Raw genomic sequence first — 56,355 nt, forward strand, 5'->3', positions numbered from 1 at the left:
CTGGTAGATGACCGCGTCCCGCCACCAGTCGCGGCGGTCGGCGACGGAGACGGTGGCGAAGTGGCGGGCCGGTGCGGCGGTGTGCTGCTGGCTCATGGCGTCCTTGATACGTAACTGGGTCATGACGGGCGGTCGTTGAGGGGCCGGGGTGATGAGGCGGGCCGCGGTGGCAGCGGGGTCTGACGGTCCACCGCGGCCCGCCTGGCCTGGTACGGGCCTCAGCCCTTGGTGCCGCCGGCGGTGAGGCCGGTGACCAGGTTCTTCTGCACGAGGTAGAAGAACACCGTCACCGGTATCGCGATCAGCACCGCGGTGGCGGCCATGTAGTTCCACTGGGCGTCGTGCTCGCTGACGAAGGTCTGCAGACCGACGGCGAAGGTGTACTTGGAGTCGTCCAGCAGGAAGGTCGTCGCGAAGGCGACCTCGCCGACGGCGGTGATGAAGGTGTAGAACGCGGCGACGGCCAGGCCCGGGCGGGCCAGCGGCAGGATCAGCCGGAAGAAGGTGCCGAAGGGGGTGAGCCCGTCCACCCGCCCGGCCTCGTCGATCTCGAACGGGATGGTGTCGAAGTACCCCTTGAGCAGCCAGGCGCTGTACGGCACGGCGGTGGAGCAGTTGATCGCGATCAGCGCCCAGTAGGTGTCGATGAGGCCCAGCTCGCTGAAGATCTCGTACATCGGCACGATCAGGATGGCGATCGGGAAGGCCTGGGTGAGCAGCAGGACCCACATCAGCGGCTTGTAGCCGGGAAAGCGCATCCGGGAGACGGCGTAGCCGGTGGTGGCGGCGACGAGGACACCGACCACGGTGGTGCCGAGGGCCACGATCAGCGTCGACTTGAACCAGTCGAGGAAGCCGGTGTGCTGGAGCACGAAGCCGTAGTTGGAGAAGGTCAGCTTGCTCGCGATGCCGCCCGGGTGGAGGTAGTCGTCCTTGTCCGGGCCGAGGGACAGGTAGCACAGCCAGGCCACCGGGGCGAGGGCGATCAGGCTGGCCAGGACGAGGCCGCCGTGCAGCAGGGCGGTGCCGAGCGGTCCGCGCTCGCCGCGCCGGCGGGTGCGGCGGACGGGTACGGCGGCGGGGGCCGGCGCGGTCTCGGTGGTGTCCAGGGTCGTGGTGCTCATGGCGGCGGCTCCTGCGGCGTCAGACGGCGAGCTGGTCATTGCGCTTCAGCCAGCGGAAGTAGAAGGACGTGAAGACGGTGAGGATCGACAGCAGCAGCACGCCGTAGGCGGCGGACTGGGCGAAGTCGCGCGGCTGCTGGCCGAAGCCCAGCTGGTAGGCCCAGGTGACGAGGATCTGGGCGTCCGGGGCGGAGTTCTTGCCGAACAGCAGGAAGATGATGACGAACTGGTTGAAGGTCCAGATGACGCCGAGCAGGACCACGGTGGAGCTGACCGCGCGCAGCCCGGGCAGGGTGACGTGGCGGAAGCGCTGCCAGGCGCTGGCGCCGTCCATCTCGGCGGCCTCGTAGAGCGTGGAGTCGATGGACTGCAGCCCGCCGAGCAGCGAGAGCATCATGAACGGCACACCGCACCAGGTGTTCACCATGATCGCCGCGAACCGCTGCCAGAAGGTGTCCTCCAGCCAGGCCGGCTGGGGCAGGTGGAGGGCGCCGAGGAGCTGGTTGAGCGCGCCGGAGTCGGCCAGCATGATCCGCCAAGAGAAGACGGTGACGAAGGTCGGCACCGCCCAGGGCAGGACGAGCAGCAGCCGGTAGACGGTGCGGCCGCGCAGCTTCTGGTGCAGCATGAGCGCGAGGCCGAGCCCGAGGACGTAGTGCAGGGCGACGCAGGCGGCCGTCCAGAAGACGGTCCACAGGAAGTGCGACCAGAACCGGTCGTAGGCCGTCGGGCCGAACAGGATGTCCTGGTAGTTGTCCAGGCCGATGAACTCGTAGGTGGCGTCGATGTGGTTGACGCCGATCGTCCGCGCCGAGTTGAGGCTGTTGGCGTCGGTGAGGGTGAGGTAGAAGCCGCGCGCCAGCGGGTAGCCGACGAGGACGCCGAGCACGATGACCACCGGGGCGATCATCGCGTAGGCGTACCAGTACTTCTGGAAGCCGTTCTTGACGCGCTGCCCCAGCCCGGGACGAGGCGCGCGGTCACCGCGGCGCTTGCCGGTGGCGCGGTCGATGGCGACTGTCATGGTTCGACACCTTCAAAGGATCAGGGTGGTGGGCTGGGCGCGGGGTGGTGGCCGCCGGTCCCCTCCCCCGCGTGCGGCGGGAGCGGCCGGCGGCCACCCGGGCTCACTTGCTGAAGCCGTCCACCAGCTTGGAGATGGCCAGCTCGGCGTTGCCGAGGCCCTTGTCCAGCGACTCCTTGCCGCCGGCGACCTTGGCCAGCTCGGTGTCGAGCGGGACCCACAGGGAGCTGTACTCGGGCAGGGCCGGGCGGGGCTGGGCGGCGGCCAGGACGCCCTGGTAGCCGGCGATGCCCGGGTCGGCCTTGACCTTCGCGGTGTAGGCGTCGGCGCGGGTGGGCAGGGTGGAGTTCTTCACGGCGACGGTCTCCTGCGCCTGGGCGGAGGTCATGAAGTTCACGAACTTCAGGGCCGCCTCCTGGTGGGCCTTGTCCGAGCCGGCGTAGACCGACAGATTGTGGCCGCCGGTCGGGGCGCCCGCCTTGCCGGTGGAGCCGGCCGGGACGGTGGCGATGCCCAGGTTCTTCTTGTCCTTGAAGGCGCTGCCCTTGTAGAAGTTCGTGATCTCCCAGGGGCCCTGGATGATCGCGGCGACCTTGCCGTTGACGAACGCGTCCTGGATGTGGGCGTAGGCGTCGGCGGTGGCGTCGGCCTTGTGCAGGCCCTTGCCGGAGAACAGGCTCTGCCAGGTGCCGTAGGCCTTCTGGGCGGCGGGCGAGTTCACGGTGATCTTCTTGGCGGCGGCGTCGACGGTGTCGGTGCCCTCGCCGTAGAGGAAGGGCTGGGCGTAGTAGGCCTGGACGGAGCCCCAGTAGCCGTCGGCCCCGGTCTTGTCCTTGATCTTCGCGGCGGCGGCCTTCAGCTCGTCCCAGGTCTTGGGGGCCTCGGTGATGCCGGCCTTCTCGAACAGGGCCTTGTTGTAGACCAGCGCGAGGGTGTCGGTGACCAGCGGCACGCCGTAGGTCTTGCCCTCGTACTGGGCCTGCTTGATCAGACTCGGCTGGAACTTCGCCTGGTCGGCGAGGGCCTCGGTGCCGTCCAGCGGCAGGAAGAAGCCCTTCTTGGCGAAGGCCGGGGTCCAGCCGACCTCGGAGCGCAGCACGTCCGGGGCGCCGGTGGCGCCGGCCGCGGTGTCGAACTTGTTCTGCGCCTGGTCGAAGGGCACGTTGACGTACTTGACCTTGATGTCCTTGTGCGCGGCCTCGAACTGCTCGACCAGGGCCCGGTAGGTCGGGGCCTCGTTCGTGGCGTTGGAGGTGTCCCACCAGGTGATGGTGACCGGGCCGTCCGACTTCCCGCTGTCGCTGTCGCTCCCGCCGCACGCCGTCGCCGTCAGGGCGAGGGACGCCACCAGCGCGGAGGCCGCTATGCCACGCCGCATGAGTTCTCCTTGAGGGTTAAAGCCCGAGTGGTACAGGGGGCGGTGCCGTCCGCCCCTTGCGACTTGCCGACTGCGCCGTTGCCGCGGCCGGGCGACAGGGAACGTAACAGCGATGTAAGCGCTGCGAAAGACCTTGCAGAAAAAAAGTGCAAGGGAACACGATGGTTACCCCGTCGTGACCGTTCGGCGGCCGATGGACACGTGTGCAAGACTCTGCAAGCTCTTGCCACCATGAATTCGAGGGAGCCGCGATGAGGCAGCAACCCACTGCGGGGCGTCCGGCCGTCCGTGCCCGGCGTCCGGCCGGTGTGCAAGGGCGGGGCCGACCGGTACAGTCCAATGCCGTGACCACACGGCTTGCCGACATCGCTGCGCAGGCGGGGGTGAGCGAAGCGACCGTCAGCCGGGTCCTCAACGGAAAACCGGGCGTCGCCGCCACCACCCGCCAGTCCGTGCTCGCCGCCCTGGACGTCCTGGGCTACGAGCGCCCGGTACGGCTGCGGCAGCGCAGCGAGGGCCTGGTCGGGCTGATCACGCCCGAGCTGGAGAACCCGATATTCCCGGCCCTGGCGCAGGTCATCGGCCAGGCGCTGACCCGCCAGGGCTACACCCCGGTGCTCGCCACGCAGACCCCCGGCGGCTCCACCGAGGACGAGCTGACCGAGATGCTGGTGGACCGCGGGGTCGCCGGGATCATCTACGTCTCCGGGCTGCACGCCGACACCACCGCCGACATGCAGCGCTATGAGCGGCTGCGGGCGCAGGGCGTGCCGTTCGTGCTGGTGGACGGGTTCTCGCCGCAGGTGCAGGCGCCGTTCATCTCCCCCGACGACCGGGCGGCGATGTCGCTCGCGGTGACCCACCTGGTGTCCCTCGGGCACACCCGGATCGGGCTCGCCCTCGGGCCCAAGCGGTTCGTGCCGGTGCAGCGCAAGATCGAGGGCTTCGTACGGGCCGTGCAGGACCAGCTGGGGCTCGCCGCGCAGACCGTGGAGAGCGAGCTGATCCAGCACTCGCTGTACACGCTGGAGGGCGGCCAGGCCGCGGCGGCGGCGCTGATCGAGCGGGGCTGCACGGCGGTGGTCTGCGCCAGCGACATGATGGCGCTGGGCGCGATACGCACGGCCCGGCAGCGGGGGCTGGAGGTGCCCCGGGACGTGTCGGTGGTCGGCTTCGACGACTCCCCGCTGATCGCCTTCACCGACCCGCCGCTGACCACGGTCCGCAAGCCGGTCCCGGCGATGGGACAGGCGGCGGTGCGCACGCTGCTGGAGGAGATCGGCGGGACCCCCGCGCCGCACAGCGAGTTCGTGTTCATGCCGGAACTGGTGGTGCGGGGCTCGACCGCCTCGGCTCCGCACGGTTCGCGCACGACGTAGGCCGCGGCTCGCTGTCGCGGTCCGCGGGGCCCGCACCCGGCCCAGAAGGTGCGCGGCGGAGCCGAACTTGGGATGATCGGCCGGGTAAACAACCTTTTCTGGCAGACTCTGTGACCATGAGTGACTCGACCGTGACAGAGCCGGACGGTCGCGAGGAGACGGCCGCTCCGCGGGCCGTCACGGGCGAGAACAGGCCGGGCCGGCCGCGGCGGCCGCGCCCGCGCCGCCCCCGGCTGTGGTTCGAGATCCTTCTGGTTGCGGTGAGTTACTGGACGTACTCACTGGTGCGCAACGCCGTACCGGAGCAGCGGGACGCGGCGCTGCGCAACGCGGACTGGATCTGGCGGTTCGAGCACGCGATCGGCGTCGGCGTGGAGCAGACGGTCAACCACGCCGCCAATTCGGTGTCTTGGCTCATCATCGGGATGAACTACTACTACGCCACGCTGCACTTCATCATCACGCTCGGAGTGCTGGTGTGGCTGTACCGGTGGCATCCGGGGCGGTACGCGGCGACCCGGCTGGTGCTGTTCGCGACCACCGCTGTGGCCCTGCTCGGTTACTACCTGTTCCCGCTCGCACCCCCTCGGTTGATGCGCGGCGGGCACTTCGTGGACACCGTGATGGTGCACCACACCTGGGGTTCGATGGCCTCCGGCGACCTCAAGCACATGTCCAACCAGTACGCGGCGATGCCGTCCATGCACATCGGGTGGTCGCTGTGGTGCGGGCTGACGGTGTGCGCGCTGGCGTCGGTGCCGTGGGTGCGGGTGCTGGGGCTGCTGTACCCGGCGCTCACCCTCGTGGTCATCGTCGCCACGGCCAACCACTTCTGGCTGGACGCGGTGGGCGGGGTGCTCTGCCTCGCCTTCGGCTTCACGGCGGCCCGCCTCTGCTACGGCAGCCTGCCGTACGCGCTGCCGCGGCTGGTCCCCCGGCCCGCGGGGCGGGCTTGGGGGTCGGCGCCGTCCGTGTAGGCGCGGAGGGCGGCGCCGTCCGTGGGGAGGGCGGGGGGCGGCGCCGTCCGTATGGAGGGCGGGGGGCGGCGCCGTCCGTGTGGAGGGCGGGGGCGGCGCCGGGTTTCCGTCAGTCCCCGTAGAACAGGTCCTCCACCACGGTGCGGGCCCGGCGGGTGGTGCGGCGGTAGGCGTCCAGCATGTCTCCGGCGTGGCCGGCGCCGTAGCCGAGGTAGCGGCCCACCGCGGCCAGCTCGCGCGGCTCGGTGGGGAAGGTCTCCCCGGCCCGGCCGCGCACCAGCATCACCGCGTTGCGCACCCGGCTCGCCAGTACCCACGCCTCGTCCAGGATCTCCGCGTCCTCGGCGGACAGCAGCCCGGCCGCGCGGGCGGCGGCCAGCGCCTCGCGGGTGCGGGTGGTGCGCAGGCCCGGCTCGTGGTGGGCGTGCCGGAGCTGGAGCAGCTGGACCGTCCACTCCACGTCGGACAGGCCGCCGGGCCCCAGCTTGGTGTGCAGCTTGGGGTCGGCGCCGCGCGGCAGCCGCTCGGACTCCATCCGCGCCTTCAGTCGGCGGATCTCGCGCACCGCGTCCTCGCCGAGACCCTTGGCCGGGTAGCGCAGCGGGTCGATCAACTCGACGAAGCGCCGGCCCAGGTCGGGGTCGCCGGCCACCGGCTCCGCCCGCAGCAGCGCCTGTGACTCCCACACCAGGGACCAGCGGCGGTAGTACGCCTCGTACGACTTCAGGGTGCGCACCAGCGGCCCCGACTTGCCCTCCGGGCGCAGGTCGGCGTCGATCAGCAGCGGCGGGTCGGCGCTGGGCAGCTGGAGCAGCCGGCGCATCTCGGCGACGACCCGGTTGGCGGCGGCCGACGCCTCCTGCTCGGCCACGCCCTCCCTCGGCTCATGCACGAACAGCACGTCGGCGTCGGAGCCGTAGCCCAGCTCGTGCCCGCCGAAGCGGCCCATGCCGATCACCGCGAACCGGGTGGGCAGGGTGTCGCCCCAGCCCTCCCGGACGACCGCGCGCAGGGTGCCGGCCAGGGTGGCCTTGGTGAGGTCGGAGACGGCCGCGCCGACCCGGTCCACCAGGGCGCCCTGGTCCGCCTCGGCGGGGCTGGTCTCGGTGCCGTAGGAGCCGACGATGTCGGCGGCGGCGGTGCGGAACAGCTCGCGGCGGCGGACGCCACGGGCCGCCGTGACGCCCTGTGCGGCGTTCTCGGCGCGGCCCACGGCCGCCATGATCTCCTGCTCCAGCGCGGCGCGCTGCCGGGGGGCGAGGCCGCCGCCGTCGCCGTCGCCGAGCAGGGCCACCGCCTCCGGGGCGCGCATCAGCAGATCGGGGGCGAGGCGGCCCGCCGACAGCACGCGGGCCAGGTTCTCCGCCGCGGCGCCCTCGTCGCGCAGCAGCCGCAGGTACCAGGGGGTCTTGCCGAGCGCGTCGGAGACCTTGCGGAAGTTCAGCAGGCCGGCGTCCGGGTCGGCGGAGTCGGCGAACCAGCCGAGCAGCACGGGCAGCAGGGTGCGCTGGATGGCCGCCTTGCGGGTCACGCCGGAGGCCAGGGCCTCCAGGTGGCGCAGGGCGGCGGCCGGGTCGGCGTAGCCGAGGGCGATGAGGCGTTCACGCGCCGCCTCCGCGCTCAACCTCGCCTCCCCCGGCGCGAGTTGGGCGACCGCGTCGAGCAGCGGGCGGTAGAACAGCTTCTCGTGCAGGCGGCGTACGACCGTGCTGTGCCGCTTCCACTCGCGGGTCAGCCCGGCCACCGGGTCGGTGCGCAGGCCCAGCGAGCGGCCGAGGCGGCGCAGGTCGGCCTCCGCCTCCGGGACGAGGTGGGTGCGGCGCAGGCGGTACAGCTGGATGCGGTGCTCCATGGAGCGCAGGAAGCGGTACGCCTCCTCCAGCCGGGCCGCGTCCTCGCGGCCCACGTAGCCGCCCGCGGCCAGGGCCTTGAGTGCGTCCAGGGTGGTGCCGCTGCGCAGGGCGGGGTCGGTGCGGCCGTGCACCAGCTGGAGGAGCTGGACGGCGAACTCCACGTCGCGCAGGCCGCCCGGGCCGAGTTTGAGTTCCCGGTCGATCTCGGCGGCGGGGATGTTCTCCACCACGCGGCGGCGCATCTTCTGCACGTCCGGTACGAAGTTCTCCCGCTCGGCCGCCTTCCAGACCAGGGGGTGCAGCGCGTCCAGGTACGCCTGGCCGAGCGCCGGATCGCCGGCCACCGGGCGGGCCTTGAGGAGGGCCTGGAACTCCCAGGTCTTCGCCCAGCGCTGGTAGTAGGCGACGTGGCTGCTGAGGGTGCGCACGAGGGGGCCGTTGCGGCCCTCGGGGCGGAGGTTGGCGTCCACCGGCCAGATGGAGCCCTCCACGGTCGTCTCGGAGCAGATCCGCATCAGGTGGGAGGCGAGTTTCGTCGCCGACCGGAGGGCCTGGGGCTCCGGGGTGCCCTCCGCCGGTTCCGCCACGAAGATCAAGTCGACGTCGGAGACGTAGTTCAGTTCGTGGCCGCCGCACTTGCCCATCGCGATCACCGCGAGGCGGCAGGCGGCGGCGTCCTCGGGGGCGGCGGTCTCCGCGAGGGCCAGGGCCGTGCGGAGGGTGGCGGTGGCCAGGTCGGCGAGTTCGCCCGCGGTCTCGGCGACGTCCGTGGTGCCGCAGACGTCGCGGGCGGCGATGGAGAGCAGGCAGCGGCGGTAGGCGACGCGGAGGGAGACCGGGTCGGTGGCCTCGGCCAGGCCGCGTTCGAACTCCGTGACGCCCGGGTGGAGGTCGTGCGGTTCGTATGTGACCAGGGCGTGCCAGTCGGTGGGGTGGCGGGCGAGGTGGTCGGCGAGGGCGGTGGAGGCGCCGAGGACGCCGAGGAGGCGGTCGCGGAGGGGTTTGGCCGCGATGAGGGTGTCCAGCAGTTCGCGGTGGGCGGTGGGGGTGGGCTGGGCCTCCAGGAGGCGGACCAGGCCGTGCAGGGCGAGGTCGGGGTCCGCGGTGGCGCCCAGGGCTTCGAGGAGGACGGGGTCGTCGCGGACGGTGGTCAGTTCGGGGCCGTCCAGGAGGCGTTCGGCCGCGGAGGGGTCGGTGAAGCCGTGTCGGAGCAGACGGGTGAAGGTGCTGCTTCTGCGCCCCGGCGTCATGTCCGTGGTCTCCTCTGGTGTGTGTGGCGTCCTGGCCCGAGCGTAACCGGCGGGGGGTGGGGGGCTTGGGTTGTGGGGCTGTGCATCGTGGTTCAGGCGGGATGCCTGCGGCGGCCTGTGCGGGTGCGTCGTGGTTGCTGTCGCGCCCGCTGTCGTGTGGGGGTCGGGGCCGCGGCGGGCAGTGTCCGTCCTCGGGCCGGCGCCCTGTCTCTCCTGCGTTGCCGGACTTTTCGCCGGCCGCTGCGGGCGGACACAACCCGCCCCGTCCCCTTCCCGCCGTGCGCGAGTGCGGGATCGCCTCCTCTACTGTCTCCGGCCCGCCGTACGCGGCCTCGGGATCACGTCCCGTCCCCGCCTCCGGCCCGCCGCACACGGGTGCGGGATCGCCCCGCCTCCCTGCCTCCGACCCGCCGCACGCGGGCGCGGGATCACCTCGTCTCACCGTCCCCGCCCGCCGTACGCGGCCTCGGGATCGCGGCGCCCCCCGTCCCCCGCCCGCCGTACGCGGCCTCCGGATCGCGCCCCCTCCCTGCCTCCGGCCCGCCGCACGCGGGTGCGGCATCGCCGCGCCTCCCCGCCCCCCCACCCGCCGTACGCGGCCTCGGGATCGCGTCCCCTCCCTGCCTCCGACCCGCCGCACGCGGGCGCGGGATCACCTCGTCTCACCGTTCCCGCCCGCCGTACGCGGGCGCGGGTTCGGGGCGCTCCCGTCCCCCGCCCGCCGTACACGGCCTCCGGATCGCGCCCCCTCCCTGCCTCCGGCCCGCCGTACGCGGGTGCGCGGCGCTTCGCCGGCCCCGCCCGCCGTACGCGGTCTCCGGATCGCGTCCCCTTCCGGCCCCCGGCCGGCCCTACGCGGGTGCGCGGCGCTTCGCCGGCCTCGTCCGCCGTGCGTGCGTGCGGGGCCGTGGTGCTTGCTCTACGGCCCCGTCGGTGATTCCTCCGGTGCCGTCCTCTGGTGCGGGATTCCCCTGCTGGTCAGTAGGTCTCGCATCATTTCGGCCGCCCTCGGGGCCGCGTCTCCGCAGCAGTTGTTGAAGAGGAGGTGGAGTTCGGTGGTGGTCGTCGCCGCGGTGTGGATGTGGGGGAGCCACTCCTCGAGTTCTTGCTCGGTGTAGGTGTGGCGGAAGCGGTCTTCCTTGGTGCCGGTGCGCCAGTGGGGGCTGCGGCCGTGGAAGCGGACGATGGTGAGGTCGGTGGTGACGGGGACGGGGTGTCGCTCGTCCGGGGTGTCCGTGGCCACCGCCGTGGCGTTCAGGTCCTTGAGGAAGGCGGTCGTGCGGGGGGCGTTCGCCGGGTGCCACCAGGCGGGGTCGCGGAACTCCACGGCGAAGGGCCAGCCTTCGGCGCGTTCGCGGGCGGTGCGGATGAAGGTCTCGGCCTCGGGGCCGGGGTGGAGGGAGGCCGGGTACTGGAAGAGGAGGGTGCCGAGGCGGCCGGAGTGGAGGAGGGGGGTCAGGGCTTCGGCGTAGCGGGTCCAGACTTCCGTGCGCAGGGTCTCGTCGCGGGGGTGGGTGCGCAGGTCCGGGGGGAGGGCCGCGGGGCGGATGGGGTGGCCGGTGAGGAGGGAGAACGCCTTGACGTCGAAGCGGAAGCCGGGGGGTGTGCGCTCCGCCCAGTGCGTGGTGGTGCGGGCGGACGGCAGGGCGTAGTACGGGGAGTCCGCCTCCACCAGGGGGAAGCGGGTGGCGTAGTGGCGCAGGCGTTTCTCCGGGGTGCCGGTGCCCGGTGGGTACCAGTCGCTCTTGAGCAGGTTCGGGTCGGTCCAGCCGCAGGTGCCGATGAGGATGTCCGCCATGGGGGCGGGGGTACCCGGCGTTCATCCGGTCTTCACCCGTGGGGTTGGCCCGCGTGGGGCGCGGGAATGTTGGCGTGTGCATGCTCTGTCCGCACCGCCAGCCGTCCACCCATTTCCGGAGGTTGATGTGTCCGGCAGTTCCGTGTACCGCCGTGCCCGGGCCCTCGTGGCCGGTACGGCGGCCCTCGCCGCGGCCGCGGCCGGGCTGTGGACCGGGCTCGGCCAGGGGTCCGCGCACGCCGCGGGCTCCGTGCCCCGCCCGGACCACGTCGTGGTCGTGGTCTTCGAGAACCACGCGTACAGCCAGGTCATCGGGTCGTCCAGCGCGCCGTACATCAACTCGCTGAAGGCGGGAGGTGCCAACCTCACCCAGTCGTACGCCGAGACCCATCCGAGCCAGCCCAACTACTTCGCGATGTTCTCCGGCTCCACGCAGGGCATCACCGACGACAGCTGCTACACCCCGGGCTTCTCCTCGGCGCCCAACCTGGCGTCCGAGATGATCGCCGCCGGGCGCAGCTGGGCCAGTTACAACGAGACCCTGCCGAGCCAGGGGGCCACGACGTGCAGCAGCGGTGACTACGCGCGCAAGCACAACCCGTGGTTCGGGTTCAGCAATGTGCCGACGTCCACCGCCAAGACGTTCGCGCAGTTCCCGACCGACTACTCCACCCTGCCCCAGCTGTCGTTCGTGGTGCCGAACCTGTGCAGCGACATGCACGACTGTTCGGTGTCCACCGGTGACACCTGGCTGAAGAACAAGCTGGGCGCCTACGCCACCTGGGCCAAGACCCACAACAGCCTGCTCGTCGTCACCTTCGACGAGGACAACCGGCTGAGCGGGAACCGGATTCCGACGGTGCTTTACGGGCAGCCCGTCGCCGCCGGGTCTTCTTCGAGCACCACCTACAACCACTACGACCTGCTGCGCACCCTGGAGGACACCCAGGGGCTGACCACGCACGCGGGCAACGCGGCCTCCGCCGAGGACATCACCGGGATCTGGGCGTCCTGACGTGTACGTAGCGGACAGTCGTGCCAGTACGTCCGCTCATGACGCCGTCCGGCCCCCGGCCGGGCGGCGCCGTGCGGCGGTCGCGCCGACCGTGCTCGCGCTGGGGACGGTGAGCCTGGTCACCGACGTCTCCTCGGAGATGGTGACGGCCGTGCTGCCGTTGTACCTGGTGAGCGGTCTGGGTCTGTCGCCGTTGGGGTTCGGGCTCCTGGACGGCGTCTACAACGGGTTCTCCGCTCTCGTCCGGCTGGTCGGCGGGCACTTCGCCGACCGGGGCGGCGGGCGGCACAAGTGGATCGCCGGGCTGGGCTACGGCATCTCGGCCGTGTGCAAGCCGCTGCTGCTGGTGGCGCACTCGCTGACGCCGATCGGGGTCGTGCTCGCCGCCGACCGGACCGGCAAGGGGCTGCGCACGGCGCCCAGGGACGCGCTGATCTCGCTGTCCAGCACGCCCGAGACACGTGGCCGGGCCTTCGGCGTGCACCGGGCGATGGACACCGCCGGGGCACTGCTCGGGCCGCTGGTGGCGTTCTGGATCCTGCGGGCCACCGTGGACGGCTACGACGCGGTGTTCACCGTCAGCTTCTGTGTCGCCGCGGCCGGTGTGCTGGTGCTGGTGCTGTTCGTGCCGGGCGGGCGGGGTGCTCAGGCAGTGGGGCCCCGGCCCACGCTGCGGGCCGCTTTCGCCCTGCTGCGCCGCCGTGACCTGCGCCGGATCACCGTGTGCGCCCTGCTGCTGGGGCTGGCCACGGTCAGCGACTCCTTCGTGTACCTGCTGCTCCAGCGGCGGCTCGGGGTGCCCGACCGCTGGTTCGCGCTGCTGCCGCTCGGCACGGCCGCCGCGTTCCTGCTGCTGGCGGTGCCGCTCGGCCGGCTCGCGGACCGGGTGGGCCGCTGGACGGTCTTCCTCGCCGGTCACGGCGCCCTGCTCGCCGGGTACGGGCTGCTGCTCGGCTCCTGGCGCGGCACGGCGCTGCCCTGGCTGGTGCTCGCCCTGCACGGCTGCTTCTACGCGGCCACCGACGGGGTGCTGATGGCCGCCGCCTCCGACAGCGTGCCGGAGGGGCTGCGCTCCTCCGGGCTGGCCGTCGTACAGACCGGGCAGGCGCTGACCCGGTTCGCCTGCTCGCTGCTGTTCGGCGCGGCCTGGACGGTGTGGGGCGACCGGGCGGCGCTGGCCGGGGCGGCGGTGGCGCTCGTGGGATGCGTGGCGTTCGCGCTGACGCTGCGTCCGAAGGGGGTGGTGGGCGCGTGAGCGTGCGCAATCGGGTGCTGGTCCTCGTCTCGGCCCTCGCCGTGCTCGCGGCGGTCGGGCTGGCCGCCGTCCTGCACGCCTCCGCGCGGGCGGAGCGCCGTGACCACACGCAGGCGGGCGGGCCGCGCGTCACGTCCGGCCCGGTGTCGCTGCGCGGGTCCGGGCGGCTGGTGTTCCGGAACCTGGCGTGGGGGCCGCACCGGGACGAGCTGGCGAGCGTCCCGGCGGACGATCCGGACGGGCCGCGCACCGCCGCCGGGCTGAAGTGCCTCAGGTTCTACGCCGCCGCGGGCACCGGAGTGTGTCTTCAGGCCGTGCACGGGCCGGTGTCGGACACCTACCGCGCCCTGGTCCTGGACGCCTCCCTGCGCATCCGGGACCGCTACGACGTACCGGGCATCCCCTCCCGCGCCCGGGTCTCCCCCACCGGGCGCTTCGCCGCCTGGACGGCGTTCGTGGGCGGTGACTCGTACGCGGGGACGGACTTCTCCACGCGGACGGCGGTCGTGGACACCCGCAGCGGGACGCTGATCCCGTCGCTGGAGGCGTTCCGGATCGTCAAGGACGGGCACGCCTACCGGGCTGCGGACGTCAACTTCTGGGGGGTGACGTTCGCGGACGACGACCGTACGTTCTACGCGACGCTGGCCACGAAGGGCCGTACGTACCTGGTCCGCGGCGACCTGCGCGCGCGTACGGTCACCACCCTGCACGCCAACGTGGAGTGTCCGTCGCTGTCGCCGGACGGTACCCGGGTCGCGTACAAGAAGCGGGTCGCGGGGCTGCCGAAGGACGCGCCCTGGCGGCTGTACGTCCTCGATCTGCGGACGATGCGGGAGACCGCGCTCGCCGAGCCGCGCAGCGTGGACGACCAGGCGGTGTGGCGGGACGCGCGCACGCTCGTGTACACGCTCCCCGGGGACTACGGCGCCGACCTGTACGAGGTCCCGGCGGACGGGTCGGGCCGGGCGCGGGAGATCAGCCGGGCCGCGGTGTCACCGGCGTACCTCGGTTAGCCGCCCGCTTGCGGCAACGCGGTGGTGGGACCGGCGCTGTCCGGGTGACCTGCCGTCGCCGTCACCCGGTTGTCCGGCGGGCCGCGCCGGAGACTTTCCGCGGCGGCGGCCGGGCGGCCGCCGGGAGAGGGCAGGGCGCCAGATGAGCGAGAGCAGGATCCTGGTGGCGGTGCCGGAGCACCCGCGTGCGGAGGGTGCCGGCGCCGAGCAGTTGCGGAAGATCCGGGAGGCGGTGGAGGCGGACGGCTTCGGGGTGCGCTGGGCCGTCACCGCCGAGGACGCCGACGCGGTACTGCGCACCGAGGCGGGCCTGGCGGCGGCCCTGGTGGCGTGGGACCTGCCCGGGAGCGCCCGGGCCGGCGACGGTCCCGGGGCGGCGCTCGCCGGACCGGCCGGCACCCTCGAGGAGAGCCCGGGCGGGGCCGCCGTACTGCGCCGGATCGGGCGGCGCTACCGGGATCTGCCGGTGTTCCTGGTCATGGCCGAGGAGGGCGTGCGGGAACTGCCGCTGTGGGTGTCGGAGACGGTCGTCGGGTACGTCTGGCCGCTGGAGGACACCCCCGGCTTCATCGCGGGCCGCATCACCAGCGCCGCCCGCAACTACCGCGAGGACGTGCTGCCGCCGTTCTTCCGGGCGCTGCGCCACTTCCACGACGCGCACGAGTACTCCTGGCACACCCCGGCCCACTCCGGCGGCGTCGCCTTCCTGAAGTCGCCCGCCGGGCGCGCCTTCCACGACTACTTCGGCGAGCGGCTGCTCCGCTCCGACCTGTCGATCTCCGTGGAGGAGCTGGGCTCGCTGTTCGAGCACACCGGGCCCATCGGCGAGGCCGAGCGCAACGCGGCCCGGGTCTTCGGCTCGGAGCTGACCTACTTCGTGCTGCACGGCGACTCCACCTGCAACCGCCTGGTGGGCCACTTCAGCGTCACCCGGGACGAGCTGGCGCTGGTGGACCGCAACTGCCACAAGTCGGTGCTGCACGGCCTGGTGGTCTCCGGCGCCCGGCCGGTCTATCTCATCCCGACCCGCAACGGCTACGGACTGGCCGGCCCGCTGCCCCCGGCCGAGCTGGCGGCGGAGTCGATCGCGGCCCGGATCGCCGCGCACCCGCTCGCCGAGGGCGCCGCCTCGCGCGACCCCCAGTACGCGGTGTTCACCAACTCCACGTACGACGGCCTGAGTTACGACGCCGTACCGGCCGCGAAGGCGCTCGCGGCCAGCACCCCCCGGGTGCACTTCGACGAGGCGTGGTTCGCCTACGCCCGCTTCCACCCGCTGTACGCGGGCCGGTACGGCATGTCCGTGGACGAGGCGGCCTTCCCCGGCCCGGAGCGGCCGACCGTGTTCGCCACCCAGTCCACGCACAAGCTGCTGGCCGCGCTGTCGCAGTCGGCGATGGTGCACGTACGGCCGGCGCCCCGGGCCCCGGTGGAGCACGACCGGTTCAACGAGGCCCTGATGATGCACGGCACCACCTCCCCGCTGTACCCGATGATCGCCTCGCTGGACGTGGCGACGGCGATGATGGACGGGCCGCAGGGCGAGTGGCTGGTGGACGAGGCGGTCACCGAGGCCGTCCGGTTCCGGCAGGAGATGGTGCGGCTGGGGCGGCGGGTGGCGAGCGCCGGGGACCGGCCGCCGTGGTTCTTCGGCGTCTGGCAGCCGGAGGAGGTCACCGACCCGGCGACGGGCAAGCGGCTGGCCTTCGACGAGGCCCCGCCGGAGCTGCTGGGCCGGGAGCAGTCCTGCTGGCTGCTGGAGCCGGGCGCGGCCTGGCACGGCTTCCCGGGGCTGACCGAGGGCCACTGCATGCTGGACCCGGTCAAGGTCACGCTGACCTGCCCGGGGATCACGGCGACCGGTGAGATGGCCGAGGAGGGCATCCCGGCGCGGGTGCTCACGGCGTACCTGGCGACCCGGAGCATCGTGGTCGAGAAGACCGACAGCTACACCACGCTGATCCTGTTCTCGATGGGCATCACGAAGGGCAAGTGGGGCACGCTGCTGGACGCCCTGATGGACTTCAAGGCCCTCTACGACAGCGACGCCCCGCTGGACCGCGTCCTGCCCGAGGCGGTCGCCGCGCACCCGCGCCGGTACGCGGGGATGACCCTGCGGCAGCTGTGCCAGGAGATGCACGACCAGCTGCGCTCGGCCCGCCTGGTGGAGCTGCTGGACACCGCGTTCCAGGAGCTCCCGGAGCCGGTCCACCCGCCGCAGTACTGCTACCAGCGGCTGGTGCGCGGCGGCACGGAACGCGTCCGTATCGCCGACGCGGCGCACCGGGTGGCGGCGGCGATGGTCACGGTCACCCCGCCCGGCATCCCGGTCCTCATGCCCGGCGAGTCCACCGGCACCCCCGACGGCCCCCTCCTGCGCTACCTCACCGCCCTGGAGACCTTCGACCGCCGCTTCCCCGGCTTCCGCAGCGAGACCCACGGCGTGACGATCGACGAGGACACGGGCGACTACGAGATCGAGTGCCTGCGGCAGGAGTGACGCGTGTGGGGGCCGGCGGTCCGTACGACCGCCGGCCCCCGGGGGGCTCAGCCCAAGAGCCCCCACCAGCGAAGAGCGCGCACGATCGCCAGAACGACGAGCAGCGTCAGGAACGCGGCCTCGCCCGCGTGCCGGCGCGAGCAGAACAGGCGCGGTGTCCGCCGCGGGCTCTCCGGCAGCGGACCGTCACATTTCAGACACGTACGCCCTCCGACGTCCCGCGCCCGCTCTTCCCCACCCATGCGGGCGACCCTAGCGGGCCCGGCCCGCGCCTACAGCACCGGCAGGTTCTTCCGCAGCTCGAAGGCCGTGACCTCGCTGCGGTACTCCTCCCACTCCTGGCGCTTGTTGCGCAGGAAGAAGTCGAAGACGTGCTCGCCGAGGGTCTCGGCGACCAGGTCGCTGCCCTCCATGAGGGTCAGGGCCTCGCCGAGGTTCTGCGGGAGGGGCTCGATGCCCATCGCGCGGCGCTCGGCGTTGGACAGGGCCCAGACGTCGTCCTCGGCGCCCGGCGGGAGCTCGTAGCCCTCCTCGATGCCCTTCAGGCCGGCGGCGAGGAGGACGGCGTAGGCCAGGTAGGGGTTCGCGCCGGAGTCGAGGGAGCGGACCTCCACGCGCGCCGAGCCGGTCTTGCCGGGCTTGTACATCGGGACGCGGACCAGGGCGCTGCGGTTGTTGTGGCCCCAGCAGATGTACGACGGGGCCTCGCCGCCGGCGCCCGCCGTGCGCTCGGAGCCGCCCCAGATGCGCTTGTAGGAGTTCACCCACTGGTTGGTGACCGCGGAGATCTCGGCGGCGTGCCGCAGCAGGCCCGCGATGAAGGAACGGCCGACCTTGGAGAGCTGGTACTCGGCGCCGGACTCGTAGAACGCGTTGCGGTCGCCCTCGAAGAGCGACAGGTGGGTGTGCATGCCGGAGCCGGGGTGCTCGGAGAACGGCTTCGGCATGAACGTGGCGTGGACCCCCTGCTCCAGCGCCACCTGCTTCATGACCAGGCGGAAGGTCATGATGTTGTCGGCCGTGGACAGCGCGTCGGCGTAGCGCAGGTCGATCTCCTGCTGGCCGGGCGCGCCCTCGTGGTGGGAGAACTCCACCGAGATGCCCATCGACTCCAGCATGGTGATCGCCTGGCGGCGGAAGTCCATGCCGACGTTGGTCGGGGTGTGGTCGAAGTAGCCCGAGTTGTCGGCCGGGGTGGGGCGGGAGCCGTCCAGCGGGCGGTCCTTCAGCAGGAAGAACTCGATCTCGGGGTGGGTGTAGAAGGTGAAGCCCAGGTCGGAGGTGCGGGCGAGGGCCCGCTTGAGGACGTAGCGCGGGTCGGCGAAGGACGGGGAGCCGTCCGGCATGAGGATGTCGCAGAACATGCGGGCCGTGCCGGGGGTCTCCGCGCGCCACGGCAGGACCTGGAAGGTGGCCGGGTCCGGCTTGGCGATCATGTCGGACTCGTAGACCCGGGCGAAGCCCTCGATCGCGGAGCCGTCGAAGCCGATGCCCTCGTCGAAGGCCTGTTCCAGTTCGGCGGGGGCCACGGCGACGGACTTGAGGAAGCCCAGCACGTCCGTGAACCACAGGCGTACGAACCGGATGTCGCGCTCCTCCAAGGTCCGGAGCACGAACTCCTGCTGCTTGTCCATCTTCCGCTTCCCCATCCTTGCTGGTCAGGCCGCCTGTCCCCGTACTGCGGGAGGCGGTCGGGCACCTGAGCATCCCACCACAACAGCGTTTCACGCGCGTTGCGGAGCGTGATCGCCCGGGCGTCCTCGCGCCGAAGGCCTGCTGTACGGCACGTGTACTGCGCTCTCGCCCATCTTGCCTGTTCGCACCGCCATCCGTAATGGGCGGCCGGAACGTCCTCTACCGCCCGGAGGCGGCCTCGATCACCGTGTCCAGCAGGGCCCGGGAGCGCTGGAGGTCCCGGATCATGCGGTCGATCCGGGCGCGTTCCACCGTCAGTTCGCTGACCAGGCACTCGTCGGCGGTCAAGGTGGGCCTGCCGTCGCTGTCGCGCATGCACGGCAGCAGTTTGGCGATCTTCGAGCTGCACAGCCCCGCCGCGTACAGCTCCTGGATGCGCCGCACCCGGTCCACCGCGGCCTCGGTGTACTCGCGGTGGCCGCCCGGGGTCCGCCGGGCCGACAGCAGGCCCTCCTGCTCGTAGTACCGGAGTGAGCGCTCGCTCACTCCGGTACAGCGGGCCAGTTCCCCGATGCGCATGATGCAGATCACAGCTTTCCGGCTTGAATCTGACACTGACGTCAACTTTTACGGTGTTCCCATGACGTACGGGACCACCTCCTACCTCACCGGCCGCCACACGGCGGTACGGCGCCGGCTCGTCACGTTCGTACGGGCCGTGGGCGGGCCGGTAGCGGGTGGCCAGTAGCGGGCGGCGGCCGGGCACCGCCTGAACCTCTGCACGATCCGCACCACAAGGAGAAAGCCTGGTGAACACCGAGCCCGAACACACCGTCCTCGGCCCCGGCCTCACGATCCCGCTGACCGCCGACGACGCCCACGTACTGGGGGACGACGCGGAGTTGCTCGCCGCGCTGTTGGGCCAGGCGCTGCACGGCATCGCGCTGTTGCGCGCGGGGCGCGCGTCCGTGGAGGACCTCACGGAAGCCATCGAACGGACCACCGAGCTGATGGAACGGCTGAACGGGATCCGGCGGGCCGAGGTGCGCGAGTTCGCCGCGCAGAAGGGCACGCACGGCGCCCTGGCGAGGGCGATGCACCTCACGAGCCGTGCGACGGCCCAGTCCCGCCGCAGAGCGCTGTTACGGGAGGTGCCGGACGTGATGGAGGAATGGGCCGTCGGCGAGCGGGACTGGAGACAGGACTGAGGAGGGCTGGATCGCCGCCCGGCTTCAAGTCGTCCGCAGAGGGCCGACGGGATCCTGGGTGCCGGAACATGGCACGGCGCCGCACCGCCGCCGGGCAACGGCCCGAGCCGGACCGTTGTCATGGACAGCGATCCGGCTGGCGGGGAGGGAAGGACGTCTTGTCAGTGCTCCACGACCTGGGCTTCCCTCGCCCCGGCGGCGACGCCCTGGGCGGTCCGCGGGCTCTCGACGGGTTCCTGGGTCTTCGCCGGCCGGTCGGCGAGCTTCAGCCAGACCACACCGACGATGATCACGCCGAGCCACAGGGCCTGGACCGCGGTGAGGGACTCGTCGAAGAAGACGGGGCCCAGCAGCGCCGCGCCGGCCGCCCCGATCCCCGCCCAGACGGCGTAGCCGATGCTGACGTCGATGGTGCGCAGCGCGACGCTCAGCGCCCACAGGGTCAGCAGGAAGAACACGACGGCGACCAGCGACCAGGTCAGCCGGGTGAAGCCGTGGCTGCCGCCGACGGAGAGCGCGTAGCCGATTTCGAAGACTCCGGCGAGCAGGAGCGTGAGCCAGGAGTTGGCGGAGGAGCGGCCGGTGTCGGACATGTGGGTGGGTCCTCTCGTGAAGGGGGATGGAATGCGGGCGGGCCGCTCAGGCGGCGCCGCTGAGCTGGAGGCCGACGACGCCGACGATGATGGCGAGGATGCCGAGCGCCTTGCGCCAGTTCAGGCGCTGGCCGAAGACCAGCGCGCCGAGCAGGGTGATGCCGACGCCGGCGACGGACGTCCAGATGGCGTAGCCGACGCCGACGTTGAAGGTCAGCAGCGCCTTGCTGAGGAAGAAGGTCCCGAGGGCGCCGCTGACCAGGGTCGCGATGGTCCACTTGCGGTTCTTGAAGCCCTCGGCCTTGCCGGCCGCGATGGCGACGGCGATCTCGAAGATGTCCGCGATAGCGAGGTAGAGCCACTGCATGAGAAGTCCTTGTTGTTCGGTGGAGGCCGGGCTTACGGGGGCAGCCGGCCGTGGAGGGACGCCGTATCGGGCGCACGGTGGTGGCGACGGTGGAGGGGTGGTCCGCCGGGGCGCCGGCGGGAGTTCACACAGCGCCGCGAACCCCGGGCCGGCCGGGACGGTCGGGACGCGCGGCGCGCCCGCCGGGCACGGCGGTGCGCCGGGGTGTCCGGGGTATCCGGGGTGTCCGGGGTGTCCGGGGGCTTCGCTTCGGGTCAGCAGCCGTCGATCCCGCAGGCGGCACCCCGGGCGACGGCCTGTTCGGCCTGGGCGTCGAGCACGGCCTTGCGGACCTGGGCGGCGGTGGGGACGCCTTCCAGGCGGTGACGTTCGGCGACGATGATCGTGGGGGCGACGGTGACGCGGTACGCGGCGGCGGTCCGCAGCGCCTCCCGATGGGTCTCGGTATAGGTCCCGGCGGTCAGGGCCTCGGCGAATCCGGCCTTGTCCAGGCCCAGTTCGGCCGCGATGTCGGTGAGGACGTCCAGTTGCCCGATGTCCCGGTTCTCCTGGAAGAAGGCGCGCAGCATCCGGGGGGTGTACTCCGCGGCCTTGCCGTGCTCGGCCGCGTACTGGTAGCCCTCGAACGCCAGCCGGGTGTAGGGCTGCGGCGAGACGGTGGGCAGGGTGATGTCCACGCCCATCCGGCGGGCCATCGGATACACCGAGCGGGCCCAGATCGCCGGCAGGTACTCGTCCTCCGGCCGCAGCGTCGGGGTCGGATAGGGCCGCAGCTCGAACGGCATCCACTCGATCTCGACGTCCAGGTCGTGGGTGGCCTCGTGCAGCGGGCCCTCGGCCAGCATGCAGAACGGACAGACGTAGTCCGACCAGACCTTGATGCCGACCTTGCCGGTCTCCGTCCCGGTCACATCCGCCTCCGGTTGAGGGCGAGGAATTCCTCGAACGGCTTCGTCGCTTCCGGCAGCGGCAGCGAGGTGACCTCGATCTGCCAGGCCGACGGGTCCTTGGCGAAGATCGAGTACGACCCCGAGTAGTCGAAGCCGTAGCGTGCGGCCGTCTTGCGGTCGGCGACGTGGACGATGTGGCCGACGTTGAAGTGCAGCGAGGCCATGTAGCACAGGGCGCAGGGCTCGCCGGAGGCGATCAGTGTGGCCCCGGCGGTGGCGTGCAGCCCGTACGTGGCGGCGGCCTCGCGCAGGGCGACCACCTCGGCGTGCGCGGTGGGGTCGTCGTCCTCGCGGACCCGGTTGACGCCGGTGCCGAGGATGCGACCGCCGTTGACCACCACACCGGAGAACGGGATGCCGCCCTTGGCGACGTGTTCGCGGCTGATCCGTACCGCCTCGCGGGCGTACTCGGTCAGCTCGCTCTCCGAGAGTTCGAAAGATGACATCGGTGCTCCCGCCTCAGACCGTGGCCGGGCGGCGCGGAAGGCCGCCGCCGGGGACCGGGACGGAGGGGACCGTCCGTAAGGACGCGCCCTCCCCCTCCGGCATGCTCGTGGATGTCATGGGATCCAACACGGGAACCTCCATATTTGCTTGTACGTGCATATTACGGCGACCCATGGCGCCCGGTGGTAGGGGTCTGGGAGCAGCACGAAGCTTGCATGAACATGTATCTTGTTGTCAATGCGCCGCTGAAAAGGAGCTGCACCATGACGACGACCTCCTATACGCCGGCTGCCGCGTCCGACCAGGCCATGTGGGGGAAGGTCCTCACCCTGCACGCGCGCGTCGAGCGCCAGCTCACCCAGGCCCTGCAACGCAAGCACGGCATCGGGCTCTCCGAGTTCCGCGCCCTGGAGTGCCTGGTCCACGCGAAGGCCGGCGAGCTGCGCATGCAGGAACTCGCGGACAAGGTCGGGTTGGGACAGAGTTCGGTGACCCGGCTGGTCGGCAGGCTCTTCTCGGCCGGTTTCGCCTTCCGCGACCTGTGTCCGGGGGACAAACGCGGCGTCTACGCCGTCATCACCGACGAGGGCAAGGAGCGCTACGCCGACGCCCGCGGCACCTACTCCGAGGTCCTGAGCGCGGCGCTGAACACCGCGGGCGCCACCCCTGAGCTGGCCGGGACGGTCCAGGCGCTGCGCAGCGCCCATTGAGCGCGCCACCGCCCACGACCTCCGGCACCGAAAATTCACCGAAAGCCGCCCACGGGCGGCTTTCGGCGTTTGCAGACCCCCTTCGGCCCCGCCCCTGACGGGCGCCCGACCCCGCCCGCCCACGGCCCTTCCCGGCGTCCCGGTGCCGCGACGACAGGCGTTGCAGCCGAAACACTTGGTTACCCAAGCAAATACGGAGCGCAACCGTCCATCACGGTAGTGTGAGGTGCATCACTGTATGCAGGTCAATAACATGCTTGATTCTGCATACAGCTCCGGTACGGTTGATCCCGCCTTGATCACGGGGAGTGACGCAGAGCCTTTCTTACAGTAACCATCGGGCTCCGCGGTTTCTCTGGCGCGACTCATGCGCCGCCTCCCTCCGGTTCTGATCACTTTTCGCTTGGACAGGTGCACGACTTGGCAGGTGCACGAATGGGGGAACCATGTCTTTGTTACGCCTTTTAGACGGGCTGGGCGCACACGCCCGGCGCCGGCCCGATCAGGTGGCCCTGATCCGGGGCGAGCAGCAGGTGACGTACCGGAAACTGGCCGATCTCGCCGAGGACCTGGCCGGCGCCCTGGACGGCCTCGGGCTCGACCGGCGGCAGCCGCTGTGTGTGCCCGCGCACAAGACGCCCGCGACGATCGCCCTGCTCATCGGCGCTTTCCGAGCCGGTTACGCGGTTCTCGCGCCCTCGCCCGAACTGGGCTCCGCCGCCCGTGCGGCGCTCGCCGCGCAGGCCCGGTGCTCCCTGGTGGTGACCGTGGACGACGAAGGGGTGCTCGACACCTCCCCGGTCGTCCCGGACGAGCGGGCCGCCCGGGGCTTCGACCCCGTGGACCCCGCCACCGCGCCCCTGCTGCTCACCACTTCCGGCTCCACCGGCACGCCGAAGATCGTGCCCATCCCGAGTGACGCCTTCGAGCGGTTCGCCGACTGGGCGGCCGGCCGGTTCGGCCTCACCGAGCGGGACACCCTGCTGAGCTACGCGCCCCTGAACTTCGACCTCTCCCTGCTCGACGTCTGGACCGCCCTGCGCCTGGGCGCCCGATGCGTCCTCGTGGCGCAGGAGTCCAGCGCGGACGCCCGCCACCTGCGGGAACTGGTCACCCGGCACGAGGTCACCTTCGTCCAGGGCGTACCCATGCTGCACCGGCTGCTCACCCAGGACGGTGCCGTCCATCCGACCGTCCGCACGGTGATCTCCACCGGGGACGCACTGCCGCGGACGCTGCTGGAGCAGCTCGGCACGGCCTTCCCCGCCGCCGGCTTCCACAACGTCTTCGGGTGCACCGAGACCAACGACAGCTTCATCCACGACATCGATCCGGCGCGGGCCGGCGAGGAGACCCCCATCGGCCGGCCGCTGCCCGGGGTGCGGGCGCTGCTGCTCGACGACGAGGGGCGGATCCTCGACGGTCCCGGCACCGGTGAACTCCTGGTGACCACCCCGTTCCAGACCCGCGGCTACCTCGAACGCTCCCGCAACGAGGGCGTGTTCGTGCCCGCCCCCGACGGCGGCGACGAGGTCTTCTACCGCACCGGCGACCTCGTCACCCGGGACGCCGACGGCCTGTACCGGCTGCGTGGACGCACCGACTTCCAGGTCAAGGTCCGCGGTGTGCGGACGAACGTGCAGGAGGTCGAGAACGTCCTGGCGGCTCATCCCGACGTCGCCGAGGCCGCCGTCGTGGCGATCCCCGACCCCGAGGCCGGCTACCGGCTGCACGCCCAGGTGACCCGGCGGCCCGGTACGTCGCTCACCTCGCTGCGGCTGCGCACGCACAGCGCCGAGCGGCTGCCCCGCCACGCCATTCCGTCCTCCGTGCTCGTGGGCGACGTCCCGCTGCCCCGCACGTCCACCGGAAAGCCCGACCGCAACCTCATCAAGGCAGCACGACAGAAGGAAAACCACTCATGACCTCCCTGGCAGAAGAGATCCGTGGCTATGTCGTCGCCGAGTTCCTCGACGGCGAGGACACGGCGGACCTGACCGCCGACTTCGACCTCATCACCAACGGTGTCGTCGACAGTCTGGGCGTGGTCCGGATCGTCTCGCACCTCTCCCGGACCTACTCGATCCCGGTCGACGACATCCCCCTGGTCCCGGACAACTTCCGCAGCATCGGCGCGATGTCGGCGTTCGTCGAGGACGCCACCAAGGCCGCCGTCTGAGCCGGCGTCCGGCTTCCCTCCCACACACCCGAAGGTGCTCCCGGAGCGCTCCTCGGAACTCTTCCGGGAAGACCCCTCACACCCAAGGAGACTGACATGATCGTCCGCAGCATCAGCGAGCTGGCCCCCGTCGAGTGGGGCAACGGCACCAGCCACCGGCTGCTCACCGAGGCCGACGGCATGGGGTTCACCGTGTGCGAGACCCTCGTCCGCAAGGGCACCCAGAGCGCCCTGCAGTACCGCCGTCACCTCGAGGCCTGCTACTGCACGGCCGGTTCCGGCGAGGTCGTCACGGCGTCCGGTGAACGCTTCAAGATCACGGAGGGCACCATCTACGCCCTCGACGAGCACGACCCGCACTACCTCATAGCCTCCGACTACGAGGACCTGAGACTGGTCTCCGTCTTCAGCCCGGCGCTGCGCGGCGACGAGAAGCACACGCTGTCTCCCGACGGCTTCTCCCAGTACTGAGTTCCCGCGGTGCGGGGCCCGCTCCGACGGCGGAGCGGGCCCCGGCCCCGGCCCCGATCAGCGACGTACCGGAAGGCAGCACCCGCATGACACCCGCACCGTCCGCACCGCAGACCTCGGACACCGGCACCGGCACCGGCACCGGCACAGACACCGGCACGGACCTGTACACCCTGGCCGCCCCCTGGGCGGACGAGCTCAACCGTGACCTCGACGAGTGGGACGCCCGCGCCGAGTTCCCCTGGGACAAGTGGAAGGCGGTCCAGCGCTCCGGACTGCTCACCGTCCCCTTCGAGCCGCGCTACGGCGGCCGTGGCGCCGGCCTGACCGACACGATGCGCGCCCTGGAGGGCTTCGGGCGCACCTGCCGCGACGCCGGTCTCGGCTTCTCCGCCTCCACGCAGATCGTCAGCGTCGGTGTCCCGTTGCAGGCGTTCGGCTCCGAGGAGCTCAAGTCCCGCTTCCTGCCCGGGATCGTCGCGGGCGACCTGGTCACCGCGCACGCCATCACCGAGCGGGACAACGGCTCGGACGCCCTGAACATCTCCACCACCGCGGTCCGCGACGGCGACGACTACGTCATCGACGGCGGCAAGATGTTCATCACCAACGCGCCGATCGCCGACCTCTTCCTGCTGTACGTGCGCACCGGCGCGCCCGGCCCGTTCGGTCTGAGCGTCTTCCTGGTCGAGCGGGACGCCCCCGGCCTGAGGGTCGGTGAGCCGCTGGACAAGATGGGGCTGCGGACCTCGCCGCTGAGCGAGGTGACCTTCGAGGGGCTGCGCGTGCCCGCCGCCCGGCGCATCGGCCAGGAGGGCGCCGGCTTCCTGATCCTCGACCACGTGATGAAGCGGGAGGTCCTCTTCTCGTTCTCCCTCACGCTGGGCGAGATGGAGCACCGTCTGGAGCGCGTGGTCCGGTACGCCAAGTCGCGCCGCCAGTTCGGCGAGCCGATCGGCTCCTTCCAGGGGGTCTCGCACCGCGTCGCGGACATGAAGATCGCGGTGGAGACCGCCCGCAAGTGGCTCACCGACACCGGTGCCAAGGTCGCGGCCGGCCGGGACGCCTCGCTCGACGTCGCCGCGACCAAGACCGTGGTCAGCGAGGCCAACAAGCGCACCGCGCTCGACGCCGTGCAGATCTTCGGCGGCCAGGGCTATCTCACCGCCACCGGCATCGAGCGGGACGTCCGCAACGCGGTCGGCGGAACCATCTACTCCGGCACCAGCGAGATCCAGCGCAACCGCATCGCCTCCCTCCTGGGCCTGTGATCCGGGCCCTGACGAAAGGACCAGCATGACCGCGCTCACCGCGGACGACCTGCGACGACTCACCGCGCCCACCGACTTCCTCGACTACGAGAGCGACTCCGTCCAGTCCTTCGTCGACGAGGCGGTCACCGACCGCGGCGCGGACAAGCGCCGGCTGGCCGTGGAGCTCTACTACGCCGTCCGCGACGAGGTCTTCTACGAGGTGTACGGGGCCGACCTGTCCGAGCGGGGGCTGCGGGCCGGCCACACCGCGGCCACCCGCAAGGGCTTCTGCCTGCACAAGTCGGCGCTGTACGCGGCGGCCTGCCGGGCCGTGGGCATCCCCGCCCGGGTCCACTACGGCGATGTGCGCAACCACCTCGCCTCGGACCGGCTGCGCGCCCACATCGGCGGGGACGTCTTCTTCCACGGCCTCAACTCCGTGTATCTGGACGGCAAGTGGGTCAAGGCCACCCCGGTCTTCAACAAGCTCCTGTGCCGGCTGTACGGGATGAAGCCGCTGGAGTTCGACGGCACCGCCGACAGCCTGCACCACCCGTTCGACGACCAGGGCCGCCAGAGCATGGAGTTCCTGACCGACCACGGCGGCTTCGACGACGTGCCCTACGAGTTCGTGATGGCGAACATGCGCCGCAAGCACCCCGGCTTCCTGGACGACTCCGGCACCGGAACGGTCCGCGGCGGCTCGCTGGCCGCCGAGGCGTCCGTCTGACCCGGCCCGACGACAAGGAGACACCGAGATGAGCACCATCCGAGCGCAGAAGGACGGCTGGGAGGCGCGGGCGCGCGTCGGTGTGGTCGTCCCGCACGCGGACGTCGGTCCGGAGTCGGAGTTCCAGGCGATGGCGCCCGAGGACGTGTTCGTGCACGGCTCGCGCGTCCACTTCGGCGCGATGCGGGCCGGCGGCGAGATGGACCCGAAGATCCCGCACGACCCGGTGCGGGCCTTCGTGGAGCCCCCGCACATCGACGACGCGGTGGAGCTGCTGGCCGCCTCCCCGCTCGACGTGATCGCGCTCGGCTTCACCAGCTCCGCGTACGTCCTCAAGGCGAGCGGCGAGAAGGAGCTGTTCGCCCGGCTCGAACAGCGCACGCGGGGTCTGCCGCTCACCGGCACCACCACGGCGGCCGTGGCCGGCTTCACCGCGCTCGGCGCCCGGCGGATCGCGCTGGTCAACCCGCCGTGGTTCGACGACCGGCTCTCCGGGCTGGGTGCGGACTACTTCACCGAGCAGGGTTTCGAGGTCGTCCACCACGGCCCGTGCGGGCTGCCCAGCAACCAGAAGCTGATCACCCCGGAGGCGCTGTCGGAGTGGATCCGCTCCACGGTCGCCCGGCACCGGCCCGACGCGGTCCTGGTGGCCGGCAACGGCATCCGGGCGGTGGGTGTCATCGACGCCCTGGAGCGGGAGCTGGACTTCCCGGTGCTGACCGCCAACCAGGTGCTGTTCTGGCACGCCCTGCACCTGGCCGGGGCGCACGAGACGGCCGAGGGGATGACGGGGTACGGCAGGCTGTTCGGCACCCGGCCGGCGGGGGGCGCGGCATGAGCCTGCTGGCGGCCGACGGACACGTGGCCCTGTTCGTCACCGACGAGGGGGACGCCCGTCAGCTGCCCCTGGTGTGCTGGCGCGACAACGGCACCGCCGTGCACGGCATGGTCCTGTACCGGGGGGCGCTGCGCCAGGCCGAGCAGGTCCCGGGCTTCCGGCGCTATGCCGGACCCCTGGAGCACGACACCCCGGCGCCCCACGGGTACGTCTCCCGCTACCCGCTGGAGAGCGACACCCTCGTGCGCCGCGGAAACGTCTCTTTCCACCCCTGACGGCGGGCTGACGGGCGTGGAGGGGTGAGCGACTCCACGCCCGTTTAATTTGCATCTCATATGCAACTTTTCATAGCGTGACGGTGACCCGACATCTCATGAGGAGTCGTGATGCTGACCGAGCAGTCCGCAGCCACCGTCCGCGCCACCCTGCCCGCCGTCGGCGCGGCCATCGGCGAGATCACCGAGCGGTTCTACGACCGTCTCTTCGCCGCCCACCCCGAGCTGCTGCGGGACCTGTTCAACCGCGGCAACCAGGCCGCCGGCACCCAGCGGCAGGCCCTCGCCGGCTCCATCGCCGCCTTCGCCACGCACCTGCTGGACCACCCCGACCGGCGGCCGGACGCGATGCTCGCCCGCATCGCCCACAAGCACGCCTCCCTCGGCGTGGCGCCGGAGCAGTACCAGGTCGTCCACGAGCACCTCTTCGCCGCGATCGCCGAGATCCTCGGCGAGGCCGTCACCCCCGAGGTGGCCGCGGCCTGGGACGAGGTCTACTGGCTGATGGCCAACGCGCTCATCGCGCTCGAGAAGCGGCTCCACGAGGAGAGCGGCGGCCCGGGCATGCGCCGCTGGGAAGTGGTCGAGCGGGTCGAGGAGACCGCGGACGTCGTCACCTTCCGGCTGCGCCCGGCGGACGGCGGCCCGGTCACGGCCTTCCGCGCCGGTCAGTACGTCTCCGTCGGCGTCACCCTGCCCGACGGCGCCCGGCAGATACGGCAGTACAGCCTGACCGGGGCACCGGCCGAGTCGGTGCGCCAGTTCAGCGTCAAGCGCGTCCACGGCGGCGCCACGCCCGACGGCGAGGTCTCCACCCACCTGCACGCACACGTCAGGCCCGGTGACGTCCTGGAGCTGTCCGAGCCCTTCGGCGACCTCGTCCTGGACGCCGGCGACGACACCCCGGTGCTGCTCGCCTCGGCGGGCATCGGCGTGACCCCGATGATCGCGATGCTGGCCGGCCTCGCCGCCGGCGGCCACCGCGGCCCGGTCACCGTGGTCCACGGCGACCGCTCCCCCGCCGACCACGCCCTGCGCGCCGACCACACCTCCTACGCCGGCAAGCTGTCCGACGCCGAGACGCACTTCTTCTACGAGCGGGACGCCGAGCCGGGCACCCGCACCGGCCTGGTCGACCTGGCGGACATCGCCGTACGGCCCGGCACGCGCGCTTACCTGTGCGGTCCGCTGCCGTTCATGCGCGCCGTCCGCGCCCAGCTGATCGACAAGGGCGTGGCCCCGGCCGACATCCACTACGAGGTGTTCGGCCCCGACCTGTGGCTGGCGCAGGGCTGACGAGCCCGCAGTCGTCCGGGGGCCGGCCGCCCGGCGTTCGGCCCATCGGAGCAGTCGAGTAGCACGCGGCAGGTCCGTCGCCCACGATGAGGGAACCAGACCCTCACCCCAGGGACGGCACCATGCCTACAGGACGACGCACCGGCCCCGCCGGCAGTGCGCGCCGGACCACCGCAGCGAGCGCCCTCGGCGGCGTCCTGCTCGTCGGCGCGCTCGCCGGCTGTGGCGGCGACGGCGGCCAGGACACCGGTACCCCGGCCCGGACCGACACTCCCCGTACCCCGAACGCCTCCTCCTTCAGCGGGGAACTGCCCTCGGCCCTGGCGTCCTCGGCGTCCGCGGCCGTCAGCTCGGCGAGCGTCTCGGCCTCCGCGGCGGCCTCGTCGGCCTCGGCGCGCGCCTCGGAGTTCGAGGCGTCGGTGGAGGCCGAGACCCAGCGCAGGAACGCGGCGGCGGAGAAGGAGCTGAAGAAGGTCCGCGGCCGCGGCAACGCGCTCGCCGAGGTCGGGATGACGGGAATCCCCAGGGCGGAGACCGGCGGCATCCTCGCGGTCCGGGTCACCATCACCAACAAGACGGACAGCGAGGCGTCGTACGCCGTACAGGTGGACTTCAAGAACGCGGACGGCAAGGTCGTCGAGACCCGGTACGCCGCCGCCGAGCGTCTGAGGCCGGGCAAGAAGGAACAGCCGATCGTCTTCAGCCACCAGCCGCCGGAACCGCGGCTGACCCCGGTTCTCGCCAAGGCGCAGCGTTACTGAACCCGCTCGCGTGACCCCGGGACGCTTCGCCTGTTCCTGGGATCCGCCCTCAGTCCTCTTCCGCCGGCCCCCGTGAGATGCCCAGCAGCAGGGGGCCGGTCGGGTCGGTGACGATGTCGGCGACGGTGACCGGGTCCAGGGTGGCGAAGAACGCCTCCTGGGCCCGTCGCAGCGCTCCCCGCAGCAGGCAGCCGGAGCGCAGCGGGCAGCCCGGCGTGCCCTCGCAGTCCACCACGTCGCCCTCGCCCTCGAAGGTGCGCACCACCGCGCCCACGGACGCCGTGCGGCCCTTCTCCGTCAGCGCCAGCCCGCCGCCCCGGCCCCGGCGGGCGTCGACCAGGCCCAGGTGCTGGAGCTCGGCGACCACCTTGGTGGTGTGCGTATAGGGCACGTCCATGTCGGCGGCGACCTGGCGGGTCGTGGGGGTGGCGTCGGCGGCGACCGCGAGTCGCATCAGGACGCGCAGGGCCAGATCGGTGGAGCGCAGCAGCCGCATACGGCGAGCGTAGGTAATGCGCACCCTGGCGCCAAATCTTCCGTACCGCCGTGAGATCCCTACGGAAGTCGGCCCTTCCCGCATTACGATCAGCGAGCCCCACCGTCCCCACCCACTCCTCTCGCGAAGGACACGTCTCATGGGCTCCGGCAAGGACAGCAGCACCGCCGCGCGCAAGGCGCGCATAGACGAGATGCGGCGCGCCGAGCGTGCCCGGGACCGTCGTAACCGGATCCTCGCCATCGCCGCCGGCGTGGTGGTCGTCGCCGGGCTCGTCGTCGGCGGCGTGGTGCTCGTGAACTCGCAGTCGGACGACAAGGACTCCACCGCGAGCGGTGACGCCAAGGGCTCCGGCGACTCCGGGCACTTCACCACCGGCAAGGACGGGGTGCGGACCTGGTCGGGCAAGCTGGCCCGCACCCATGTGACGACCAAGGTGTCGTACCCGATGCACCCGCCGGTCGGCGGCAACCACAACCCGGTCTGGCTGAACTGCAACGGTGACGTGTACACCGAGCCGGTGCCGGAGGAGAACGCCGTGCACTCGCTGGAGCACGGCGCGGTCTGGGTGACGTACACCGCCAAGGCGCCCAAGGCGGACGTCGACGCGCTCGCGGCGAAGGTGAAGAGCACGCCGTACTCGTTGATCAGCCCGTACGAGAACCAGGACGCCCCGCTGCTGCTCTCGGCGTGGGGCCACCAGGTGGCGGTCAAGAGCGCGAAGGACCCGGAAGTGGACAAGTTCTTCCAGACGTACGTGCAGGGTGACCAGACGCCCGAGCCGGGCGCCTCGTGCACCGGCGGGGTCATGAAGTGAGCGGGCGTTCCCTCGGCTGGGTCGCCGGGACCGCGGCGGCGGTGCTCGTCGCGGCCGGCGCGATCACCTACGCGGTCGCCCAGGACGGCGGCGCCTCCCAGGCGCGGACGCCGGACGCGCGGTCGGCCGACGCGGGCTTCGCGCGGGACATGGCCGTCCACCACCAGCAGGCCGTCGAGATGTCGTACATCGTGCGGGACCGCACGAAGGACGAGGAGGTGCGGCGGCTCGCGTACGACATCGCGCAGACGCAGGCCAATCAGCGCGGGATGATGCTGGGCTGGCTGGATCTGTGGGGGCTGCCGAAGGTGTCGGCCGACCCGCCGATGACGTGGATGGGCATGGGTGACATGCCTCCCGGCAAGGACGGCGCGCTGATGCCGGGGATGGCCACCAACACCGAGCTGAAGAAGCTCCAGTCGCTCGACGGCAAGCAGGCGGAGGTCCTCTACCTCCAGCTGATGACGGAGCATCACAAGGGCGGCATCCACATGGCCGAGGGCTGTGTGGAGAAGTGCGTGGTCGGGGCGGAGAAGCGGCTCGCGCAGGGCATGGTGGACGCGCAGCAGTCGGAGATCGAGCTGATGGCGGGGATGCTCAAGGAGCGGGGAGCGAGCCCCCGTTCATGACACAAGGGGTGAAATCGCCCCAGGCGACTGCCGCTTGATCGTCTCTTGACCCGCCCGTTCCCCTGGCATGAACGGTTCATCGCAAGAGTGGCCCCACCAGCCACTACACGCAGGTGAACCGCATCGCAGGGGGTTCTATGAGATCCGACCGCGCCACCATGCGCGCCGGTGTGAGCATGGCGGCGACACTGCCGCTGATCGCCGGCGCGCTGGCGCTGGGCATACCCGCGGCCCACGCCGCCGACAGCCCCGCACGTGCCGTGCTGAAGGGCACCAAGCCGCTGTGGGCCACGGCCAAGGCGGACCGGGGCGCGACCCCGGACGGCGCCCGGGTCAAGGCCCGCGTCTACCTGGCCGGCCGGGACGCGGCCGGCCTCGCCGCCTACGCCAGGGCGGTGTCCGACCCCGCCTCCCCGCTCTACGGCAAGTACCTGAGCGCCAAGCAGGCCCAGACCCGCTTCGGCGCCACCAAGGCCCAGGTGGCCGCCGTGAAGTCCTGGCTCACGTCGGCCGGGCTGACCGTCACCGAGGTCACCCCGCGCTACGTCGCCGTCTCCGGTGACGTGGCCGCCGCCGAGAGGGCCTTCGGCACCCAACTGCACGACTTCGCCAAGGGCGCGAAGACCTACCGCGCCCCGGCCGCGACGGCCACCGCGCCCGCCTCCCTCAAGGGCGCCGTCCTCACGGTCACCGGCCTGGACAACGCCCCGCACAAGGCGCGCCACGCCGACCAGCTGCCGCCCCCGGACGCGGTGTTCAAGAACTCGGGCCCGTTCTCCTCGTACCACGGCTCGCGGATCGCGACGACGCTCCCGGACGCCTACGGCGGAAAGATCCCGTACGCGGTCAAGGGCTACACCGGCAGGCAGCTGCGCGCCGCGTACGGCGCGGGCACGTACACCGGTCGCGGGGTGCGCATCGCGATCACGGACGCGTACGCCTCGCCGACGATCGCCTACGACGCCGCGCGGTACGCCGTGAAGAACGGTGACGCGCCCTGGAAGACCGGGCAGCTCCACCAGGTCCTCCCGAAGAACTACACCAAGACCGAGGAGTGCGGCGCGGCCGGCTGGTACGGCGAGGAGACCCTCGACGTCGAGGCGGCCCACGCGGTGGCGCCGGACGCCGACGTGACGTACGTCGGCGCGGCCTCCTGCTACGACGACGACCTGCTGGACTCCCTCGGCAAGATCGTCGACAACCACCTGGCCGACATCGTCTCCAACTCCTGGGGCGACATCGAGGCCAACCAGACGCCGGACCTCGCCGCCGCGTACGACCAGGTCTTCCAGCTGGGCGCGGTGCAGGGCATCGGCTTCTACTTCTCCTCCGGCGACAACGGCGACGAGGTCGCCAACACCGGCACGAAGCAGGTCGACACCCCGGCGAACTCGGCGTGGGTGACGGCGGTCGGCGGTACGTCGCTGGCGGTCGGCAAGGGCGACACGTACCTGTGGGAGACCGGCTGGGGCACCGAGAAGTCCTCCCTGTCGGCCGACGGCAAGACGTGGGAGAACTTCCCCGGCACGTTCACCTCCGGTGCGGGCGGCGGAACCAGCAAGACGGTCCCGCAGCCGTACTACCAGAAGGGCATCGTCCCGAAGTCCCTCGCCACGGCCAACAACGCCGCGGGCAACCGGGTGGTCCCCGACATCGCGGCCATCGCCGACCCCAACACCGGGTTCCTGGTGGGCCAGACGCAGACCTTCCCCGACGGCACGGAGCGGTACGACGAGTACCGCATCGGCGGCACGTCGCTGGCGGCGCCGGTCATCGCGGCGGTCCAGGCCCTGGCCCAGGAGGCCGGCGGCGGCAAGCCCCTCGGCTTCGCCAACCCCTCGATCTACGCCAAGTACGGCAAGCGGGGCGTCTACCACGACGTCACGGACAACCCCACGGGCTCCGGCCTCGCGGTGGCCCGCGTCGACTTCGCCAACGGCCTCGACGCGACGGGCGGCCTGCTGTACTCGGCCCGCACCCTCGGCCACGACAGCTCCCTGTCGGCGGTCAAGGGCTACGACGACGTGACGGGCGTGGGTTCCCCGGCGAACGGGTACGTGCAGTCGTTCCGCAAGCGGTAGGCGTGTAGACCGTCTGGGGGCGTGGGGTTCTGCCTCACGCCCCCTTCCTGTGCTGCGCGCGCTGATGTGGTGACCGAGAACAAGACAGCCACCGCGTACGCGCTTTCGGGCGGTGATCACCCAGTGCGAAACCAGCTCCCCCACACAGACGTATTCCACCAACATTTGGTTACCGACAGCACTGGATCCGTTGCACGCAGCAAGCGTCACTTTAGGGTCGAAGCACTGCCGACACCGTATCCATGGAGGATTCGTGGCACGCTTGCGCACTCGTCTGGCCCTGCTCGGCTCGGCCGCCGCCCTCGCCGCCGGTGCTCTCGTCCCCGCACAGTTCGCCGGGGCCCGACCCGCCGCCGCGGCCGACAACTACGAGTGGGTCGCCCTGGGTGACTCCTACACCGCAGGGGTGATCCGGGCCGCGGGCGACACCTTCGAAGTCCCGCGCGACGGCTGCGAGCGCACCGACCGGTCCTACCCCCAGGTCATCGACCGGGACCTCGGCGGTCTCTTCGATCTGACCAACGTCAGCTGCGGCGCCGCCACCATCGAGGACGTCACCGACACCGCCCAGTCCCCGATCGGCCGTCACCTGCCGCCCTTTTCCGAGGACCCGGACTACCCCTTTCCCCGGGTGCGCGCTCAGTCCGAGGCGGTGAACTCCGGTACCGACGTCATCACCGTCGGCGCGGGCGGAAACACCCTCGGCTTCGCCGAATTCCTCGTCAAGTGCTCGGAGCTGGGCGGCGAAAGCGGCGGCAAGGGCACCCCGTGCCAGGACGCCATGGCCGCCGGCGTCCCGGCCCGGCTGAAGAAGGTGCGCCAGGAGTACGACCGGATGCTCGCCGAGCTCCACCGGCGCGCCCCGCACGCGAAGATCCTGGCCGTCGGCTATCCCACGGTCGTCCCCAAGGACACCTCCGCCTGCACCTTCGGCGAGCTGACGCAGTTCGGCACGATCACCCAGGGCGACCTGGCCTGGCTGCGCCATGACGTCCTGGAACCCCTCAACAAGGCCATCGCGAACTCGACCGGCACACAGGAAGCGGCCCGCTACATCGACCTCTACGCCTCTTCCCAGGGTCACAGCGTCTGCGACGACAGCAAGTGGGTGGAAGGCTTCGTCACCCTCCCCTACCAGATGTCCTTCGTACACCCCAACGCCCTCGGCCACCGCAACGCCGCCGACCACGTGGAACAGGCGATGCTGAACGCCATCAGCTGAGCCGCCCCGCGCCCGGCACCCCGCCGACGAACCGGCCCCCGGCACCGACCGGGGGCCGGTTCGCGTTCCTCGGTACGCCCACAGGCCCTAGTCGATCGGCAGCCCGAGGGCACGCAGCGCACCCGGCGACACGTCCGCGCCTTCGAGCACGTCGGCGAGCCGCAGAGCACGGTCGGCGATGAGCAGGTCTCGGGGTTCTTCGGGTACGACGCGACCGGCGCGGGTCAGCCAGGTGGCGATCTCCCGCCAGGAGTAGAACTCCGTACCGCCGGAGGAGGTTTCCGGTTCGGGGAACCCGTGGCGCCGGGCCAGTTCGAACAGCTCCGGCCCACAGCGCTGGGCCGCCTCCGCCAACGTCACGGTGTCGTCGTGACGCACGCCGACCGCCCGCAGGCCCGGGATGAGCCGGATGTCCCGCGCGACCTGTTCGACGGCGTCCAGGAGCGTCGGGGCCTCGATGTCGCACGACAGCTCCCGCAGCCTGTCCGGGTCCGGGCGGTGCGGGTAGTCCTCGGGGTTTTCGGGGCCCATCGTGTAGGACACCGAGCCGTCCGCGAAGGCGTCGCAGTGGTCTAAGGCATCGGCCTGCTCGGGCGTGAGGGGCTGGTTGACCAGGAGGGTGAAGCTCCACTCGGACACGGCGACGGCCCTTTCAGTACTGGACCTCTACGCAGTTGCCGCCGTCTTCGTTGCTGTAGCTCGACTTGCGCCAGAGGGCGGCGCCGGGGAAGTGGCCGGCGACTTCGGCTGGTTGTTTGCCGTTTCTGTAGCACTCGGCTGCCCGTTCGATGAGTCGCAGCGATGTCTCGGTGTCCAGCCCCGTGGCTCTCAGCCGGCCGTATGCCTTCGAGTACTGCTTCACGAGCAGGGGGTCATCGATCAACTGGCCGCTGTACATGTTCTCCGTGTACATGACCGGCGGGGCGTCGGCAAAGGTCATGAATCGCGCCGGGCTCGCCATGAAAGGATGCGCGCCCGCATTCCGCAGTACCAGTTGCGTGAAAGTCCGGCGCCTGCGCAGTACCTCTACGAGGTGGGCGAGCTGTTCCGCCATCTCATCGGGCGGAAGGATCGGTTCCCACAAGACGGACTCGTGCAGGATGACCCAGTTCTCGGGGGAGTCCTTGTCCTCGAAGAGCCAGGCGCGGCTTCGTCGGCCGGCGACCTTCGCAGCCAGTGATTCCTCGGGTTCCGTGGGATAGGCGGCCAGGACGATGGCCCTGATGTACGGCTCCAGTTGAAGCGGCCCCGGGATCAGCCTCGGGTTCCACTCCTCGATCTCCAGCGCTTGCTCCTCCAGTTCGAGTACGTCGCTGAAGTACTCGGCGTGGCCGTCCTTCCTCGCTCTGCGCACATCCTCGCAATGCCGCTCGAAGAACCCATCCGTGCCCAGCACCCGGTCCACGTGCCGGGCGAGATCCAGCGGCATCCGGCGCTGTCCGCGCTCGATGTCGCTCAGTAGCGACTTGCCGTAGAAGCTGCCCTCGACCAGCTTCTCCAGGGACAGCCCGGCTGCCTCCCGCTTCCACCGCAGTTCCTTGCCGTACAGGTTGAGGACGCCGGCCGAACCGTCGATGCCCTTACGCCGTGCCACTCCCACCCCATAACTCACGGTGCCATTTCCACTCTTGGCATTGCGTACCCAAGATGTCTTCCACGGTAGCGAGCACATCGACAGTCTGTACCGGACTCATCACAGACCGCACAGAAGGCTTCCGTCATCCATGTCCGACCACTCCCCCACCGCCCACGACATCACCCTCGCCGTGGAGGAACTCCGCACCGCCCTCGCCCTGCACGGCATCACGCTGCCGTCGCTCAGGGTCGACCTGCCGAGCTTCGCGGGTACGTACAGCCCGCCCGCCGGGCTCGTCACGCTCGGAAACTGCAACTCGGCGACCGCGCGTGCCCTCACCGCCGTACTGCGGAAGGCGGCGGCCGAATGATGACACCGCCGCTGGAGTTCCACCTGCTGGCGACACCGAAAGCCGCGCCGGATCTGCGTCATCGGTACGGCGCCCCACCACGGCCGCACCCGTATCGAGGTGACCGATCCTGATCCGCGGGCGTTGCCCGTTCTGCTCTCCGCGACGGAATCGGAGGAGTCGGGGCGGGGTCTGGCGCTTGTGGACGCGTTGGCCGAGTGCTGGGGCGTGGTGCAGGGGGCCGACTGCAAGACGGTGTGGTGTGAGCTGAGGAACTGAAGAAGGTGCCGTGGGGCCGCCCGGGGAAAGTGGCCGGCTGAACTAGGTCGGGCCCTACCGTCGGCTGCGCACGCATCGTGGGTCGGGGATGCGCGCTCGCGCCTCGCCAGCACGCCGGGCGTGCTTAGCGGCTTGCGGCCGGTGGCGGGTGCGCGGTCACCTCTTGCCGCACGCCGGGTGGGATTGGCGGCTTACGACCCTCGCCGGAGCGGTCTCGCGGGCCTGCGGGTCCCTCGGGCACGGCTCCTCGGAATGCTTGGCCGATCCGCCCCCATGGGTTGTTTTGGAATACCTTTCCAAAACAACCCCCCGACCCCCTCGCCCCGCCCCAGGTGGCGCGAGGCATTCCGCTGCCCGGCCTGCCAGGCCACAGCTGTCCCCGCGCCCGGGCGGGTCAGGGCGGGTGAAAGATGACGCACGCCTGCTCGGGCCCGCCGGTCTCCACATCACCCCCGCACTCCGCGCCACCCTCACCGAGACCGAACACGACGAACTCCCGGACGGGAGCCACGAGACCGGCGTCATCGAATGGGTCGACTACCGCAAGACCGCCGAACTGCCGGTCTTCCCGCCCATCGGACCCGCCCTCGCCGCCCTGCCCGAACCCCGTGCCACCGTCACCGACGCCGCCCTGCCCGCCGTCACCGACGAGAACTACACCTGCCTCTGAGCACCGACCCGCACGGTGTGAACCGCCGACGGGCATCTCAGCCCGCCCACCCCTCTCGCCACCACGGCGGCAGCGGGGAACGCCTCACCATGCGGCACCAAGCCAGGACCGCTCTACGATCGTGTCGCCCTCGCGCACTCGTCCCCGGCGGGCCCGCCCCGTCCGACCGGTCCGCTGCGGTCGTACGGGTCGATCTCCCTGTCGGTCTCGTCCGCCCGGCGGTCCGCGCCGAAGGGCGGGGTGAAGTAGCCCGTGGGGGCGCCGCAGCCGCCGTTGGTCATGGTGTATTTGTACGAGACGATCGAGAACGTGCCCGGCTTGGTGATCACCTTGTCCGGGTCGTCCCAACTCATGACCAGCTCGCGCCGGATGATCGTGCGCACGATCTCGTCGCCGCCGCCCGCGTCCGCGCGGGTGACCGGGTAGACGAAGGTGACGTCGGCGGTCACCTGGAGCGCGCCGCGCTCGCCCTCCTGGTAGGTGAGCCGGCCCCGGGTCTTCACGACGCTGCCGACCAGACGGGCCTGGGAGGGTCTGAAGCGACTGAAGAGGAGCAGGGGGTCGCTCTTCTCACCCGGGGTCCGGAAAGCGGTCTTCAGGAGGTCTTGGACGTCCCGCTGGTGCGGATTGATCAGCGCGATCGCCTTCTCCGGGCGCTCGCCCCGCAGCACCCCACGGTCCAGACTCGACGCAACGAGGAAGTCCCGGCTGCGGGCGAGGGCCCGCTCGACCTCTGCCGTGCTCATCCAGCCGACCGCCCTGGCCTTCGGCACGGTGATCCCCGCCGCCCCACTCGCCCAGCGCGCCGCCGGCGAACCGCGGAACGGCTCCTGCGCGGTGGGGCGTTGGACCTCCACCGCCGGGGGAGCCTGGGTCGGGCGGGCGGTCTCGCCCGCCAACGGCGCGGAGTCACGGTCGTCGTCGGCGAACAGGTCCACTGTCCGCCCCGGCGCGAGCGCCACCACAAGCAGTGTCAGCAAGGCCAGCAGTCCGGCCACGTACCAGCCCGTGCGCCGCTTGGGTCGCGCGGGCGTGTAGCTGCGCCAGCCCTCCGCGCCTCGGGCGGGGTCCGTGCGCAACCGCTTTGCCACGTCGCGGGCCCGCGCCGACGGCTCCTTGGGCGCGTCGGCGGCGCCCGCCATCGACTCGCGCAGAAACCGCTCCCACTCCTCGTCGGACCTGGACGAGCCGTCCGGTCCCGTACCCGCGCCCATCCGCCAACCCCCTGCAATCGGTAGACCCGCGGCCCGCTCCCCCGGAACGCGTCCGCATCATGGCACGGAGCACTGACAGAGCCTGGCTGGGCGGACGGCGTGAGCGTCCCTCTTCCACCTCGCCGCATCGCGGCCGTGGCCGGTTCATCGCGCAGCGCCTCAGCCTCCGAATCACAGGGCACTGCCCAGGAGTTGTCCCGGCCGCGCGCACTCGCGTCACGGGGTGCGGCACCGGATCCGGCATGACGGACGGCGGACGGATGGGATATGATCATCACAAGCAAGCGGGCGAACGCAGCCTCGCTGGCGATGCGTTGGTGGTCCAAGGAAAGACGCCCCACTTCCTGTGGGGAGATGCAGGTGCAAGGCCTGCCCGGCGCTCGAACGAAAACCCGCCCCGAGAGTCCTCGGGGCGGGTTTTCTGCTGAAGCGGCACGGTATCGGCGACTTACGCGGCGGACACCCACGGGTGTCCCGGGTGCACGCGGGTGAGCAGTTCGGCCAGGGTCTCGCGCTGCGCGGTGGTCATGTGCGGGACGGTCGCTTCGAAGTCCGCCTGATCCTTTCGACGGGCGTGCTTGGCCTTGAACAGCAGGACCAGTTCGGGCGCCAGGTACGGGATGCCGTCCCGGGTGCGGTGGATGATCTCGCTGTAGGGAAACCGGATCCTCTCGTCGCGCCGGCAGATCCAAATGTCACCGTCGTGCGGTTCGCGGAACACGTCGAGCAGGTAGTTTCCCGTGGCCGGATCACGGAGCCATGTCTGATGCACGGCGGCCAGGGCCTCCGCTGGGGCACCCTCCCAGATCCGGCCGCTGCCCACCGCGTCGAAGACGTAGCCGGGGAAGCGGCGGCGGACCTCCGGAAAACTCGCGGCCGGAATCGCGATCTCGATGTCTCCATGAGGGCGCGTCTGCTCGCCGCGGAACAGGTCCAGCGCCCAGCCGGCGGCCACACACCAAGGCGCACCGATCCCGGCCAGCCGCCGCGCGACCTCACTCGGGGTCCAGCAGGACGACCACCTGGCGTGGAGGGCTTCGATCTCGTCGGGCGACACCTCGATGCCGCCACTGGGCAGCTGCTCGCTCACCCCGGGAACCTATCAGCGGAGTCCAAGCCCCCTGGCGGTGGCAGGTGCTCGGAGCCGGTGAGTCGTTTTGGAATGCTTGAACCCACCCACCGGCCGTATGCCGCCAAGCCCACCCGGCGTGCGGGCGAGACGCGAACGCGCACCCGCCACCGGGGCGGAGCCGCTTAGCCTGCCCGGCGTGCTGGCGAGACGCGAGCGCGCACCCCTGCCGACGGGGTCTCGTAGCCCACCCATGGGTCCGGTACCGGGGTGGGCCACTGTTCTTTCGGCCGCTCGCTCGCTTCCACCCCGGGCTGGAGCGAGGTGTGTCAAGGGTGGGCCGCAGGCCCATCGCCGAAGGCGACGCGCAGCGCCCTTGACTCACCTCGCGGAAGCCCGACACTCGCCGAGAAGCGAGCGGCCCGACGGCCACTTCGTCCCCAGGGGGCACAGACCAACCCCACCAACCCACGGTTACTTTCGAACACATGGGCATCGAGATAGAGCTGCGGCAACGAGACACCGTCGTACGGAGGTCGTACGAGCACGGGGAAACCCTCGCGCTCGCGCTGGACACACTCGTCCCGCCGGGACAAGGGCGGCTCTCGCGGATCGACCCCTCCCGGGACACCCGGTTCACCGAACAGGACGCCCGGGCCGCCCTTCCCGAGGTCGCCGCCCTGGTGGACAAGTGCACCAGCCCCTTCCAGCAGGCCGCCCTCCTCGATCTCGCCGAGATGCTCACGGCCTGCGCGGAAACACCGGGCGGGTGCCTGTGGTTCATCGGTGACTAGCGGCGCATCGGAGAACCCTCGCCTCGAAGCGTCACTGACGGGCGGAGCGGCCGTTCGGCCGTCGGTATCTGGCACTCATGGCGCGGAAGACCTTCTTCGGTTCCCAGTGGATCTCGTCAAGCACGCGCACGACGCCGTAGGAGGCGATGTCGCGGTCGCGGGGCTTGTCGTAGTTGGCGAAGGAGAACCACAGCGCGGTATCGACACCTTCTTCCTCGAAGATGTCGAGCAGCTCGTTGAGGTAGCGCACTTGCTCGTCCTCGTCCGGGACGGCTCCTCGGGGTGGTTGCCACGCCATGCCGCCGAGGTCGCCCGCGCCTCGGTAGGCGCACGTTCCGTACTCGGTGACGGCGACGGGCTTGCCATGGGAGAGGGACTCGCGCAGGTGGGTGCGGAAGGTACCGGTGGTCTGCGCGGTTCGGTAGGCGTCGATGCCCACCATGTCGAACGGGCTCCAGTCGACGGGTTCCCAAGAGCCGGAAGCATAGGTGATCTCCCCGCCGAAGTGGGCGCGGACCGTCGTCGCGGCCTGGGCGAGGAAGGCGTTGAGGCGTTCGGGGACCGGCCCGAGGGAGGTCCACCATCGCATGTCGGCGGTGGCCATGGCGTGGAGGCGGTCGAGGTAGGTGTCGCCCGGCAGGAATCCGTGGGCGAAGGCGCTGAGTTCGCAGCCGGTGACGAGCACCACCCGCGCGCCGGCCTGTCGCAGGGCCTCGGCGCGTCGCGCGCAGTCGGCGAAGAACGGCAGGATCCGTTCCGGGGGAAGGTCGGCGGGGAACGGGGAGAACCACACTTCGAGGCCGGCGTCGGCCGCGTGCCGGGCCGCGATGTCCAGTCGCTCGGCACAGCGCCCGGAGACGCGCACGGCGTCGCAGTGCAGCTCGTCGGCGATGACCGCCATGTCGTGCCGGACCTGGGCGGGATCCAGGGTCTTCCGGGTGAGTCGGTCGCCGGGGAAGGTCCCGGTGTCGTAGTTGATGCCTCGTGCGCGCACGTCAGCGCCCTCCCGCATGACTGAGTCCGTGTTCCAGCAGGTCGAAGGTCAGCTCGACGTCCCGGGCCAGGGTGCGGGCCGTGTCGTCGGCACAGGCGCCGGCCAGCAGACGCTGGAAGTACATTTCCTGGAGGGTGAGCAGGGAAGCGGCGATCTGGGCGGCCATGAGGGCGGCCGCCGTGGGCCCGTACTCCTCGGCCAGAACCTGTGCCAATGCCTGGCGCTGCTGGTAGAGCAGGCCGTTGGCCGCGTTCCGCAGTGCCGGGCTGGACTCGATCACGCGCACGCGTGCGAGCAGCGCGTCGAGGTCCGCCCGCGGTAGCCGTCCGGCGGCGAGCGCGAGCGCGCGGTGATGCGCTCGCAGCGCCTCCAGGAAGGTCTGGCCGGCCGGGCGCCGAGCGGCGATCCCGGCCAGGTCGTCGCCGCCCACGCCGTGGAGGACGAGGGATTCCTTGGTCGGGAAGTACGAGAAGAGGGTCGCCTTGGCCACCTCGGCGGCCTCGGCGATCTCGTTGACGGTCACCGCGTCGAATCCGCGCTCGGTGAACATCCGCAACGCCACCGCGGCGATCCGCTGCCTGGTCTGTTCCTTCTTGCGCTCGCGAAGCCCCGCCATACAGCCCACAGTATCCATACCTGGTTCAGAAGTGAACCAGGTATGGATTTTTCCTGTCGGCGGCTGGGAGGTCGTCCTACTTGGCGCTGGTCGTCTTCACGGCCTGCGGTACGTGCGCGGCCACCACTCGCCCGGTGTGCGCCACCGCACGCCGGCGGTCCACCCCGTACGCCACACCGGCCACGCCCAGCCCCAGCACGGCCAGCAGCGCGCCCGCCAGCGCGGGGGACGTCGTACCGTAGCCCGCGGAAAGGGCCAGGCCGCCGAGCCACGCGCCACCCGCGTTGGCCAGGTTGAACGCCGCCTGGTTGGCCGAGGAGGCGAGGGAGGGGGCCGCCGACGCCTTCTCCATCACCATCAGCTGGAGCGGGGAGCCGGTGACGAACGCCGCCATGCCCAGCAGGGTGACCGCCAGTGCCGCGCTCCACTCCGCCCGCATCAGCAGCGGGAACAGGAGCAGGACCAGGGTCAGGGAAGCGAGGCCGCCGAACAGGGTGACCCGCAGGGAGTGGTCCGCCAGGCGTCCGCCCAGCAGGTTGCCCGCCGTCGCGCCCACGCCGAACAGCGCCAGCAGCAGGGTCACGCTCGTCTCCGCGTAACCCGCCGTGTCCGTCAGCATCGGGGTGACGTAGCTGTACGCCGCGAACAGCGCGCCGAAGCCCGCCACCGTCGTACCGAGGGCCAGCCAGACCGGCAGGGAACGCAGGGCCGCCAGTTCGCCGCGCAGGCCCGCCGCGGGGGCGGGGGCGTGGTCGCGGGGGATCAGCAGCGCCAGGGACGCTATCGCGGCCACGCCGATCGCGCTCACCGCCAGGAAGGTCGCCCGCCAGCCCAGGTGCTGGCCCATGAGCGTCGCGGCGGGGACGCCCGCGATGTTGGCGACGGTCAGGCCGAGGAACATCAGGGACACCGAGCGGGCCTTGCGCTCCGGCGGGACCATCGCCGTGGCGACCACCGCGCCGACGCCGAAGAAGGCGCCGTGCGGCAGGCCGCTGAGGAAGCGGGCCGCCAGCAGCGAGGCGTTGCCGGGGGCGAACGCCGACAGCGCGTTGCCCGCCACGAACAGGGCCATCAGCGCGATCAGCACCGTACGGCGGGACATGCGGGCCGTGAGCGCGGCCAGCAGCGGGGCGCCGATGACCACGCCCAGCGCGTACGCCGAGACCAGGTGCCCGGCGGAGGGGATCGAGATGTGCAGGTCGTCCGCGACGTCGGGCAGCAGGCCCATCATCACGAACTCGGTCGTACCGATGCCGAAGGCGCCCACGGCTAGGGCGAGCAGGGCCAGGGGCATGAGGGACCTTTCAGAGCGGAGAAGGGGGGACGGAAAGTTTCGCAGTATGTTCCCGTGCCGAACAAACGCTCTCAGGGTCGGTATTCCAGCAGGTTACGAGCCTGTGTCCAGCTTCACACGAGCCGCCACCGGCAAGTGGTCGCTGTCGGTGCGCGGCAGCGTCCAGCTCCTCTCCGGCTCCGCGCCCCGGACCATGATCTGGTCGATGCGGGCCATCGGGAACGACGCCGGCCAGCTGAAGCCGAAGCCGCTGCCCGCCGCGCCCTGCGTGGAGCGCAGCTGGGAGGTGACGGCGTTCAGCGAACGGTCGTTCATGGTGCCGTTGAGGTCGCCCAGCAGCACCACCCGGCGCAGGGGCTCGTCGGCGATGGCCTCGCCGAGCGCGTCGGCGCTCTTGTCCCGCTGGCGCGCGGTGAACCCGGCCTCGATCTTCACCCGGACGGATGGCAGGTGGGCGACGTAGACCGCGACCGGGCCCTCGGGGGTCGCCACGGTGGCGCGCATCGCCCGCTTCCAGCCGAGCTTGATGTCGACGGCGCGTACGTCGGTCATCGGGTACTTGCTCCACAGCCCGACCGTGCCCACCACCGCGTGGTGCCGGTACGCCGGCGTCAGCGCCTTCTCGTAGACGGGGACGGCGGAGGCGGGCAGCTCCTCCAGGGCCAGCACATCGGCGCCGGAGGCGGCCACGTCGGTGGCGGTGGCGGCCGGGTCGGGGTTGTCGGCGTTGACGTTGTGGGTGGCCACCGTGAGATCGCCGCCGCTGCCCGCCTTGTCGGTCAGCAGCCCGCCGAAGAGGTTCAGCCAGACGATCGCCGGCAGCAGTACGGCGATGAGCGCGATCGCCGACTTGCGCACCACGCCGAGCACCAGCAGCACCGGGATGGCCAGGCCCAGCCAGGGCAGGAAGGTCTCGGTGAGGCTGCCGAGGTTGCCCACCGCGTTGGGGATGTGGGCGTGCACCAGCATCACCAGGGCGAGCAGCAGGGCCAGCGCGGTGAGGACGGCGCCGCGGCGCCAGATGCGCGGATCGCCCCGCCAGCCGGTGAACAGCCGGTGGGCCAGGCGTCGGAGCCGGGACCCCGGTCGCTCGGGCCCCGAGCCGCCGTCCGCCGTCTCCGTCATGTACGCCTGCTGCGCCATACCGTCTGCCTCACTGCCTGCCGTGCACACCGTTCATCCCCCGTAGTCCCCGACCCTAGGGGATGATCGGCTCCGTTCCGCCGTCCCGTGATGGCCGTACGGAAGACGAGGACGTGCGATGCGGTGGCGGGAGTTCCGGTCGGGCGCCGGGCGGGCGGGGTCTGTGACGAAACGCGCACACGAGTGCTACGAGGCTGTGGAGCTGACGGGCCGTAGGCCGGCCAGGACCGAGTCGACGACCTGTTCCGCGAGGTCCTCGCACAGGTCGGCCTCGGGGCGCATGACGGAGCGGACCAGGATCGGTCCGACGAACAGGTCGTTCGCCAGGTCCACGTCGACGTCCGCGCGCAGTTCTCCGTTGAGCTGCCCGCGGCGCAGCACGTCCAGGACGAGCCGGCGCCGGGGCTCTATGACGTTCTCGTGGTACGCGGCCCAGATCCTCGGGTTGGTCTTCATCTGGACGTGCACGTTGTGCAGCAGGAGCGAGGAGCGGCTGGCCAGTCCGCGCTGGCGCAGGTTCTCCAGCAGGACGAGGAGGTCGTCGCGCATGGAGGTGCCGGGGAGTTCCGGCTCGGGTGGCTCGGCCGCGCGGACCACCTCGATGAACAGTTCCTCCTTGCCGCTCCAGCGGCGGTAGATGGTGGCCTTGCCGACCCCGGCGGTGCGGGCGATCCGCTCGATGGACAGCTCCGCGAGGGGCACGCCCTCCTCCAGGAGCTTCATCACCCCGTCCAGGATGGCGCGCTCCGCGGCTTCGCTGCGCGGGCGTCCCCGCACGGGTGCGTCCGGTCGCGGCCGGCTGCCGGCAAGGCTCACGTCGTTCCGTCCTCTCGGTGTGCTGCGGTGATTGTCCCGCAGCGGCCTCCTCCCCCCGTCGGACCGCGCCCGCCTTGGTGCCGTGCCCGGTCCGGTCCCCCGTCGTGCCGCGCCCGGCCCCCGGTCTCCCCCGTGGGCCGCGCCCGGATGGTTCGTCTTTCTCTCGGTGTTTCCCTTGGTGCCTTCGGATCCAGTGTCCGTCGCGCTCCCGTGGTGCCGTATCCGGACCTCAGTCCATCGCGGCGACCCTCTCCTGTTCCTTCTCGCCCTGCGGCGCGGCGGGCGTGCGGCCCGGCAGGAACAGGGCCGTCACCACGGCGCCGACCAGCGCCACGCCCGTGCCGCACAGCGCGGTGACGTGCATGGCGTGCAGGAACGCGTCGTTGGCCGGGGTGACCAGGGCCTCGCCCCGGGGGCCGAGCTTCTCGGCGATGCCGAGGGTGGCCTCGATGGACTCCGCGGCGGTGTCGCGCAGGTTCGGCGGCAGCGCGCCGAGCTTGCCCTCGATGCCGTTGCGGTAGGAGGTGGCGAGGACCGAGCCGAGGACGGCGATGCCGAGGGCGCCGCCGACCTGGCGGAAGGTGTTGCTCAGCGCGGAGGCGGAGCCGGCCTTCTCCCGGGGCAGCGCCTGCATGATCACGACCGAGGTCGGGGTCATGATGTGCGCCATGCCGGTGCCCATCAGGAAGAAGACGACCTCGAGCAGCCAGATCGGGGTGTCGGCCTCGAAGCCGGCGAACGCGGCCAGCGTCGCGGCGATCAGCAGCAGGCCGCCGGTGGTGGTGGCCCGGTTGCCGAAGCGGTCGACGATCAGCCGGGCACGCGGCGCGAAGAGCAGCTGGGCGACGGCGAGCGGCAGCATCAGCAGGCCGGACTCCAGCGGCGAGTAGCCGCGCACGCTCTGGGTGTAGAAGACACCGAAGAACGTGACGCCCATCAGCGCGAAGAAGACCAGCGCGATGGCGCTCATGGCGGCCGAGAAGACCTTGTTCCGGAAGTAGCTGACGTCCAGCGAGGGGTGCGCGGTGCGCTTCTCGAAGACGACGAAGACGGCCAGGACGACGACGCCGGCGATGATGGTCGCGAGCACCTTGGGGTCAGTGAAGTCGGCCAGCTCGCCGCCCTTGATGATGCCGTAGACCAGCAGGACGAGGCCGACGACGGACAGGACGACGCCGATGGGGTCGAGGCGGCCGGGCCTGGGGTCGCGGGAGTCGGGCACCAGCCAGGCCATCAGGATCAGCGCGATGACCACGATGGGCACGTTGATCAGGAAGACCGAGCCCCACCAGAAGTGGTCGAGCAGCGCGCCGCCGGTGATCGGGCCGATGGCGATGGCGAGGCCGACGCCGCCGGCCCAGATGCCGATGGCCTTGGGCTGCTCGTGCCGCTCGAAGACGTTCATCAGGACGGCCAGGGTGGCGGGCATCACGAAGGCGGCGCCGAGGGCCATCACCGCGCGGTAGGCGATCAGCTGGTTCGGGGTGCCGGACTCGGCGGCGAGCGCGGAGCCGATGCCGAAGACCAGGGTGCCGGCGAGCAGCACCTTCTTGCGGCCGACCCGGTCACCGATGAGTCCGGCGGTGAACAGCAGGCCGGCGAAGACGAGGGTGTAGGAGTTGATCGCCCACTCGATCTCGCTCTGGGTGGCGCCGAGACCGGTCGGCGCCGGGGTCGCGATGGTCTTGATGGCGACGTTCAGGATCGAGTTGTCGAGGACGACGATCAGCAGGGCGAGCATCAGCACGCCGAGGATGGCCCAGCGGCGCCGGTGCACGGCTTCCGGTATTCGGGAGGCAGGGACGGGACTTGTCATGCGTCCGAGCCTATGATCTTTTCGATACGGAACGGTCTCGTATCTAATTTTCTTTACCAAGGTCTTACGTGCGAGCGGGGTTCCGGGGATCAGCGGGCCCCCCTCTGGCCCCGGCTGGCACGAGGTGCCACCATGGAGACGGTCCGGGGACGCCGTCAGGGCGCCTCGAGATGACGTAAGGAGCCGTTGCAATGACGCAGCTTTCGGCTGCCCAGACGAAGCCTTCCGACGGCAGCAAGGCGCTGTACGGAGGGAAGGGCACCCGCCGCATCACCGTCCGCGACATCGCCCTCGCCAAGGAGCGGGGCGAGAAGTGGCCCATGCTCACCGCCTACGACGCGATGACCGCGTCCGTCTTCGACGAGGCCGGGATCCCGGTGATCCTGGTCGGCGACTCGGCGGGCAACTGCCACCTCGGGTACGACACCACCGTGCCCGTCACCCTCGACGAGATGACCATGCTGTCGGCCGCCGTGGTACGCGGCACACGGCGCTCCCTCATCGTCGGCGACCTCCCCTTCGGCTCGTACCAGGAGGGCCCGGTGCAGGCGCTGCGCTCGGCGACCCGGCTGGTGAAGGAGGCCGGGGTCGGCGCGGTCAAGCTGGAGGGCGGCGAGCGCTCGCACGAGCAGATCCGGCTGCTGGTGGAGTCCGGCATCCCGGTCATGGCGCACATCGGACTGACCCCGCAGTCCGTGAACGCGATGGGCTACCGCGTGCAGGGCCGCGGCGAGGAGGCGGCCCAGCAGCTGCTGCGCGACGCGAAGTCCGTGCAGGACGCGGGCGCGTTCGCGGTGGTCCTGGAGCTGGTGCCGGCCGAGCTGGCGGCCGAGGTCACGCGGGTGCTGCACATCCCGACCGTCGGCATCGGCGCCGGTCCGGAGACGGACGCGCAGGTGCTGGTGTGGACCGACATGCTCGGTCTGACCTCCGGGCGGGTGCCGAAGTTCGTCAAGCAGTACGCGGACCTGCGCGAGGTGATGACCGGCGCGGCCAAGGCGTTCGCCGAGGACGTGGTCGGCGGCGCGTTCCCGGCGGAGGAGCACTCCGTCCACTAGTCCACCGCGGCACCACCGGACGGCCCGTCGATCTTCCCCCGTCGGCGGGCTGTCCCTTTTCCGGCCGAGAGGCTTCCGGCAGCTCCGGTACGCCAAGCTTTGGCCTCAACTTCCCTGTTCCGCGCGGCAGTTGTAACAGAGTGGCGTCGAAATCCGCACGGGGGCTTCCCCGCACCTGGCTCGGTGGTGCACTTGACAGTGTGGGCCGTCTCACACTCGGGGGAGAGACAATGAGCCAGCCACCGGCCGTCTGCGCCGACTGTTCCACCACCACCGTGCCCGGGGCGGCCTTCTGCGGCGCGTGCGGGGCCACCCTGGCCGTCGCCGGGAACACGGACCCGGACCACCCGGCGTCCCGCCTCGCCGTGCCCCGCTGGACCGGTGGCCGGGACCTGACCCGGTACATGTGCGCGGCCGTCTTCCTGGACCGGCAGTACGCCGACTCCCTGATCCGGGACGTCGCCGCCGAACCGCACCTCGGCGTGGCACCGGCCCCGGGGTGCGACGTACCCGTGGTCCTGCGTTACGCCTACGAGGCCAACGCGCGCCGGCACGCCCGGGACCTGCTGCTGGCCGTCGAGCTCCTGGTGCTGGTCCTCGGTCTGCTGGTGATCCGCAGCGGCCTCGCCGTGTTCCTCATGCTGCTGGCCGGCTGGCTGACCACGCTGGTCTTCGCCCTCTCCACCCATTACGGCGAGCGCCTGCAGCGGCTGCGGCCCGACCGGTTCGACCCGGCGCAGGCGCCGCCGCCGCCCAACGAGTCCGCCGCCCGGCGGCTGCGCCAGATCGACGAGTACGCGCGCGGCAACCTCAGCGTCTACAGCGGCTTCTCGCCGTTCACCGGATACGGCCAGGAACTCGACTCCTGGTCGCTGGTCTTCGACGTGACCGACTCCGGGCGGGAGGGCGTGCGCCCGCGGGACTTCGACGTCGCGGACCTGTACGCCCACATCGCCCGGCGGATCGGCGAGCTGTCGCTGCCCTGCCTGGAGCTGGAGGAGCGGGTGTTCGTGGAGGGCTCGGCGCTGCTGGGCGACACCCGTTTCCTGCCGGACCCGCTCGGCCGCCCGGTGGCGCGGATCGGCGCCGACCGGCTGAACGCGCTGAAGCGGCACCCGGAGGAGACCGCCCGCGCCTATCTGGTCACGCACTCCTCGGGCTGGGGCGGGGAGCTGGTGACCTCGCTGTTCCTGCGGCTGGTGCGCTCGGACTCCAACCTGTTCGTGGAGGCCCTGCCCACCGTGCTGTGCCCGCTGCTGGACCGCTACCGGACCATCGACTCCCTGATGCCGGCCCCCACGCCCCGCGAGTTCCTCTCGATGGCGCTGCAGACCCTCGCCAGCACCCCGTTCGTGATGATCGCCTCGCCGAGGCGCGCGGTCACCGGCTTCTTCCCGGACTTCGGGATGCGCAAGCGGCTGAAGAAGCAGCACCGGCAGATCACCCGGCTCGGGGTGTTCGACTACGGGGCGCGCAAGAGCGTGCGGCAGCTCGCCTCCGCCACGGACCACCATCGCTACTTCCAGAAGGTCGACTCCGGCATGGTCCTCAAGACCGTCGAGCGGAGGATCCTGGACGCCCTGGTGGAGTTCGCCCTGGAACACGACATCGACGCGGGCGATCTGATCAAGCGTCAGGAAACCATCATCAACAACGGCATCATCGCCACCGCGGGGGCCAAGGTCGAGTCGAGCGCGGTCGCCTCGGGCGACAAGTCCCGCATCTCGGCCATCCTGAAGAAGATCCCGCGGCCCAACACCGACTGACAGCCACCGCACACGCAACGGACGAACGGGGACCGGCATGCACCAGCGCAGCAACGACGGCGTCATCGCCACGGGTAACGCCCAGGTCAGGAACACGGTGGTGGCGAGCGGCAGCAATGCCCGCGTCGACTTCCGGGTCACGGAGGAGGAGGCGGAGCGCACCGGGGGCCGCCCGCTGACCCCGCAGGAGATCAGCGACCTGCTGGCCCGCTTCGTCGAGGAGCTGCGCCGCTCGGACCACCCGGAGCGGGAGGACCTGGCGGAGTTCGCCGAGGACGCGCGCGAGGAGCTGGCCGCGCCCGAGCCCCGTACGGGCAAGCTGCGCCGGGTCGCGAAGGCGCTGGTGGAGGCCGTGCCCGGGTTCGCCGCGCTGGCCTCGCTGGCGGTGACCATCGAGGAAGCCGTCCGCGGCCTGTAGCCGGAAACGGCTTGGAGACGGAAAGCGGCCCGGAGACGGAAAGCGGGGGGCCATGCACTTCTGTGTTCACTGCGGCGCGCGCGTCGAGGACGCCGCGCGGCCGGACTGCCCGGACTGCGGAGTGCCACTCGCCGCGCCGGAGCCGCCCCCCGGGGGCGGGTATGTGCGCGTCGGCGCGACCCGGCTGCCGGTCTGGCTGCCCTGGGCGCTGCTGGCGGTGCTGGTGGCCGGCGGGGTGACGCTCGGGGTGGCCGTCGCGGACGGCCCCGACACCCCGTCGGCGGGCGGCTGGTCCGCCACCGTGTCGCCCGGCGGGTCCTACGACGGCTGGACCTCCCTTCCGTCACCCACCGACGGCGGGTACACGTACACCACCCCGGCGGTCACACCCGACTACGACGACAGCGGCGGATACGACGACGACACCCCGACTCCGGAGCCCTCGGAGCAGGAATCGGACGAGGACCAGGACGCGAGCTCGGTCGTCACCACCTACTACGACCACCTCAACGCCGGAAACTTCCGGGCCGCCTGGTCCATGGGCGGCGGCCGGCTCTACGGCGGCTCCTACGAGGACTGGGTGGCGGGTTTCTCCTCCACCTCGCGCATCGGCGTCACCGTCTCCGACAACGGCGGCGGGGAGGTCGCCGCGGAGATCCGGGCGCTGCAGACCGACGGCACGGTGCAGGTGTTCCGGGGCACCTACACCGTGGCCGGCGGGCAGCTCGTGGGCGCCGACATCCGCCATGTGAAGTAGGCCCTCACGCCGGACGCCCGCCCGCGCCGACAGGCCGCCGACGCAGCGCCCGCACCCGGTGTCGGCGGCCTGTCGGCGGTTTGTCGGCGGGCCCTGGCACTGTCTTCCCCATGACACGCATCGACGACAACCCCGCCGGCGGACGCTCCGCCGTGACCGTACGGGGGCTGGTCAAGCACTACGGCGAGACCAAGGCGCTGGACGGCGTCGACCTGGACGTGCGCGAGGGCACCGTGATGGGTGTGCTCGGGCCGAACGGCGCCGGCAAGACCACCCTCGTCCGCATCCTGTCCACCCTGATCACCCCGGACTCCGGGCAGGCCACCGTGGCCGGCTACGACGTCGTACGCCAGCCCCGGCAGCTGCGCCGGGTCATCGGGCTCACCGGCCAGTACGCGTCGGTGGACGAGAAGCTCCCGGGCTGGGAGAACCTCTACCTGATCGGCCGGCTGCTGGACCTGTCCCGCAAGGAGGCCCGGGCCCGCGCCGACGAGCTGCTGGAGCGGTTCTCGCTGACCGAGGCCGCCCGGCGCCCGGCCGGCACCTACTCCGGCGGTATGCGGCGCCGACTGGACCTGGCCGCCTCGATGATCGGCCGGCCGGCCGTGCTGTACCTGGACGAGCCGACCACCGGCCTCGACCCGCGCACCCGCAACGAGGTGTGGGACGAGGTCAAGGCGATGGTCGGCGACGGCGTCACCGTGCTGCTCACCACCCAGTACATGGAGGAGGCCGAGCAGCTCGCCTCGGAACTGACCGTGGTGGACCGCGGCCGGGTCATCGCCAAGGGCGGCATCGAGGAGCTGAAGGCCCGCGTCGGCGGGCGCACCCTGCGGGTGCGGCCGGTCGACCCGCTCCAGCTGCGCCCGCTCGCCGGCATGCTGGACGAGCTGGGCATCACCGGGCTGGCTTCCACCACCGTGGACACCGAGACCGGGGCCCTGCTGGTGCCGATCCTCAGCGACGAGCAGCTGACCGCCGTGGTCGGCGCGGTCACCGCGCGCGGCATCACGCTGTCCTCCATCACCACCGAACTGCCCAGCCTGGACGAGGTGTTCCTGTCCCTCACCGGCCACCGCGCCAGTGCCCCGCAGGACGCCGAGCCCGCCCGCCAGGAGGTCGCCGTATGAGCACCGCCACCCTCTCCCCCGCCGCCGCGAAGGCCGACACGCCGATCCCGCTGCGGGCCCATCTGCGGCACACCGGCGCGCTGATCCGCCGCAATCTGCTGTGGATCCGCCAGGACCCGGAGTCGATGTTCGACGCCATCCTGTTCCCGGTCGTCTTCACCCTGCTGTTCGTGTACGTCTTCGGCGGCTCCATCGGCAAGTCGCTGGGCGGCGGCCAGGAGCAGTACGTGCAGTACGTGGTGCCCGGACTGCTCGCCATGATGGGCATGAACATGGCCCAGGGCGTGGGAACCGGCTTCAACCAGGACTTCAACTCCGGTGTCATGGACCGCTTCCGCTCGCTGCCCATCGGGCGCGGCTCGGTGCTCTTCGCGAAGATCGCGGTGGAGCTGATGCGGATGCTGTTCGCGACGGCGGTGCTGCTGGTGGTCGCCCTGCTCGTGGGCTACGAGGTGGGCAGCTGGAGCGGTCTGCTGGGCTCCGTGGCGCTGTCCGCGCTGTTCGGGTCGGCCCTGATGTGGGTGTTCCTGACCCTCGGCGTGGTGATGAAGAACGCGCAGTCGGTGCAGGCCATGGGGTTCCTGGTGCTGATGCCGCTCCAGTTCGGCTCCTCGATCTTCGCGCCGACCCAGTCGATGCCGGGCTGGCTCCAGGCGTTCACCGACTACAACCCGCTCTCCGCGCTGGCCGACTGCGCGCGCGGGCTGATGGAGGGCGGCCCGGTGGCGCACGCCCTGTGGGTGACGGTCATCTGGTCGGTCGGGCTGACCGTGGTGATGGCCCCGGTCGCGATCCACAAGTTCCGCACGAAGAGCTGACGCGACGCACCGGTCAGACCAGGGCGGTGGCCTCCGCGAGGGAGAGGCCACCGCCCTCGGCGTACGCGGCCTCGTACGACCGCTCGTCCAGCCGGGCCCGGATCCGGGCCTCGGTCAGCTCGAGGATCCGCCGCTCCACCCCGGCGATCACATGGCCGGCGGGCATCAGCACCCGGGCGGCGCCCAGGCAGCGGGCGGCGTCGGCGGCCCGCTCGCCTCCGTCGGCGTCGGCGAGGGCCATCGCGGCGGTGGTGAGGCAGACGGAGTGCAGATGCGGGGTGAGGGCCTGGGACAGCGGCTCGGCGCTGAGCCGCAGCGCCTTGCGGGCCAGGACGAGGGCCGGCCCGGTCCGCCGGTCCACGGCGTCCAGCGTGGCTTCCTGACACGTCAGCAGGGAGTCGAAGATGACGAACCGCGCGACGGGCAGCTCCGCGCGCAGCACCCGGATCTGCTCGCGGGCCTCGGCGGTGCGGCCGGTCAGGCCGAGCCAGGAGGCCAGGTGCAGCCGGGCCATCGTCGTCGCCTCGTTCTGCGCGCCGTCCTGGCCGGCGATGACGTCCCTGAGCATCCGCTCGCCGCGCTCGCTCTCGCCCGACTCCAGCAGGACGCCGCCGAGCCGGGCGCGCAGCACGGCCGTCTGGGCGCGGGCGCCGAGGCGTTCGGCGTGCTCGATGGCGGCCCGGTAGTCGGCCGCCGCCCTGTCGTAGGCGGCCCCGCGCTCATTGGCCTCGCCGCGGGCGGCCAGGGCCTCGGTGGCGCCCCAGACGTCGCCGAAGCGGCGGTAGATCGCCAGCGACTCGTCGGCGTCGCGGGTGGCGTCGCCCGTCCACGCGGCCCGGTTGGACAGGAAGTTGGCGCGCAGGTGCAGCACTCCGGCCAGCTCCCACTCGAAGCCCGGGGTCTCCCGGCAGGTCCGTACGCAGGCGTCCACGATGGTGTGCAGCCGGTCGGCACCGCCGGTCAGCAGCACGGCGAAGAACCACAGCAGGCCCGGTATCCGGCAGGTCTGCGGCAGGCCGGGTTCGTAGACCTGGGCGACGGTGCGCAGCCGGGCCTGCGCCGCGGGCGTCTGCCAGGCGTCCATCTCGGTGTCCATGCAGGCCAGATGGGCCAGATGGACACCGCGCCGGGCCTCCACGAGGGCCTCGCCGGTGTACGGGGGCGGGGTGTCGGTGCAGCGCTGCCAGACGGGTCGGGCCGGGCTCGCCGGTTCGGCGAACGGGTCGGGGCCGAGCGCCATGACCTCCCGGCACCAGTTACGGGTCTCCACGCGCTGGTCGCGCATCTGCCAGAACCACAGCAGGGAGTGGATCAGGCACAGCCCCTCCTGCTCGTCGCCGAGGGCGAGGGCGTGCCGGAAGGCGGTGCGCAGGTTCTCGTACTCCAGCTGGAACCGGCCGATGGCGGCGAGCTGTTCGGGGCCGCGCAGCAACGGCTCGGTGGTGCGGGCGAGTTCGCGGTAGTACGTCAGGTGGGCGCGCTCGGTCTCGGTGCGCCGCCCGGTCTCGGCGAGCCGTTCGGCGGCGTACTCGGCGACGGTCTCCAGCAGCCGGTAGCGCATGCCGTCGCCCGCGGGCGCGGCCACCACCAGGGACTTGTCGACCAGGGAGCCGAGGGCGTCCAGCGCGGCCGGCCCGCACACGGCCTCGGCGGCGGCCAGGTCGCAGCCGCCGGCGAAGACCGACAGCCGGGCCAGCACGTCCCGTTCGGCGGCGTCCAGCAGGTCCCAGGACCAGTCCACGACGGCCCTGAGGGTCTGCTGGCGGGGCAGCACGGTGCGGCTGCCGGAGGTGAGCAGCCGGAACCGGTCGTCCAGCCGGTCGGCTATCTGCCGGGGCGTCAGCATGCGCAGCCGGGCGGCGGCCAGCTCGATGGCGAGCGGGAGTCCGTCCAGGCGGCGGCAGATCTCGGCGCACGCCTCGGGGTCGTCGGCCACCCGGAAGCCGGGGCGGGCCGCCGCGCCGCGCTCGGCGAGCAGCCGCAGCGCGACCGGCTCGGGCAGCGGCTCCACGGGCCGCACCAGCTCCCCCGGTACACCGAGGGGTTCCCGGCTGGTGGCGAGGACGGTCAGCTCCGGGCAGCGGGCCAGCAGGGACTCGGTGAGCCGGGCGGCGGCGTCCACGACGTGCTCGCAGTTGTCGAGGATCAGCAGCATCCGGCGCCGGGCGCAGTGCTCCACGAGCCGTGCGACGGGGTCGTCGTGCCGCTCGGAGACCGCGCGCATGCCGTCCACACCGGCGCCGTGCAGCAC

The 56,355-nt window shown here is 71.5% G+C and carries 54 protein-coding genes (2 of these 54 cut by a window edge); 30 read left to right on the plus strand and 24 right to left on the minus strand.

Annotation, left to right across the window (positions count from 1 at the left end; genetic code table 11):
* The 4 genes from HB370_RS12545 to HB370_RS12560 form a co-directional block, all read right to left on the minus strand.
* Window positions 1–96, minus strand: partial view of a glycoside hydrolase family 13 protein gene (locus HB370_RS12545; RefSeq protein WP_030791452.1) — the 5' portion only. 1,590 nt of this gene lie to the left of the window's left edge; 96 of the gene's 1,686 nt are visible here — the first part of the coding sequence; the start codon lies at window positions 94–96; its stop codon lies beyond the left edge, outside the window.
* Window positions 97–218: 122 nt separating this feature from the next.
* Window positions 219–1,124 carry an ABC transporter permease subunit gene (locus HB370_RS12550; protein WP_030791449.1) on the minus strand — a complete coding sequence of 302 codons (906 nt, stop codon included), beginning with the start codon at window positions 1,122–1,124 and terminating at the stop codon, window positions 219–221.
* 19 nt (window positions 1,125–1,143) lie between these two features.
* A complete protein-coding gene (locus HB370_RS12555) occupies window positions 1,144–2,148 on the minus strand; it encodes a sugar ABC transporter permease (RefSeq protein ID WP_030791446.1) in 1,005 nt (334 codons plus the stop codon).
* Window positions 2,149–2,251: 103 nt separating this feature from the next.
* Window positions 2,252–3,526: an extracellular solute-binding protein gene (locus HB370_RS12560; RefSeq protein WP_030791442.1), complete on the minus strand. Its 1,275-nt coding sequence runs from the start codon at window positions 3,524–3,526 to the stop codon at window positions 2,252–2,254.
* A gap of 344 nt (window positions 3,527–3,870) precedes the next feature.
* On the opposite strand from HB370_RS12560, the gene HB370_RS12565 reads away from it, so the two are divergent.
* Window positions 3,871–4,905: a LacI family DNA-binding transcriptional regulator gene (locus tag HB370_RS12565; protein WP_030791439.1), complete on the plus strand. Its 1,035-nt coding sequence runs from the start codon at window positions 3,871–3,873 to the stop codon at window positions 4,903–4,905.
* A 116-nt stretch (window positions 4,906–5,021) separates the two neighbouring features.
* Complete coding sequence (locus tag HB370_RS12570; protein ID WP_030791436.1) at window positions 5,022–5,882, plus strand: phosphatase PAP2 family protein; 861 nt, start codon at window positions 5,022–5,024, stop codon at window positions 5,880–5,882.
* Window positions 5,883–5,991: 109 nt separating this feature from the next.
* On the opposite strand, the gene HB370_RS12575 is transcribed toward HB370_RS12570, so the two are convergent.
* Complete coding sequence (locus tag HB370_RS12575; protein WP_030791433.1) at window positions 5,992–8,985, minus strand: bifunctional [glutamine synthetase] adenylyltransferase/[glutamine synthetase]-adenylyl-L-tyrosine phosphorylase; 2,994 nt, start codon at window positions 8,983–8,985, stop codon at window positions 5,992–5,994.
* A 919-nt stretch (window positions 8,986–9,904) separates the two neighbouring features.
* Entirely contained in the window at window positions 9,905–10,783 is an 879-nt protein-coding gene (locus HB370_RS12580; RefSeq protein WP_051816111.1) for a DUF72 domain-containing protein, read from the minus strand.
* A gap of 127 nt (window positions 10,784–10,910) precedes the next feature.
* Here HB370_RS12580 and HB370_RS12585 point away from each other — a divergent pair, with 127 nt between their 5' ends.
* The 4 genes from HB370_RS12585 (at window position 10,911) to HB370_RS12600 (ending at window position 16,569) form a co-directional block, all read left to right on the plus strand.
* Window positions 10,911–11,798 (plus strand): alkaline phosphatase family protein, encoded by an 888-nt coding sequence (locus tag HB370_RS12585; protein WP_030791428.1) that lies wholly within the window; start codon window positions 10,911–10,913, stop codon window positions 11,796–11,798.
* A gap of 1 nt (window position 11,799) precedes the next feature.
* On the plus strand, window positions 11,800–13,053 hold the full coding sequence (locus HB370_RS12590) for an MFS transporter (RefSeq protein ID WP_208974389.1): 1,254 nt from the start codon (window positions 11,800–11,802) through the stop codon (window positions 13,051–13,053).
* Entirely contained in the window at window positions 13,050–14,069 is a 1,020-nt protein-coding gene (locus HB370_RS12595; RefSeq protein ID WP_030791423.1) for a hypothetical protein, read from the plus strand. Before HB370_RS12590 ends, HB370_RS12595 begins: the two co-directional genes overlap by 4 nt.
* A gap of 142 nt (window positions 14,070–14,211) precedes the next feature.
* Window positions 14,212–16,569 carry an Orn/Lys/Arg decarboxylase N-terminal domain-containing protein gene (locus HB370_RS12600; protein WP_030791420.1) on the plus strand — a complete coding sequence of 786 codons (2,358 nt, stop codon included), beginning with the start codon at window positions 14,212–14,214 and terminating at the stop codon, window positions 16,567–16,569.
* Between the two features lie 272 nt (window positions 16,570–16,841).
* Here the strand turns inward: HB370_RS12600 and glnA are convergent, their stop codons facing one another.
* Both glnA and HB370_RS12610 read right to left on the minus strand, forming a co-directional pair.
* Window positions 16,842–18,203 (minus strand): type I glutamate--ammonia ligase, encoded by a 1,362-nt coding sequence (gene glnA, locus HB370_RS12605; protein ID WP_030791417.1) that lies wholly within the window; start codon window positions 18,201–18,203, stop codon window positions 16,842–16,844.
* 220 nt (window positions 18,204–18,423) lie between these two features.
* Window positions 18,424–18,783 carry a MerR family transcriptional regulator gene (locus HB370_RS12610; RefSeq protein ID WP_030791414.1) on the minus strand — a complete coding sequence of 120 codons (360 nt, stop codon included), beginning with the start codon at window positions 18,781–18,783 and terminating at the stop codon, window positions 18,424–18,426.
* 230 nt (window positions 18,784–19,013) lie between these two features.
* Here HB370_RS12610 and HB370_RS12615 point away from each other — a divergent pair, with 230 nt between their 5' ends.
* Window positions 19,014–19,412: a hypothetical protein gene (locus HB370_RS12615; protein WP_030791411.1), complete on the plus strand. Its 399-nt coding sequence runs from the start codon at window positions 19,014–19,016 to the stop codon at window positions 19,410–19,412.
* Window positions 19,413–19,573: 161 nt separating this feature from the next.
* Here HB370_RS12615 and HB370_RS12620 read toward each other — a convergent pair whose 3' ends face one another.
* The 4 genes from HB370_RS12620 to HB370_RS12635 all read right to left on the minus strand — a co-directional run bounded on the left by HB370_RS12620 (window position 19,574) and on the right by HB370_RS12635 (window position 21,768).
* Entirely contained in the window at window positions 19,574–20,005 is a 432-nt protein-coding gene (locus tag HB370_RS12620) for a multidrug efflux SMR transporter (RefSeq protein ID WP_030791409.1), read from the minus strand.
* A gap of 46 nt (window positions 20,006–20,051) precedes the next feature.
* Window positions 20,052–20,372 (minus strand): SMR family transporter, encoded by a 321-nt coding sequence (locus HB370_RS12625; protein ID WP_030791407.1) that lies wholly within the window; start codon window positions 20,370–20,372, stop codon window positions 20,052–20,054.
* Window positions 20,373–20,626: 254 nt separating this feature from the next.
* Window positions 20,627–21,283, minus strand: a complete 657-nt coding sequence (locus HB370_RS12630; protein ID WP_030791405.1) for a DsbA family oxidoreductase — start codon at window positions 21,281–21,283, stop codon at window positions 20,627–20,629.
* Window positions 21,280–21,768: a nucleoside deaminase gene (locus HB370_RS12635; RefSeq protein ID WP_030791402.1), complete on the minus strand. Its 489-nt coding sequence runs from the start codon at window positions 21,766–21,768 to the stop codon at window positions 21,280–21,282. The genes HB370_RS12630 and HB370_RS12635 overlap by 4 nt, the downstream gene beginning before the upstream one ends.
* A 264-nt stretch (window positions 21,769–22,032) precedes the next feature.
* On the opposite strand from HB370_RS12635, the gene HB370_RS12640 reads away from it, so the two are divergent.
* From HB370_RS12640 to HB370_RS12685, 10 genes are all read left to right on the plus strand, one after another.
* Window positions 22,033–22,479, plus strand: coding sequence for a MarR family transcriptional regulator (locus HB370_RS12640; RefSeq protein ID WP_030791399.1), 447 nt, complete (start codon window positions 22,033–22,035; stop codon window positions 22,477–22,479).
* A gap of 446 nt (window positions 22,480–22,925) precedes the next feature.
* Entirely contained in the window at window positions 22,926–24,404 is a 1,479-nt protein-coding gene (locus tag HB370_RS12645) for an AMP-binding protein (protein ID WP_030791396.1), read from the plus strand.
* Entirely contained in the window at window positions 24,401–24,658 is a 258-nt protein-coding gene (locus HB370_RS12650; protein WP_030791393.1) for an acyl carrier protein, read from the plus strand. The genes HB370_RS12645 and HB370_RS12650 overlap by 4 nt, the downstream gene beginning before the upstream one ends.
* Before the next feature lie 96 nt (window positions 24,659–24,754).
* On the plus strand, window positions 24,755–25,129 hold the full coding sequence (locus HB370_RS12655) for an ectoine synthase (RefSeq protein ID WP_030791390.1): 375 nt from the start codon (window positions 24,755–24,757) through the stop codon (window positions 25,127–25,129).
* Between the two features lie 86 nt (window positions 25,130–25,215).
* Entirely contained in the window at window positions 25,216–26,400 is a 1,185-nt protein-coding gene (locus tag HB370_RS12660) for an acyl-CoA dehydrogenase family protein (protein ID WP_078637760.1), read from the plus strand.
* Between the two features lie 25 nt (window positions 26,401–26,425).
* Window positions 26,426–27,112 (plus strand): transglutaminase-like domain-containing protein, encoded by a 687-nt coding sequence (locus HB370_RS12665; protein WP_030791384.1) that lies wholly within the window; start codon window positions 26,426–26,428, stop codon window positions 27,110–27,112.
* Between the two features lie 28 nt (window positions 27,113–27,140).
* Window positions 27,141–27,950 carry a maleate cis-trans isomerase gene (locus HB370_RS12670; RefSeq protein WP_030791381.1) on the plus strand — a complete coding sequence of 270 codons (810 nt, stop codon included), beginning with the start codon at window positions 27,141–27,143 and terminating at the stop codon, window positions 27,948–27,950.
* On the plus strand, window positions 27,947–28,225 hold the full coding sequence (locus tag HB370_RS12675; protein ID WP_037702952.1) for a DUF6253 family protein: 279 nt from the start codon (window positions 27,947–27,949) through the stop codon (window positions 28,223–28,225). The genes HB370_RS12670 and HB370_RS12675 overlap by 4 nt, the downstream gene beginning before the upstream one ends.
* Window positions 28,226–28,336: 111 nt before the next feature.
* Window positions 28,337–29,521 (plus strand): globin domain-containing protein, encoded by a 1,185-nt coding sequence (locus HB370_RS12680; protein ID WP_030791378.1) that lies wholly within the window; start codon window positions 28,337–28,339, stop codon window positions 29,519–29,521.
* Between the two features lie 122 nt (window positions 29,522–29,643).
* Complete coding sequence (locus HB370_RS12685) at window positions 29,644–30,282, plus strand: hypothetical protein (protein WP_030791375.1); 639 nt, start codon at window positions 29,644–29,646, stop codon at window positions 30,280–30,282.
* Between the two features lie 49 nt (window positions 30,283–30,331).
* On the opposite strand, the gene HB370_RS12690 is transcribed toward HB370_RS12685, so the two are convergent.
* Complete coding sequence (locus HB370_RS12690) at window positions 30,332–30,778, minus strand: Rrf2 family transcriptional regulator (protein WP_030791371.1); 447 nt, start codon at window positions 30,776–30,778, stop codon at window positions 30,332–30,334.
* Window positions 30,779–30,917: 139 nt separating this feature from the next.
* Between HB370_RS12690 and HB370_RS12695 the strand changes: the two genes are divergently transcribed.
* The 4 genes from HB370_RS12695 (at window position 30,918) to HB370_RS12710 (ending at window position 35,527) form a co-directional block, all read left to right on the plus strand.
* Entirely contained in the window at window positions 30,918–31,595 is a 678-nt protein-coding gene (locus HB370_RS12695; protein ID WP_030791368.1) for a DUF3105 domain-containing protein, read from the plus strand.
* A complete protein-coding gene (locus tag HB370_RS12700) occupies window positions 31,592–32,224 on the plus strand; it encodes a DUF305 domain-containing protein (protein WP_030791365.1) in 633 nt (210 codons plus the stop codon). Before HB370_RS12695 ends, HB370_RS12700 begins: the two co-directional genes overlap by 4 nt.
* A 137-nt stretch (window positions 32,225–32,361) precedes the next feature.
* Entirely contained in the window at window positions 32,362–34,305 is a 1,944-nt protein-coding gene (locus tag HB370_RS12705) for a S53 family peptidase (protein WP_030791362.1), read from the plus strand.
* A 253-nt stretch (window positions 34,306–34,558) separates the two neighbouring features.
* A complete protein-coding gene (locus HB370_RS12710) occupies window positions 34,559–35,527 on the plus strand; it encodes an SGNH/GDSL hydrolase family protein (RefSeq protein ID WP_030791359.1) in 969 nt (322 codons plus the stop codon).
* 87 nt (window positions 35,528–35,614) lie between these two features.
* Here the strand turns inward: HB370_RS12710 and HB370_RS12715 are convergent, their stop codons facing one another.
* Together HB370_RS12715 and HB370_RS12720 are read right to left on the minus strand one after the other, a co-directional pair.
* Entirely contained in the window at window positions 35,615–36,166 is a 552-nt protein-coding gene (locus tag HB370_RS12715; protein ID WP_037702949.1) for a hypothetical protein, read from the minus strand.
* Window positions 36,167–36,179: 13 nt separating this feature from the next.
* Entirely contained in the window at window positions 36,180–37,121 is a 942-nt protein-coding gene (locus HB370_RS12720; protein WP_063766448.1) for a Scr1 family TA system antitoxin-like transcriptional regulator, read from the minus strand.
* A gap of 130 nt (window positions 37,122–37,251) precedes the next feature.
* Here HB370_RS12720 and HB370_RS12725 point away from each other — a divergent pair, with 130 nt between their 5' ends.
* Window positions 37,252–37,473 (plus strand): hypothetical protein, encoded by a 222-nt coding sequence (locus HB370_RS12725; RefSeq protein WP_030791353.1) that lies wholly within the window; start codon window positions 37,252–37,254, stop codon window positions 37,471–37,473.
* Window positions 37,474–38,134: 661 nt separating this feature from the next.
* Window positions 38,135–38,401: a hypothetical protein gene (locus HB370_RS12735; RefSeq protein WP_208974390.1), complete on the plus strand. Its 267-nt coding sequence runs from the start codon at window positions 38,135–38,137 to the stop codon at window positions 38,399–38,401.
* Between the two features lie 113 nt (window positions 38,402–38,514).
* On the opposite strand, the gene HB370_RS12740 is transcribed toward HB370_RS12735, so the two are convergent.
* Window positions 38,515–39,615 (minus strand): hypothetical protein, encoded by a 1,101-nt coding sequence (locus HB370_RS12740; protein ID WP_030791347.1) that lies wholly within the window; start codon window positions 39,613–39,615, stop codon window positions 38,515–38,517.
* 448 nt (window positions 39,616–40,063) lie between these two features.
* A complete protein-coding gene (locus HB370_RS12745) occupies window positions 40,064–40,705 on the minus strand; it encodes a hypothetical protein (RefSeq protein ID WP_030791344.1) in 642 nt (213 codons plus the stop codon).
* Between the two features lie 467 nt (window positions 40,706–41,172).
* On the opposite strand from HB370_RS12745, the gene HB370_RS12750 reads away from it, so the two are divergent.
* Window positions 41,173–41,478, plus strand: coding sequence for a hypothetical protein (locus tag HB370_RS12750; RefSeq protein ID WP_030791341.1), 306 nt, complete (start codon window positions 41,173–41,175; stop codon window positions 41,476–41,478).
* A 31-nt stretch (window positions 41,479–41,509) separates the two neighbouring features.
* Here the strand turns inward: HB370_RS12750 and HB370_RS12755 are convergent, their stop codons facing one another.
* The 6 genes from HB370_RS12755 to HB370_RS12780 all read right to left on the minus strand — a co-directional run bounded on the left by HB370_RS12755 (window position 41,510) and on the right by HB370_RS12780 (window position 48,157).
* Window positions 41,510–42,472, minus strand: a complete 963-nt coding sequence (locus tag HB370_RS12755; protein ID WP_037702962.1) for a hypothetical protein — start codon at window positions 42,470–42,472, stop codon at window positions 41,510–41,512.
* A gap of 1 nt (window position 42,473) precedes the next feature.
* Window positions 42,474–43,088 carry a TetR family transcriptional regulator gene (locus tag HB370_RS12760; protein WP_030791335.1) on the minus strand — a complete coding sequence of 205 codons (615 nt, stop codon included), beginning with the start codon at window positions 43,086–43,088 and terminating at the stop codon, window positions 42,474–42,476.
* A 76-nt stretch (window positions 43,089–43,164) separates the two neighbouring features.
* Window positions 43,165–44,382, minus strand: a complete 1,218-nt coding sequence (locus HB370_RS12765) for an MFS transporter (RefSeq protein WP_030791332.1) — start codon at window positions 44,380–44,382, stop codon at window positions 43,165–43,167.
* Between the two features lie 93 nt (window positions 44,383–44,475).
* The gene (locus HB370_RS12770) at window positions 44,476–45,525 is read right to left on the minus strand and encodes an endonuclease/exonuclease/phosphatase family protein (RefSeq protein ID WP_030791329.1); all 1,050 of its coding nucleotides are present in this window, start codon (window positions 45,523–45,525) and stop codon (window positions 44,476–44,478) included.
* 186 nt (window positions 45,526–45,711) lie between these two features.
* Entirely contained in the window at window positions 45,712–46,341 is a 630-nt protein-coding gene (locus HB370_RS12775) for a TetR/AcrR family transcriptional regulator (protein WP_030791326.1), read from the minus strand.
* Between the two features lie 229 nt (window positions 46,342–46,570).
* Entirely contained in the window at window positions 46,571–48,157 is a 1,587-nt protein-coding gene (locus HB370_RS12780) for an MFS transporter (protein WP_244405504.1), read from the minus strand.
* Window positions 48,158–48,348: 191 nt separating this feature from the next.
* On the opposite strand from HB370_RS12780, the gene panB reads away from it, so the two are divergent.
* From panB to HB370_RS12810, 6 genes are all read left to right on the plus strand, one after another.
* Complete coding sequence (gene panB / locus HB370_RS12785) at window positions 48,349–49,215, plus strand: 3-methyl-2-oxobutanoate hydroxymethyltransferase (protein ID WP_030791320.1); 867 nt, start codon at window positions 48,349–48,351, stop codon at window positions 49,213–49,215.
* Between the two features lie 230 nt (window positions 49,216–49,445).
* Window positions 49,446–50,981, plus strand: coding sequence for a hypothetical protein (locus tag HB370_RS12790; protein WP_030791318.1), 1,536 nt, complete (start codon window positions 49,446–49,448; stop codon window positions 50,979–50,981).
* 37 nt (window positions 50,982–51,018) lie between these two features.
* A complete protein-coding gene (locus tag HB370_RS12795) occupies window positions 51,019–51,399 on the plus strand; it encodes a hypothetical protein (RefSeq protein ID WP_030791314.1) in 381 nt (126 codons plus the stop codon).
* Between the two features lie 52 nt (window positions 51,400–51,451).
* Window positions 51,452–52,156: a zinc ribbon domain-containing protein gene (locus HB370_RS12800; RefSeq protein WP_051816110.1), complete on the plus strand. Its 705-nt coding sequence runs from the start codon at window positions 51,452–51,454 to the stop codon at window positions 52,154–52,156.
* A gap of 110 nt (window positions 52,157–52,266) precedes the next feature.
* Window positions 52,267–53,286 (plus strand): ATP-binding cassette domain-containing protein, encoded by a 1,020-nt coding sequence (locus HB370_RS12805; protein WP_030791308.1) that lies wholly within the window; start codon window positions 52,267–52,269, stop codon window positions 53,284–53,286.
* Window positions 53,283–54,104, plus strand: coding sequence for an ABC transporter permease (locus HB370_RS12810; RefSeq protein WP_030791306.1), 822 nt, complete (start codon window positions 53,283–53,285; stop codon window positions 54,102–54,104). Before HB370_RS12805 ends, HB370_RS12810 begins: the two co-directional genes overlap by 4 nt.
* Window positions 54,105–54,117: 13 nt before the next feature.
* Here HB370_RS12810 and HB370_RS12815 read toward each other — a convergent pair whose 3' ends face one another.
* Window positions 54,118–56,355: the 3' portion of a BTAD domain-containing putative transcriptional regulator gene (locus tag HB370_RS12815; RefSeq protein ID WP_030791303.1), read on the minus strand. The gene runs 1,017 nt beyond the window's last position; only the last 2,238 of its 3,255 coding nucleotides appear in the window; its start codon lies off the right edge, out of view; it ends in the stop codon at window positions 54,118–54,120.

Source organism: Streptomyces sp. DSM 40868, assembly GCF_011820545.1.
Taxonomy (GTDB): Bacteria; Actinomycetota; Actinomycetes; order Streptomycetales; family Streptomycetaceae; genus Streptomyces; species Streptomyces eurythermus.

Bases quoted from the DNA above. Each gene is read 5' to 3' on its own strand.
- HB370_RS12810 (WP_030791306.1), top strand. From the start codon at position 53,283: ATGAGCACCGCCACCCTCTCCCCCGCCGCCGCGAAGGCCGACACGCCG.
- HB370_RS12620 (WP_030791409.1), bottom strand. From the start codon at position 20,005: ATGTCCGACACCGGCCGCTCCTCCGCCAACTCCTGGCTCACGCTCCTG.
- HB370_RS12570 (WP_030791436.1), top strand. From the start codon at position 5,022: ATGAGTGACTCGACCGTGACAGAGCCGGACGGTCGCGAGGAGACGGCC.
- glnA (WP_030791417.1), bottom strand. From the start codon at position 18,203: ATGGACAAGCAGCAGGAGTTCGTGCTCCGGACCTTGGAGGAGCGCGAC.
- HB370_RS12560 (WP_030791442.1), bottom strand. From the start codon at position 3,526: ATGCGGCGTGGCATAGCGGCCTCCGCGCTGGTGGCGTCCCTCGCCCTG.
- HB370_RS12625 (WP_030791407.1), bottom strand. From the start codon at position 20,372: ATGCAGTGGCTCTACCTCGCTATCGCGGACATCTTCGAGATCGCCGTC.
- HB370_RS12655 (WP_030791390.1), top strand. From the start codon at position 24,755: ATGATCGTCCGCAGCATCAGCGAGCTGGCCCCCGTCGAGTGGGGCAAC.
- HB370_RS12610 (WP_030791414.1), bottom strand. From the start codon at position 18,783: ATGCGCATCGGGGAACTGGCCCGCTGTACCGGAGTGAGCGAGCGCTCA.
- HB370_RS12550 (WP_030791449.1), bottom strand. From the start codon at position 1,124: ATGAGCACCACGACCCTGGACACCACCGAGACCGCGCCGGCCCCCGCC.
- HB370_RS12675 (WP_037702952.1), top strand. From the start codon at position 27,947: ATGAGCCTGCTGGCGGCCGACGGACACGTGGCCCTGTTCGTCACCGAC.
- HB370_RS12555 (WP_030791446.1), bottom strand. From the start codon at position 2,148: ATGACAGTCGCCATCGACCGCGCCACCGGCAAGCGCCGCGGTGACCGC.
- HB370_RS12805 (WP_030791308.1), top strand. From the start codon at position 52,267: ATGACACGCATCGACGACAACCCCGCCGGCGGACGCTCCGCCGTGACC.
- HB370_RS12790 (WP_030791318.1), top strand. From the start codon at position 49,446: ATGAGCCAGCCACCGGCCGTCTGCGCCGACTGTTCCACCACCACCGTG.
- HB370_RS12600 (WP_030791420.1), top strand. From the start codon at position 14,212: ATGAGCGAGAGCAGGATCCTGGTGGCGGTGCCGGAGCACCCGCGTGCG.
- HB370_RS12645 (WP_030791396.1), top strand. From the start codon at position 22,926: ATGTCTTTGTTACGCCTTTTAGACGGGCTGGGCGCACACGCCCGGCGC.
- HB370_RS12795 (WP_030791314.1), top strand. From the start codon at position 51,019: ATGCACCAGCGCAGCAACGACGGCGTCATCGCCACGGGTAACGCCCAG.
- HB370_RS12765 (WP_030791332.1), bottom strand. From the start codon at position 44,382: ATGCCCCTGGCCCTGCTCGCCCTAGCCGTGGGCGCCTTCGGCATCGGT.
- HB370_RS12690 (WP_030791371.1), bottom strand. From the start codon at position 30,778: ATGCGGCTGCTGCGCTCCACCGATCTGGCCCTGCGCGTCCTGATGCGA.
- HB370_RS12740 (WP_030791347.1), bottom strand. From the start codon at position 39,615: ATGGGCGCGGGTACGGGACCGGACGGCTCGTCCAGGTCCGACGAGGAG.
- HB370_RS12665 (WP_030791384.1), top strand. From the start codon at position 26,426: ATGACCGCGCTCACCGCGGACGACCTGCGACGACTCACCGCGCCCACC.
- HB370_RS12705 (WP_030791362.1), top strand. From the start codon at position 32,362: ATGAGATCCGACCGCGCCACCATGCGCGCCGGTGTGAGCATGGCGGCG.
- HB370_RS12680 (WP_030791378.1), top strand. From the start codon at position 28,337: ATGCTGACCGAGCAGTCCGCAGCCACCGTCCGCGCCACCCTGCCCGCC.
- HB370_RS12575 (WP_030791433.1), bottom strand. From the start codon at position 8,985: ATGACGCCGGGGCGCAGAAGCAGCACCTTCACCCGTCTGCTCCGACAC.
- HB370_RS12650 (WP_030791393.1), top strand. From the start codon at position 24,401: ATGACCTCCCTGGCAGAAGAGATCCGTGGCTATGTCGTCGCCGAGTTC.
- HB370_RS12685 (WP_030791375.1), top strand. From the start codon at position 29,644: ATGCCTACAGGACGACGCACCGGCCCCGCCGGCAGTGCGCGCCGGACC.
- HB370_RS12660 (WP_078637760.1), top strand. From the start codon at position 25,216: ATGACACCCGCACCGTCCGCACCGCAGACCTCGGACACCGGCACCGGC.
- HB370_RS12780 (WP_244405504.1), bottom strand. From the start codon at position 48,157: ATGACAAGTCCCGTCCCTGCCTCCCGAATACCGGAAGCCGTGCACCGG.
- HB370_RS12800 (WP_051816110.1), top strand. From the start codon at position 51,452: ATGCACTTCTGTGTTCACTGCGGCGCGCGCGTCGAGGACGCCGCGCGG.
- HB370_RS12695 (WP_030791368.1), top strand. From the start codon at position 30,918: ATGGGCTCCGGCAAGGACAGCAGCACCGCCGCGCGCAAGGCGCGCATA.
- HB370_RS12725 (WP_030791353.1), top strand. From the start codon at position 37,252: ATGTCCGACCACTCCCCCACCGCCCACGACATCACCCTCGCCGTGGAG.
- HB370_RS12750 (WP_030791341.1), top strand. From the start codon at position 41,173: ATGGGCATCGAGATAGAGCTGCGGCAACGAGACACCGTCGTACGGAGG.
- panB (WP_030791320.1), top strand. From the start codon at position 48,349: ATGACGCAGCTTTCGGCTGCCCAGACGAAGCCTTCCGACGGCAGCAAG.
- HB370_RS12770 (WP_030791329.1), bottom strand. From the start codon at position 45,525: ATGGCGCAGCAGGCGTACATGACGGAGACGGCGGACGGCGGCTCGGGG.
- HB370_RS12670 (WP_030791381.1), top strand. From the start codon at position 27,141: ATGAGCACCATCCGAGCGCAGAAGGACGGCTGGGAGGCGCGGGCGCGC.
- HB370_RS12580 (WP_051816111.1), bottom strand. From the start codon at position 10,783: ATGGCGGACATCCTCATCGGCACCTGCGGCTGGACCGACCCGAACCTG.
- HB370_RS12640 (WP_030791399.1), top strand. From the start codon at position 22,033: ATGACGACGACCTCCTATACGCCGGCTGCCGCGTCCGACCAGGCCATG.
- HB370_RS12635 (WP_030791402.1), bottom strand. From the start codon at position 21,768: ATGTCATCTTTCGAACTCTCGGAGAGCGAGCTGACCGAGTACGCCCGC.
- HB370_RS12760 (WP_030791335.1), bottom strand. From the start codon at position 43,088: ATGGCGGGGCTTCGCGAGCGCAAGAAGGAACAGACCAGGCAGCGGATC.